Origin of the sequence: Algoriphagus iocasae (genome assembly GCF_014206875.1) — a bacterium.
In the GTDB taxonomy this organism is placed as follows: domain Bacteria; phylum Bacteroidota; class Bacteroidia; order Cytophagales; family Cyclobacteriaceae; genus Algoriphagus; species Algoriphagus iocasae.
In genome coordinates this window covers 1,435,365-1,493,035 of record NZ_JACIJO010000001.1, presented here as the reverse complement: position 1 = coordinate 1,493,035, position 57,671 = coordinate 1,435,365, and the positions used below count along the sequence as shown (strand labels likewise).

Sequence of the window (57,671 nt, the reverse complement as noted above, 5' to 3'; positions counted from 1 at the left end):
CCCGAAATTATCGGGGCTTTAGGTGATCGTGAACAACTTTTCACTAATTCCTTATTTCGATATTACCGCTTGAAACGGTACCTGACACGGTATAAGGAGAACCGTTATTTATTTTCAGGGCTCCATTGGAAGAACTATCTCCTACTCTCACTTTCCCACTTCCAGCATCCAAATCAAAATTGAAACCTGTCAGATCTGATTTGGTTTGGATCCTAATGTTACCGGATGAAGCTTTAAATCTTGAAAATTCACTTAAACCTGAATTACTAGCCTCAATGTTTCCTGAAGAAACTTCAAGCATTCCCAAAAACTCTACATCCCACATTTCTATATTTCCAGAATTCAATTTGGAGTTTACCAAACCTTGAATTCTGTTAAGATTAATCCTTCCAGATGATCCTTGTACTTCTAAATCTCCAAGGAGTTCAGTGATTTCCACATTTCCTGAACCAACTTCCACTTCTGTATATCCTTCCAGATTTAAGGCTTTGATTTTGCCGGATCCTGCATTTAAATCAATTTTTGTGGCAGTGACATTTTGGATATCCAACATACCAGAACCAACTGATGCATCAAATTCTTCCCCAACAACATTGGAAACCTGAACCCTACCAGATCCAGCGTCGACTTCAATTTCCTGTTCTATCGAACCATTGATATAAATCCTTCCTCTGTCACGTCCACCGCCAAACACATTTCTTTGATCTAATTCTATGATCAGCTTACCTGATTCTTCGCGAACATCAATTCTATATTTGCCGGATCTATTTGATTCCAGAACTGCATCCACTTGTACACTGTTAGCATTGGCATCTCCCAAATAAATTACATCGAGAAACCCTGACTCTATTTCAACTTGATTTATTCCTGTAAACTCTTCGTTTACTGTTTGAACCACTTCCAATTCCGGATCACAAGAGCTAAACAACAGTTGTGAAGATAAAATTGTTAACGATGAACAAATCGCAATTAAATTCCTTTTTGATTTCATTTTAGTGCTTATTTTAAAATAATATTCTGATTTCAATTTTTTAAAGCACTGCATGCATACAAATGTACGACAATCTTTCAGTGCTGGTTATCAATGATTTGTATTCTTTGACTTATGTCAAAGAAAATGGTAATTAACTAAGAATGTGAGAGTTGGTGGAGGCAGATCTCCATAGGAAAACCGCTTTGCATAAAAAGCGGAGATTTCTTTGATTAAAGTCATTTTGAACAGATTTTTGGTTTAGTTTCAATTCTTCTACCCTAAGACATTCAAAACTGACTTTACCCCTATTCAAATTTTCTAAAAATGATAGCAAACACTCCAACACCACCTTATTATGCAGTGATTTTCACAAGTTTGAGAACCGGGATTAATGAAGAGTATTTAGAAACTGCTTTAGAAATGGAGCGTTTAGCAGCCTTGCAACCAGGATATTTGGGGCATGAATCTGCAAGAGAAGGAACTGGAATTACCGTCAGCTATTGGAGAGATTTAGAATCCATAAAAAATTGGAAAAAAGTAGCTGAACATCAGACTGCACAAAAAAAAGGCAGAGAATTATGGTACTCTGCCTATAAAACGCGAATCTGCTTAGTAGAAAGAGATTATGGTTTTAACCTGTCAGAAATCTGACTTAAAAAGCGTATCCAAATCCAACTCCTGCATAAAGTGGCCAAAATCCATTGTTATTGAAAATCGGGTTTATATTGATTTTCCAGGTAAATCCCCCATCAATTGGCACCCTTCTATATCCAAAATTCATGGTTCCCATAATGCTCGGAGATCCATCTACATCTAGAATGAAATTATAATCATAGGTTTCATAAGAGGTACAAATGTATTCTCCTGTTTGGGAATCATAAGTTCCATTTACGCAATAGCGATTGCTATCCTCGGAAAAGGTAAAGAAGGTAGCACCAATTCCTACCTCAAAATAGTGAGGCCCTTTCCCCATCAGTCTATTAACCTGAACAGGAAGCGAAAAAAATGATTCTCCATTCATCGCGTAGCCACCAAATCCAAGTCTCATCCCCCAGGAGTCAACCCTAGTTTTATCAATTCTGAAATCATAATTGAAACTATAAGGAAGACCGGGTCCGCCTAATTCCACATAAATTGATTTTGTAGAAGGTAGTTCTTCGCTGTCTTGGGCAATAGTTGCGAAACCCAGAAAACAGAGAAGAAGGGTAAGAAGTGATGCTTTCATTCAAGGATATTTAAGATTTATTTGTAAAATTTTACGCTTCCTGTTTCGGTTTAGGATATAGTTTTGACTAAATTTTAATCAGAAATGGGCTATTTAAAACACTAGTTAATTTACTTTCCCGATAAAAAGAAATTCCCTGAATTAAACTTATTATGAATTTTTCAAAGAATCGAAAAATTTATTTAACCACCTGTTTATTTGGAACTTACATGTTCATGTTGGTTATGGTATCCTGCATTGACCAAGTAGATTCAGATCCTTTCGGCACTTGTCCACCTCCTAGGATTGCCAAAGCCAAAGATATGATGGTTTCATATAGTCCTTATAAAAATTCAAGGTTTTCCACGGAATCAGACACTGTCTCCTTTAAGGATTTTACTTTCAACATTGAAATAGTTCCGGAGGTCGAATCAGAATCCTGGCTAAACGGATTTCCTGGTCGCTCATACGCTCTTTCATGTGCTGCGAGTTATAACTTTAAAAACATCTCCAATATTGCCGTAACGCTTCTAGCCCCGTATCAGGACTTACCTATCGGAACTGATATTTCATATTTAATGAGGGTAAAAGAGGATTTGACATTAAATAAACTGAGAGATTTCGGCAGACTTTTGCCTAATATTGCCTTGGAAATCACAATGCCTCCAGCTAATTATGAACAATTGAAAACCAGGACATTCCTGTTCATGAAAGATGGAAGCAAAGTAATCGTTGATTCAAGCTCTCCTTACCTCATCGTAAACTAACCAACATGCTACGAAAAATATTTCTCTGGATCTTTGCGATCGCGATGGTTTTGGCCATTGTTTATATGTTTGGGCCAAAAGAAAAAACCCAAGAATTGGTAATAGAGTATCCTGAAGTTCCTACCAGAATGCAGGAAATCCAAGAATATGTTAGCAGCCGAGAAGACACAGTAATCGGGCTAAAAACTGGGAATGAAGCCTATATCGTTTGGGCTGATAGTTCAAACCGTCACAAAACTCCTTATTCAATTGTATATATCCATGGATTCGGAGCCAGTCCCATGGAAGGTGATCCAGTTCACAGATTTTTGGCAGCACATTTCGGAGCAAATCTTTTTGTAACCAGACTTCCTGAACATGGTATCAAGCGGGAAAATGGAATGGAATATATGACCGCTCAAAATTTGGCAAATGCCGCAGGAGAAGCCTATCAGATTGGGAAAAGTTTGGGTGATTCAGTAATCGTGGTTGGCACCTCAATGGGAGGCGCACTCACACTTTTATTAGCCAGCCAACAGCCAGAAATCAAATCTGTCGTAGTTTATTCTCCTGCAATCAGAGATAATGGAGAAACTCTCAATAACTTATTTGTGCCTTGGATGAAAAAAATCATGCAATGGACTTGGATGGAAAATAAGGTCAGACATCAACCTAGAGAAGGCGAAAAAGCAAAATATTGGTCAGAGGAATACCACTACAACGGATACAAAAGTCTAGGAGTATTGATGTATAGTATGATGAATGAAGAGACGTTTAAGAAAATAAAACAGCCTTTCTTTTTGGGATACTATTATAAAAATGAGGATGAGCAGGATTTTGTTGTATCAGTTCCAAAAATGTTGGAAATGTATGAGCAAATAGGGACACCGGAAAACTTGAAAAGAAAAGTTGCATTTCCAGAATCCGGAGACCATGTAATTGGAAGTTCTATCACCTCAGGCGATTGGGAAGGCGTATTATTTTCCACAATAGATTTTTTAGAAAATGTCGCAAACGTACCCTCTAAAGAAGAATACCAAAAAATGGTTCAGGAGTTAAATGAACTGGAAACTGAAATGGAATCAATGAAATGACAAAACGCTCCGAGATCAATTTCGGAGCGTTTTTGTTTTCCTTTTATTTTAAAACAGTAAATGAGGATTTCGATCTCATGTTTACATTTCCAATTCTATTTTTCTCCTAAATTTGATCTGAATGGAACTGCTGGTAGTCCCAAATTATTCACCAAATTAACTTCGGGATTATCTGCCCAGGCGTATCTAAGCTCAGAAATATTAGGATTATCTAAGTCAATCTTAATGATATTTTCATCAACGATTTTTGCAGAAACTTCTTTAAAATTACTTCCATTGCCAACAATAAATCCTTTTACTTCATCAGATCCATCTGAAGTCTTCAGCCCTTCTCCAGCTTCCGAGAAACTCAAAATCAAAGAATTCTCTTCCAAAACTGCTGATTCAAAAACTGGTCCCGAGGCCAAAATTTTCTCTCCAAAAGCTACTTTTCTAGCCTGAATCCAAAGACGCTCTCCTACATCCTTTTTGTTTTTCGGATGAATGTCATTCTCTTCACCAATATCAATAATTACTGCCATTCCCGTTTTTGGCAGAGCCAATGTCTCAGTTTGCGCTTCTCTTAAAAAGGCCCAATCACTATCCGGTTGAGGGGACTTTCTTTCCATGAAATTTGCTAATTGAACAAAAAGGAAAGGAAAGTCTCCGATATTCCAAACCCTCCTCCAGTTACTGATCATAGCAGAAAACAACTCATGATATTCGTCTGCCCTTCCAGCATTGCTTTCACCTTGGTACCAGATAGCTCCTTTTATAGCATATTTCGAGATTGGATAAATCATGGCATTATACATCATGCCCGGTTTCCAGTTAAGAAACTCCACTTTAGGCAGCATCGGCTCCACGATATCATTGGAATAACTCCAAACTCCTTCCAAAGAAATAGATTTACCTCCTTGGGTCAGATACATTTCACCGCTCTCTCCCACTCGAGGTTGATTGTTCCAGGTATTGATAGTGCGGATTGTTATCACATTATTTCCATCATTCATTGACTCTGCAGGAATTTCTATTTCTGGCATTGGTGCACCCCAATCTTTGTAATGTAGGAATTGACCATTCAAGTAGATAAATGCCATTTGGTCGATTGCTGGCAAATGCAAAGTGGCATTATCAGCCGAAGCTTTAAATACTTTTCTTATCCAGGCAATATGCTGCATCGGATTAGCCTTTGGCAAAACTATTTTTTTCCATTTGCTGTCATCGTAACTCAGACTTGCAACCTCTAATGCAGTTAATGAATCAGGCTTAGAAACCAGCAAATTCCTCATCTCGCGACGTTTTTCATTTGCTTCAACTTCTTCTTGCCACTTGGTAGGATTGTCCTGAATATCTTTTGCTTCCTCACTGTAAGAAGCATTCATACCAGATAAAACGGCTACGGAAGTCCATCCTTCTGCGGGGGTTCCTCCCCAGTTTGACTCAATGATTCCGACAGGAACTTCTTTTTCCAAATGATTTCTTTTGGAAAAAAACCAAGCAACTGCAGAAAAATCCAGCATGTTTTCAGGAGTAGCTACTTTCCACTCCCCACCTACAACATCATCCAATTCAATTGCACTATAAGACTGTGGAACCTTAAAAAACCTGATTTCAGGAAAGCCTCCCTCTTGAAACTCCTCTTCGGCTCCGATGACCGCAGACTTCAATGCCCATTCCATATTGGATTGGCCACCTGCTACCCAAACATCACCTATGTAAACATCTTTTATTTCTTGATTATTGACTTTCAACACATAGGGCCCACCAGCTTTTGTCTCAGGTAATTTGATCGACCAGGTACTATCTGGCAGTACTTCGGTGCTCCCCATCAAGCCGGCAACAGAAACCCTTACTTTTTTGGAGGGAATTCCCTTTCCCCAAACAGAAATTTTCTGATCCCGCTGGAGGACCATTCCTTCTTCAAAAATTTTTGGGAGATATACTTCAGATTCGAATTTGTCAAAGTCACAACTAAAATTCAAAAGAATCAAAAGCAGGACAAAGTACCGTTTCATAGCGCTTGGGTTTAGAATATTGGAAATTGATGAAAAAAATTTAAACCACATATTTCAATTCCCAATTTCTGAGGTTTTGAATGCTATTTAATTTGATTTTCAATAGCTTCAATCGAATTCACCAAATAGGCAAAAGGAGCATTCCAGTTGATTGAAAATTAATTTGAGGCTTATTTTCTTGAATTGAAAAAAAAAAAAAAAAAAAAAATGATCTGGAATATTAAATGGAAATCCGTTTGGATGTCGATTCCCAGTGTTTGGTTCGTCCAATTAGAAGCTTGGATTGGAATAATCAATGGTCAATCGAATTCAAGTCTATAATGAGGAAGATTCAGTCTTTTATGTCTTAAATAAGTTCCGAACGAATACAAACAAAAAAGCCCGTTGATAACTAAATCAACCGGGCTTTCCTGTTTTTTTTGATAAATGGTGGATTAAATAAATCGATTTAATAAATTTTCGAAATATTCCTGCTTGCCACTTGTCATTGCTGGCTCCCCTTTATCAGCTGCATAATTTCTAAGATCCTCAAGGGTCAAAGCACCATCTTCAAATGCTTTTCCTTTACCTGAATCATAGCTAGCATATCTATTTTTTCTTCTTTCCAGATAATCAGATTTCTCCAGAATATCATTTGCAATCAACATACCTCTTGCAAATGCATCCATACTTCCAATATGTGCCAAGAATAAATCATCTGCATCGGTAGAGTTTCTTCTGATTTTAGCATCGAAGTTTACACCTCCACCTTGAATACCATCTGAATTCAAGATCACCAACATTGCTTCAGTCATTTCCTGTAAGTTCATCGCAAACTGGTCAGTATCCCAACCATTTTGATAATCTCCTCTATTGGCATCAATGCTTCCTAGCATTCCGGCATCTGCACAAACTTGTAACTCGTGCTGGAATGTATGACCTGCTAAAGTAGCATGGTTAACTTCAATATTTAATTTAAAATCCTTATCCAATCCATGATGTCTCAAGAATCCAATTACCGTTGCGGCATCATAATCATATTGGTGTTTAGTAGGCTCCATTGGCTTAGGCTCGATGAAGAATGTACCTTTAAAACCATTCTTTCTAGCATAATCACGAGCCATTTTAAGGAATTGAGCTAAGTGATCAGTCTCACGCTTCATGTCTGTATTTAACAAGGACATATAACCTTCACGACCTCCCCAGAACACATAATTTTCGCCACCCAAAGCAATTGTTGCATCGATGGAGTTCTTTACTTGTGTAGCAGCATAAGCCAATACATCAAAATCAGGGTTGGTAGAAGCACCGTTCATATAACGTGGGTTACTGAACACGTTAGCAGTTCCCCAAAGCAATTTCACGCCAGTTTCAGCTTGTTTTTGCTTCGCATATTCAACAATGATCTTCATTCGCTCTTCATACTCAGCGATATCTTTTCCTTCGTCGATCAAATCCACATCGTGGAAGCAATAATAAGGAGCACCGATTTTTGTAATGAATTCAAATGCAGCATCCATTTTATCTTTTGCTCTCTGAACAGGATCCGGATCAGCATCCCAAGGATGTGTAATAGTACCCGGACCAAATGGGTCTCCACCAGTACCACAGAAGGAATGCCAGTATGCGATAGAAAATTTGAAGTGTTCCTTCATGGTTTTTCCAACAATGATTCTATTCTCATCATAGAATCTAAACGCCATTGGATTATCGCTATCCTTCCCTTCAAATGGGATCTTATCGATGTTTGGGAAATACAATTTTGACATGAGATTTAATAATTAGGTTTATTTAGATAGGTTTAATTCGTCAATTATAATTTTAAATTCTGGATCTTTTCCAATTGATTTTTCCAGTGGAGATAGACTTCTTCATATGGTTCGAAGAATTGCTCATTAGGCTCTATTGTCTCTAATAACTCCAATCCATCAAAGGCTTCTGATTCATTTGCAAATAGTCCAACACCGATTCCAGCACCTCTAGCAGCTCCTTGTGCACCATCTGTGTCATACAGTTCCAAAACAATCTTGTTCATATGAACAAAAGTTTTCCTAAAGATAGGACTTAAGAACATATTTGCTTTACCTGCTTTCACGGTTTTCAGATCCATCCCCATGTCTTGCATGATTCTAAATCCAAAAGTCAAAGCAGAAACGATTCCTTCTTGAGCTGCGCGAAGCATGTGTTTTTTATCATGTTTTAGAAGATCAAGACCCAGTAAATGAGCTCCTACCTGCTTATTTTGCATGATTCTCTCTGCACCATTTCCAAAAGGAATGAAAGTCAAACCACCTGAGCCAATCGGAGCTGAACTGGCTAATTGGTTCATTTCTTCATAGCCGATTTTGGCTGCACCCATCAATTTTTTGATCCAGCTATTCAGAATTCCTGTACCATTGATACAAAGTAACACGCCATAAGAAGGCTTCTCTTTAGAATGGTTGACATGGACAAAGGTATTAACTCTAGACTGAGGATCATACAGAGGAGAATCGCAAACTCCATAAACGGTCCCCGAAGTTCCTGCAGTAGTCGCTAATTCTCCCGGTTTTAAAACCTGAAGTGAAAATGCATTATTTGGCTGATCTCCAGCTCTATAAGATACAGACACTCCTGTTTCAATCCCAGTAAGTTTAGAAGCTTCTTCGGTAACTTTTCCCTGCAATGAATAGGATGGAACAACCGTTGGAATCCATTCTTTATTTATACCGTAATTATTTAGGACTTTTTCGCTGAGACCATTTGATTTAAAGTCCCAAAAAATCCCTTCCGATAATCCAGTTTCTGAAGTCAATATTTCACCAGTCAACTTCATGGCGATATAATCCCCAGGAAGCATGATTTTATGAATTCTTGCAGCTAACTCTGGCTCATTTTCAAGAACCCATCTTAGTTTTGATGCAGTAAAATTGCCTGGAGAATTCAATAAATGAGGTAAACAATACTCTTCCCCTAAATCCTGAAATGCTTTCTCTCCAATCTGAACTGCACGGCTATCACACCAAATAATAGAAGGACGAAGTACTTTTTGGTCTTTATCTACCATCACCAGACCATGCATTTGGTAGGCAATGCCAATCCCTTTCAACTCACCAGGTTTCACCCCGGCTTTCTCCAATACATATTTACTTGACTGCTGAATATATTTCCACCACATCTCAGGGTCTTGTTCTGCCCAGCCTTCATTTGGTGACTCTATAACCATCTCCTCTTCAGGAAATGCTTTTGCTACAATTGCTTTTCCAGTTTCGGCATTCAAAAGTGAGGCTTTGATAGACGAACTACCAATGTCTAAGCCTAATAATAACTGTCTCATTTTACTTAAATTTTACCAGAACACGATGTAAAGTGCTGCAGTGATTCCTGCGATCAAAATAGAACCAATCTTAAATGAAGTACTGGTTTTGAAGAATTCTTTATTGATCTCAATACTGTTTGGATGGTCTTTACCTTTACCTTCCACCAAACTTATAATAATCATCAGTGCTGCCAATATCAAAAATACCACTCCCATTCTATCAATGAATGGCAAGTTTGGCAAAGTGATTTTCAAAACTACTGATAAAGGAATACTCAAGGCTGCTCCGACCAATGCGGCATTGGAAGTAGTTTTCTTCCAGAATACTCCAAAGAAGAAAATAGCAAATACTCCTGGGCTGATAAAGCCTGTATATTCCTGTATAAACTGGAAAGCCTGATCCAACTGACCTAAGGCAGGAGCCACAATCGCTGCGATTAAAAAGGCAACAACTGCAGTGATTCTACCAACACGAACCTGTTTGGTCTCAGAAGCATTTTTGCTGAAATACTTCTGGTAAATATCCATCGTAAAGATGGTCGAAGTACTATTGGCCATAGAAGCCAAAGAAGATACAATAGCCGCGGTCAAAGCTGCAAAAGCAAGACCTTTTAGCCCTACTGGAAGCAATTGAAGTAAGGTAGGATAAGCCCTATCTGATTTAATAATTCCTGTTGCCGGATCATTCATAGACTCGATGAAACTCACATCAATTCCATTTTTTACAATTACCCACGCAGCAATCCCAGGGATAACTACGATTAGAGGCATTAATAATTTTAGGAAACCTGCGAAAATCATCCCTTTCTGGGCTTCATCCAAGTTTTTGGCTGCCAAGGCTCTTTGCGTAATATACTGGTTGAATCCCCAATAACTCAAGTTGGTAATCCACATACCACCTACTAAAACTGAGATTCCAGGTAAATCTAAATAAGCATCTCTAACCCCTCCAGCTCCATCAGGAATCAACATTTCACCTTTGGAAAATATCATGGAAAAATGACCAGGGACTTCTTTTCTCAATAAACTTAAACCATCCCAAGCATCTCCTGAACCTACCATCTGAAGTGCAATGTAGGTTGTAGCTAATCCTCCAGCTACCAAAAAGACTACCTGTACAACATCTGTCCACGCTACTGCTTTCAGTCCCCCATAAATGGAATAAATCATTGCAAAGGTTGCCAAACCCAAAATACCATAGAACATTGGTACATCCAGAATAGTATTTAAACTAAGTGCACCTAGGTATAATACAGAAGTAAGGTTTACGAAAACGTATAATAACAGCCAAAACACAGCCATGGTAGTCCTAACTCTGGTATCGTATCGATCCAGTAAGAATCCTGGCATGGTGTAAATTCCTTTTTTTATGTAAACTGGAAGAAAGAATATCGCCACAACTAGCAAAGTGGCTGCTGCCATCCATTCGTAAGTGGAAATTGCCAAACCCATGGCAAAACCAGAGCCTGACATTCCGATAAATTGCTCGGCAGATATGTTAGAGGCAATTAATGAGGCACCTACTGCCCACCAAGGAAGGGCTTTGGAAGCAAGAAAATAATCTGAAGAGTTTTTGACGTGTCCTTTCTTTTCCCTGGATACAAAAATACCCATCCCGACGATGAGCAAACAATATCCAACGAAAACTATCAGGTCTAAAGGTTCTAAGAGCATAATTTGATAGGTTGATGTTTGGGCTTAATTAAGTTTTGCCTTTTTAAAATTCAAGACAAGGCGTTAAATATAAGACTTTCATCTAAAGGGCAGAAAATAATTTTTTGAGATTGTTTTATCAATCAAATACCTTTTCTAGAAACGGCAGAGTTTCAGTGGAATACTCTTTCTGATTGACACTTCCTAAATAACTTATTCCCATAGCATTACTGACCCAAACAGCACTTGCTTTAAAAATATGTTCTGGAAGATATAGTCCTTGGTGAACTTCAACCCCTTTTTCTTTTAAATGATCTATTATCACAGCTCTTCCCACTCCTGCGATGCAAGAGCTAGACAAAGCAGGTGTAAAAACATCTTCACCTGTTTTCCAGAATATGTTTGATGAGCCTGCTTCTGAAATAAAACCTCGATGCTCCAATAAAATCACCTCATCCATCTCCAACTCCAATCGCTCTTTATTGGCAAGGACATAAGTAAGGGCATTCAGAGTCTTTGCATTGCTCCAGATGTTTGGGTAAACTTTTATAGTATTAGAAATGTAGGCTGTTTGCTTGATTACTGGCGAAGGACAGAATTCTTTAACATGGAGAGTCTGGCAGATGCCTGTGCTTCCCGGAGTATATACTCCAGATCCCTCTCGAAAAACATTCCATCTCACTCGAAATTTCCCAGTTGGAAGATCTCTTGTCAGAAGTCTTTCAATTTCTTCCATTGAAATCCCTTCCATTTTCAGACCCAAAATCCCCATCCCTTTAAGGAGTCTTTTCAGGTGCATTTCCGAAAATCTAATTTTCCCATTTTCAAAAACCATGGATTCGAACAGACCATCCCCAAAGTTCATGGCTCGGTTTGGGAAGCTTAAAGAATTAGATGGAATCCAAGAGTTGGAAGCATTTTCAAAAAGATAAACTGTTTCAATATCGATCATAACCTGTTCAAATTCGGTCAGTAGTTAAAAATGTCATCCAAAGAAGGTGTTAAAAGTAATAAAGAAAACAGCCCTTATGTGGAAAATTAAATGATAAATGACATTTTTGGTAGTCTTAACGAAAGACTAAAGACCTTAGCATTAATATTGGACAGAATTTTAGAGATGGCAAATAAAAGTAGTGTTTTTGATATGATCGGACCAGTGATGATTGGACCTTCTTCGTCGCATACTGCTGGAGTTGTCAGAATTGCAAGAGCGGCCATCCGAGTTTTAGGAGGTAAACCCGAAAAGGCATTAATCACCTTTTATAATTCTTTTGCAAGAACTTATGAGGGTCACGGAAGCGATCGAGCCATCATAGGAGGATTGATGGATTTCAAAACCGATGATGCCAGAATAAAAAACGCTCTTTCAATTGCCGAAGAAGTCGGATTTGAATACAAGTTTAAATCTATTGGCAATTCTTCGATTCACCACCCAAATACAATCAAGCTAAACTTAACTCTTGGAGATAGGAATGTAGAGGTTGTAGGAGAAAGCCTCGGTGGTGGAGTTATTAACATTTCAGAAGTAGACGGTTTTGTTGCGAATTTTTCTGCGAAAGATCATACTTTAATTATCAAGGCTGAGGATGTTTCAGGAGCGATTGCATTTATTTCCAGTGTTATTGCACAGGAAAAAACTAATATTGCAACCATGTCTGTTTCCAGAAAAGGAAAAAATGACCGGGCATGCCATGTTATAGAGATGGATTCTGGGATCAAATCAATTACTATTGAGTATTTGAAATCACTTCCTTGGATCAAAGAATTAATTTATATACCAGATATTGACCTTTAATTAAGTACAACCACATGAAAAAATGCTTTTTAAGCTTTGCCTTAATAGCCGGATTAGGGTTTTATTCCTTTGCACAGGAAACAGCAGTGCCCTCGGGTCCACTTGACTTAGAGACAGCAGTATCCATCGCTTTGGAAAATAACCTGACTCTGAAAAGAAGCGAACTCAACCAACAATCCAATGAGGCAACTTTGCTTCAAAATCAAGGACAAAGACTTCCAAACCTGAGTGCTGGCACAAGTTATGGTGTCCGATGGGGTAGATCTATTAACCCGGTAACCAACCTTTTCGAAACGGCAAGAATCGGGAACGTCAACGTCTCAGCCTCTTCCAATGCAACTATTTTTGCAGGTAATCAAATCAATAATTCCATCAAGCAATCGAAAGTAAATCTCGAAGCAGGAATGTATAATATTGAGGCGACAAAAAATGACATTACACTGAATATCATAAATTTGTTCATCAATGTTGTCTTTAACAGAGAGCAGGTAAATGTTGCAGAAAATCAATTGTCTACAACGAAAGATCAGTTGGCAAGAACCACAAAACTGGTAGAAGCAGGATCTCTTCCTCTTTCCGACCAGCTTGACGTTCAGGCACAAAATGCAACCAATGAGGTGAACTTGATCAATGCCCGAAACAATTACAACATCGCTAAGCTTAATTTAGCACAGGCATTGCAGATTCCTTACTCTCCAGAATTCTCTGTAGTGGAGCCAGAATTCGAAATCAACGAAACTTTGATGGCAACAGAAACTCCAAGAGACATCTATGAAGCTGCTTTGGAGACTATGCCCGAAATTAAAGCTGCACAGGCAAATATTGAAAGTGCTGAATTGGGAGTGAAACTCGCAAAAGCTGGCTACTATCCTACTTTAGGAGTTGGAGCAAATATTTTCTCAAACTACGTGGATCAGGCTTTTGGTACAGAAAGACCAACATTCGGTCAGCAAATTGAGAATAACCTTTCTGAGGCTGTCAATTTACAATTGAGTATTCCGATTTTCTCAAGATTGAGCAATAAAGCAAGTGTACAAAGAGCAAGAGTTCAAAAACAAATCTCTGAAGTTGCTGCTTTAGAAGCTGAAAATCAATTGAGAAACGATATCGAGTCAGCTTATAATAGTGCGCTTGCTGCCCAATTGACTTACGAGTCTTCATTGGTACAAGTAGAAAGTCTTCAGGAGACATTCAGAATCGCCCAGCAAAGATTTGACTTGGGAGCAATTAATTCGGTTGACTTTCAAGTAGCCCAAAACAATCTATTCAATGCGCAGGCAGATTTATTGAATGCGAAATACACCTATATTTTCAGAGTAAAAGTTCTCGATTTTTACCTGGGTAATCCAATTAACTTAAACTAAATCATGGCTAATAAGAAGTCGAACAAGCTTTTGTATTACCTACTCGGAGCGGTAGGATTAATTATTGTTTTTGCGATCATCGGCCGAGCTGCCGGATGGGTTGGAGGAGCAAAGGAAATAGGAGTTGAATTTGCGAAAGCAGAAAGAACCACGATCATCGAAAAAGTAAGTGCTTCTGGCGAAATTCAACCAGAGGTGGAAGTAAAACTTTCTCCTGACGTAGCTGGTGAGATCATAGAATTAAATGTCGTCGAAGGTGATTCAGTATCCGAAGGAAATCTTTTGGTTAAAATCCGTCCTGACAATTTTATATCTGCATTGGATCGATCTAAAGCTAATTTAAATCAGCAGATTGCTAACCTTTCTCAGGCTAAAGCCGCACTGCAGCGTTCTGAAGCCCAATTCACTCAAGCTGAATTGAATTATAACAGACAGAAAACATTGTATGAGCAGAAGGCTATTTCCGAAGCAGATTTCGAAACAGCACAAGCTAACTTTGTAACTGCTCAAAAAGATTTGGAAGCAGCCAAGCAAAGCGTAGTTGCATCAGAATTTGTGGTAAAAAGTTCTCAGGCAACCGTAAATGAAGCAGCTGAAAACCTAAGATTGACTAATGTTTATTCTCCGGTAAGTGGAATTGTTTCAAACCTACTGGTTGAGAAAGGTGAACGTGTGGTTGGAACTGCGCAGATGGCAGGTACAGAGATGCTGACTATCGCAGATCTATCTAAAATGGAAGTAAGAGTGGATGTGAATGAAAATGACATCATCCGATTGAGCATGGGTGACACTACCATCATCGATGTAGACTCCTACTCTTCTACTGGCAAGAAATTCAAAGGTATCGTAACCAGTATTGCTAATACAGCTAACACAAAAGCTTCTGCTGATGCAGTGACTGAATTCAAAGTGAAAATCAGAATTCTGAATAGTTCTTATGATGACTTGGTAGCTGAAGGCACTAAATACCCTTTCAGACCTGGCATGACGGCATCTGTAGAAATCATTACTACTTCCAAAGACAATGTACTTTCCGTTCCTTTATCAGCTGTAACTACCAGAGATAATAAATTAGATACTTTGGTTGGCGGTACTACGAAATCAAAAGAACTTGTTTTCGTCAGTGAAAATGGAGTAGCAAAATTGAAGGAAATTAAAACCGGAATTTCAGATTTCGAAAACATAGAAGTTTTAGAAGGAATTACTCAAGGTGAAGAAATCATCTCCGGTCCTTATTTTGTAGTCAGCAAGCAATTAAAAGAAGGAGACAATGTAGTGAAAATGGACGCTCCAAAACCAGGAGTTGTGGCAACAAGTAACTAATCCTTTTAAGCCTAATAAAAAAAAACTCCCGATCACTCGGGAGTTTTTTTATTGCCATTTTTTCAGCTGTTCGTAAATCAAATGGAGCGGAAAACCCATCACATTAAAATAAGACCCTTCCATTTTTGTAACTCCGACATATCCTATCCATTCTTGAATTCCATATGCTCCGGCTTTATCAAATGGTTGATACGTTTTGATATAGTGCCAAATTTCATCCTCCTCCAAAAACCGAAAAGTTACTTTGGTTTCATCTTCAACCGTCAGTTGACGCTTATAATCTTTAAATGTTACTGCCGTCATCACACTGTGGGTAGCACCAGAGAGACTCTTCAGCATATCAAATGCCTCATCTTCTGTTTTTGGCTTTCCCAAAACATGTCCATTTTCGATGACTACAGTATCTGAAGTAATCAAAATTTCATTTTCCTTAAGTTCATCAGCAAAAGAATCGGCTTTTAACTTGCTTAAATAGGCAGCAACAAACTCAGGTTTCATGTCATCCGGAACTCGCTCATCTACTGAGTTGGTACGAATTTCAAATTCTACTTCGAGGCCTTTCAATAATTCCTGTCTCCTTGGAGAATTGGAGGCGAGAATGATTTTTTTATCTTTTAATTTATTTAAAAAAGGCTCCATAATCGAATTCAAATTCTTCTTGTTTAATGCTTGCAAAGAGCAAACCTCCTAACGCTTTTGGGTAAAAATAGGTGGATTTCTGAGGCATTACATACCCTGATCTACATACTTCCAAAACTTGGGAAAGCTCCAGCTCACGAGTAATGATTGCAAAGCTAGCTTTTCCAGATTGTACTTCGTGAATACATCTGGAAAAATTTCTTTCGTAACTGATATTCTCAGAACTCCTTTGTTCTTCTAAAGGTATCCCTAAGATCTGATCAAAAACCAACGCGTGTAGGACTGCTAAATCAAGCTTTTTGATAATCTCAGGATAGTTTGAAGGAATCAAATCAAACTTCTCCGGTTTCAATTCCAGTAAATAACTCTCCTCCCCGATTAGCAATCCATAGGACCATGGCTTGTGAAAGGCATAAATCCCCAACTCCTCCTGATCATGAAACTTCTTGACTTCAAACCATTTTTTCAACTCACTTAAAAACTCCTGCTCTCCCATCGCCAGGTTTTTAAATATCCTGTGTGTAGGCAAAATCTTTAAATGATTGCCATTGGTATTGGTCAAATACATCAGGTGGTAGTCAAAACCTTTCCACTTTGCCTCTGGCAAAGCTCCATTCATTTCTTTTCTATACTGAATTGCTCCTTCGAGTCGATGATGTCCATCTGCCAAAATCACAGTTTTGTCCTTAAGCACTTCTAAAAACTCAGTAATAATCTCAGGATCCTGAATCAGTCCAAGCACCTCTTTGACTCCTTGGTAATCTTCCAATTCGTAAATAGGGTTCTGCATGGCCTCATCCATATACTTTTCCAGTCTGTTTTCAGGGTCTTCATAAAGTCCATGGGTAGGACTCGCCTGAATCTGGGTGGTTTTCAATAAATCAATCCGATCATTTACAGCATGCACGATTGTATTTTCATGTCTGAGAATTTTCTTCTCCGACCAATCATAGGCTTTAATCTGGGCAATGAACCCTTTTCTACACCTAAAATCATGTTCACCAGGCAATCTGAAAAATTGATAATAAACATAAATACCCGGCTTTTCATCCTGTAGGATCACCTGTTCACTTTTCCATTGTTCTAAGGTCTCTAAAGCTTTTTGGACAGGATTTGGACCACTCGGAACGGATAGATGAATGCTGTTTAACGGGTTCTGATAAAGAAGTTCTCTTTGGCGCGAAGAAACCACATCAAATAAAGGTGCTGTTAACTCCTCAATTTTACTTTTCAGGGTATCATTATAGAGCCATGCTTTAATAGGTAGAATTTCTGCCATTTTAATTCAACCTTTTCATCCAAGCCGAGGATTTACCTTCTGATTTTGATTCGGCTTTTTGAGATTTTTTCGAAGTCAATTTTTCAAAAAAGTTGACCGCCAATGCAGCTAAAACTTCTTTCTCCTCCTGATCAAAAACCGGATCAAGTACTTCAGGTTTAAAATATCTGTCTACAAATTTGGTATCGAAATTACCTGACACAAAAGCCTCATGCTGCAAAGCAAATTTACAGAAACCCAATGTTGTCTGAATTCCCGTAATCTGATAATCTTCGATTGCCCGAATCATTCGATAAATAGCGGCTTCTCGGGTTTCGGCATGAGAGACCAACTTGGCTATCATCGGATCATAATAAATCGGAATTTTCATTCCTTCTTCAAACCCATCATCAACCCGAATCCCTGGTCCCTGTGGTCTAATATAGGTTTCCAATGTACCTATGTCCGGCAAGAAATTATTTCTAGGATCTTCTGCGTAAACCCTTACTTCAATTGAGTGTCCATTGATGCTCAAATCATCTTGGGTAAAGGAAAGTGGATTTCCTTCCGCTATTAAAATTTGTTCTTTCACCAAGTCTTTTCCTGTAATCATTTCTGTCACAGGATGTTCCACTTGAAGTCTGGTATTCATCTCCAGAAAATAAAAATTCAAGCCTTCATCAACGATGAATTCCACCGTACCCGCACCATAATAATCACAAGCTTTCGCCACTCCTACGGCAGCTTCCCCCATGGCCTTTCTCATTTCAGGGCTAACTACAGAAGAAGGAGCTTCCTCAATCACTTTTTGGTGTCTTCTCTGAATCGAGCATTCCCTTTCGAATAAATAGACCACATTTCCTAGTTGGTCTCCTAAAACTTGAATTTCTATGTGTCTTGGAGAGGTAATGTATTTTTCAATGAAAACTGCTCCATCTCCAAAAGCGGAAACTGCTTCTGAAATCGCACGATTCATCTGCTCCTCAAATTCTGATTCATTTTCCACTATCCTCATTCCTTTTCCTCCCCCACCAGCACTGGCTTTGATTAAAATTGGATAGCCTATTTCCGAGGCTATTTTCTTTGCGGCTGGGATATCTGAAATCGCTTCTTCAGTTCCAGGTACCAATGGAATATTGTATTTTCCGACAGCTTGTTTTGCAGCCAGTTTACTTCCCATCACCTCAATGGATTCAGGAGATGGCCCGACAAAAATTAATCCTGCATCAGAGACTTTTTTGGCAAATGCTGCATTTTCTGACAAAAATCCATATCCAGGATGAATTGCATCAACATTTAATTTTTTACAGACTTCAATAATTTTTTCTCCTAAAAGATAAGACTCAGAGGAAGCCGGAGGACCTAAACAAACAGCTTCATCTGCAAATTTCACATGAGGCGAAAGTCTATCAGCTTCACTGAAAACCGCTACAGTCTTGATTCCCATCTCTTTGGCTGTTCGCATGATCCGCAAACTAATTTCTCCTCGGTTTGCAACTAAAAGTTTTTTGATTTTGGGCATGGTTCTAATGTTTACTAAAGTTCTATTTGGGCTAAAGACGAAATAAGGAAAATTATCTGAGTTATGTTAAGAAAGCGTGTAAACGAAAATCGTTTTTTGCTTAGACGGCATTAAAGTTTTATTTTTGACGGATTTTTGATGAAAAGATCATAATTTCTTAATTGTATAAGGACACACCTAAAATAAAAAATCACTTTGGATCTATTTGCTAAGTTAAAAACGAACATGGGCCCTTTGGGCAAACATTCTAAGTTTTCAGATGGGTATTTTATGTTCCCAAAATTGGAAGGGGAAATTGCTCCAAGAATGATGTTTCAGGGAAAAGAAGTTTTGACCTGGAGTTTAAATAACTATTTGGGACTTGCCAATCATCCCGAAGTTCGTAAGGCAGATGCCGAAGCAGCTGCAAAATGGGGAGCTGCCTATCCGATGGGCGCTAGAATGATGTCAGGTCAAACTAACCTTCATGAGAAACTTGAAGATGAACTAGCTGCTTTTGTTGGAAAAGAGAAAGCCTATTTACTAAACTACGGATATCAAGGCATCATGTCTGTGATTGATTCCTTATTGGATAGAAAAGACGTAGTGGTGTATGATTCAGAATGCCATGCGTGTATTATCGATGCACTGAGAATGCATATGGGTAAGAGATATGTTTTCCCACATAATGATATTGACAACTGTGAAAAGCAATTGGAAAGAGCAACCAAACTTGCTGCAGAAACCGGAGGCGGGATCTTATTGATTACAGAAGGTGTATTTGGAATGACCGGTGATCAGGGAAGACTAAAAGATATCTGTGAACTGAAGAAAAAGTTTGAATTCCGTCTTTTGGTGGATGATGCTCATGGTTTTGGTACTATGGGAAAGACCGGAGCTGGAACACATGAAGAGCAAGGAGTAATCGACGAAGTGGATTTGTACTTCTCCACTTTTGCAAAATCCATGGCTTCAATCGGAGCATTTATCGCTGGACAGGAAAAAGTAATTCATTACTTGAGATTTAATATGCGTTCTCAGATTTTCGCTAAATCTCTCCCAATGCTTTTAGTGGAAGGTGCTTTGAAAAGATTGGAATTGCTTAAAACACAGCCTGATCTAAAAGACAATTTGTGGAAAGTAGTGAATGCGTTGAGAGACGGTCTTCATAAAAATGGATTCAGCACTGGAAAAGCCAATTCACCTGTAACGCCTGTAGTTCTTAACGGAACAGTAGGCGAAGCTGCTGCATTGTCACATGACCTGAGAGAAAATTACGGAATCTTCTGTTCTGTAGTGATTTATCCTGTTGTACCTAAAGGAATGATTATCTTGAGATTGATTCCTACAGCAGTTCATTCTTTAGAGGATGTAAATGAGACATTGACTGCTTTTGCTGCGATCAAAGAAAAACTAACTTCTGGAATTTATAAAAACTCAGAGTTGGCAATTTCTTTTGGTGAATAAAAAAAAATTCAAAAAAAATGGCCTCCTGATTGATTTGGCAAGTATTTAGGCTATATTGAACACAATAAACTTATCATCAACCTAAACAATAATCACTTTTACTATGAGCAGATTTAGTGAAGTTAAAGATCTTGTAAGTGGCTTAGAAGCCGATTTTGAAAAATTCTACGAAAAAGGCAACCAAGCTGCCGGAACAAGAGTCAGAAAAGGTATGCAAGACCTTAAAAACATGGCACAGGATATCCGTAAGGAAGTTCAGGACATGAAAAACGCAGGTTAAGCAAAGAAATAAAAAAAGGTGATCAAATGATCACCTTTTTTATTGCTCAATTTTAAAAGTGGAGTATTAAAACTCCACCTTATTATTTTCCTGCTCTATGTCAGCCAATCTTTTGCTTGGATCGATTTCAATAGATTTAATTGAATCTTTCTTTTTATCAATTCTGATAGATTTCGTCAGATTAGTCCAAGGCCAGTCTTCACTGATTATTCTGGCTGGAGCACCTTTTTCAGGAGCTTTCTCACCTCTCATAATCGCAAGTGGCAAATACACCATCTCTTGTGACCCATCCTTATAAGTAATCACCAAATCAATAGGCATTGGCATCAAACCAATTCTTTCCAAGATAATTTCCGTCTGATCTCCCTGTGGATTTACAGCCTTAATTCCATAATCGATGGTTTTGGTAGTATACACAAAGTATTCCTTATACCAGTCTAATTCTAAACCACTTTCTTTTTCCATCACACGGATCACGTCATTGACATTTGGATGCTTGAATTTCCAAGTATCCCAATAACGATGAAGTCCTTGATCTCTGGCTTCTTCTCCTATGATATATCCCATCTGAGCCATGAAAACTGCTCCTTTGCTATAAGCTGCAGAACTATAAGCTGAATTAGTATGGTAATGATCAGAATGCGTGCTCATAGGCTCTTCCAATCCACTTTTCACCAATCTGTAATAACCCATGTAAGAATTTCTCAAGGGCGCATCAGAAGGCTGGTAAATAGCAGACATGGTTAAAGCAGAAGCATAAGAAGTAAAACCTTCATCCATCCATGGGTAAAGGGCCTCATTTGTTGCTAACACTCCCTGGTACCAACTATGTGCTAATTCATGTGCCATTACTCCTACCAGTCCTCTTAGATTTCGGCCACCTGTTACTAAAGTAGACATTGGATATTCCATTCCACCGTCTCCACCTTGGATCACAGAGAACTGCTTGTAAGGATATTGTCCAAAATGCTCAGACATAAACTCAATAGCTTTAGGAGTATATTCCTTAAGCTTTTCCCAGTTTTCAGTTGTCTCCGGATCTGGAATAAACAAATGGTGTACAGTGATACCATTTTCCATTTCTACTTTTTCATGACGGTATTTAGGATCCGCAGCCCACATGAAGTCATGAACCATTGGAGCCTTGAAATGCCAAGTCAGCGTATTTCCATCTACTTTTGGCACTTTTACACCTGCATCTTCGTACCCGTGACCGATTTCATTTGGGTTTTGAAGGTAACCAGTACCACCAATTGTGTAGGACTTATCGATAGTGATTTTCACATCAAAATCTCCCCAAATACCATAAAACTCACGACCTATGTAAGGATTGGAATGCCAACCTTGCTCGTCATATTCAGCCATTTTAGGATACCACTGAGACATGGAATATCGAACACCCTCACTGCTATCTCTTCCTGATCTTCTGATCTGAATCGGTACTTGTCCCATAAAAGACATGTTAAATTCAACTTCAGAATTTGGAAGAATTGGCTTAGGTAAAGTGACTTCTAGAATTGTTTCCACTTCTTCAAAATCTACCTTCATACCATCCATGGTCAACTCATTGACATGCAAATAGCCAACCTCATCAGGTTTCAATGCATTGATTCTATCTCCCACTCTTCTGTCAGGATCAGAAATAGATCGAGATCTTTCATCCATCATACTTCCAGGCTGGAAAGCATTGTAATAAAGATGATAGAAGACCTTGTAAAGGGTATCAGGTGAATTGTTTGTGTACTTTAATACTTGGGTTCCTGAATATTGATTAGAAGTGACATTCATTTCCACTTCCATTTTGTAATCTGCCGCTTGCTGAAATCTACCTGTTTGGGCATTTAGCGAAGCTCCGGTGATTACAAAAAGAAAAAGCCCTAACATAGGCTTATTCAAAATGTTATGCATAGGAATATTTTTTTTTCTGCAAAGAAAATCAAATTGCATGCCTACGGCAAACCACCTGTAAAAAATTAGTTACCCAATCTCCATCCACTCGCCTTACCAATCATCCAATTTTCCATTCAGAATATTCTTCTTTTTGCTTTATTGAATAAGATTATAAACCAAAAAAGCGAACATGAAAAAAATCTACATTCTGACTTTGGCAATTTTGCTGAGTTTCGGATCCAATGCACAACAGGTGGACATGGGTTTATTCAAACCAATGAAAGCTAGAAGTATTGGTCCTGCAGCAATGAGCGGAAGGATTACAGCCATCGATGCTGTGGATGATAATCCATCCATAATTTATGCGGGTTCTGCCTCAGGAGGACTTTGGAAATCAACTTCTGGAGGTATCAACTGGAAACCGATTTTTGACAATGAAAAAGTACATTCTATCGGTTCCATTTCCATTTATCAGAAAAACCCAAACATTATTTGGGTTGGAACTGGAGAAGGAAATCCTAGAAACTCATTGAATTTAGGCTATGGAGTTTACAGATCTATGGATGCTGGTGCTACATGGGAATTGATGGGTCTGGAAAAAACAAGAGCGATTCACAGAATCATCGTTCACCCGGATGACCCAAACACAGTATATGTCGGAGCAATTGGTTCTCCTTGGGGTGAGCAGGAAGAGCGTGGATTGTACAGAACTACAGATGGTGGAAAGACCTGGGACAAAATCTTATACATCGATGAGAAAACTGGGGTTGGAGAGATGATCATGGATCCAAATAACCCAAATAAGATTTTTGTCAATATGTGGCAACATCGCAGATATCCATACTTTTTCGAGTCAGGTGGACCTTCCTCTGGCCTTTATGTCACTCATGATGGCGGCGATAACTGGAAAAAACTTGATGAAACCAATGGTCTACCAAAAGGTGATTTAGGTAGAATGGGATTGGCAATTTCTGCTGCAAATAGCAGCAAAATCTACGCTTTGGTAGAATCCTCCAAAAATGCACTTTATGTTTCCGAAGATGGTGGACAGAACTTTAGCATGATTAATTCTGATGGCTCTATTGGTGATCGTCCATTCTATTATTTTGACATCCATGCGGATCCAAAAAATGAAAACAGACTTTACACCCTCTATTCAAGAGTTGGTATTACAGAAGATGGAGGGAAATCTTTCACACAATTACTTCAATATCAGGGAGTACACCCAGATCATCATGCTTGGTACATCAATCCAAATGATCCAAAATTGTTAATGGATGGAAATGATGGTGGTCTGAATATTTCAAGAGATGGAGGAAAAACATGGTTTTTCGCAGACAACTTACCTGTGGGTCAGTTCTATCATGTCAATGTAGACAATGAAATTCCATACAATATTTATGGTGGAATGCAGGACAACGGCTCCTGGACAGGACCAGCATATGTTTGGAGAAGAGATGGTATCAGAAATAGCTATTGGCAGGAAGTTTCCTTTGGAGATGGCTTTGACGTAGTTTCTCATCCAGCTGATTCTAGATTTGGATATACCATGTCCCAAGCTGGAAATGTTTCCAGATTTGATAAGAAAACTGGTCACAATAAAACGATCAGACCTACTCATCCAGATAAGGATGTCTTTTTGAGATTTAACTGGAATGCTGCCATCGCCCAAGATCCACATGATCCAAACACTGTTTACTACGGTTCCCAGTTTCTTCATAAATCGACTGATAGCGGTGACACTTGGGAAATCATCTCTCCTGACTTAACTACCAACGACTCTACCAAACAAAGACAGCAGCAAACAGGCGGTTTGACTTTTGACATCACGGGTGCAGAAAATCATACAACGATTATAGCTATCGCTCCTAGTCCAGTGGATCCAAATGTAATCTGGGTGGGAACAGATGATGGAAATGTCCAAGTTACTAAAGATGGCGGCGAGAGCTGGACAAATGTAGTTGGTAAGCTGACGGGCCTACCAAAAGCTTCTTGGATTGCTCAGATTCAGGCTTCCACTTACGATGCTAACGAGGCTTGGGTGATCGCAAACAATTACAGAAACAACGATTTCTCTGCTTATGCTTTTCACACTTCCAATGGTGGAGGAAGCTTTACTAGAATTGTTGATGATTCTAAAGTTTGGGGTTATACGCTTTCTATTAAGCAGGATCCTGTAGAACCAAACTTGGTTTTCCTAGGAACTGAATTTGGACTTTATGTAAGTTTTGACAAAGCAAAAACATGGAATAAGTGGGAACATGGCTATCCTAAAGCTGTATCTACTTACGATATGACTATTCAGGAAAGAGAAGCAGATTTGGTAATAGGAACCTTTGGCCGAGCATTCTATGTGCTAGATGATATCCGTCCTTTAAGGGTATTTGCTGCAAAGGGAGGAAAACAACCAGATGCTAAAATTACTGCAGTTCCTGCACCTGATGCTTATCAGGCCGAAATTCAACAGCCTGTTGGTGAAAGATTCCCTGCAGATGGGATTTTCGCAGGAGAAAATAGAGAAACAGGGGGCAGATTAAGCTTCATTTTGAATGATGACAAAGAGAAATTGGATACGGTTACCGTAAGCATTTTCAACCAACAGGGGGAGCAGATCAGAACTTTGAAAACTGTTCCTACCAAAGGGGTAAATAGAATCACTTGGAATCTTGACAGAAAGTCTTCTGTAGAAAATACCGGAGGTTTTAGAGGAAGAGGCGGAAATAGATCAGGATTCTTCGAACCTTCAGGCGGTGATGCATTGCCAGGAAAATACAAGGTGGTTTTTGCATATGGCGATGAAAAATCAGAAACCACAATCAATGTATTCTCCGATCCTAGAATTCAGGTAAATATGGCTGATTTGAAGGCGAAAGATGAATTCTTGAAGAAATTGGAAGCACTTTCCAAAGAAGTATCAGAATCCACCAAAAAACTGGATGAGGCTCAAAAAGTGATCGATAAAGTGATGACTTTGACTAAGGATGTGGATACTGAAGAAGCAAAAGAATTGGCTAAAGCAGCAAAAGACATCAAGAAAAAGCTTGACACAACCCGAGAAGCCTGGAATGGACCAACTCTAGAAGGTCAGGGAATTGTAAGAAACCTCTATCCTACTACCATGAATAAGGTTTTTGCTCCAAGAAGTTATGTAGGTTCATCTTATGCTGCTCCAGGAGCTACCGAAGAGCAACTATATGAGCAAGGTAAAGAAGCCGCAGAAGAAGCAATGGCAAAAGTTGATGCTTTCATGAATGGCGACTGGAAGGCTTTTGAAGAAAAAGTAAAAAGCACCAAGATTGATCTATTCGCTGAAATAGATAATTAAAATTCGATTTATTAAGAGACAAAAGCACCTGGAATCAATTTCAGGTGCTTTTTCTGTTTAATGTCGTTTTGAAAAGAAACTAAAATGGCTTGAGAAACTTCCCAAGCCATTCCGTTAATTATTTCAAGTCAAAACTATCGGTTTCCATACAAATCAGAATAGTAATCCTGATATGCTCCGGAAGTAACATGATCTAACCAATCTTGATTAGTCAGGTACCAGTCGATGGTAAGTTCAATTCCTTCTTCAAATTGAAGACTTGGCTCCCAGCCTAATTCATCTTTGATTTTGGTTGCGTCAATTGCATATCGCAAATCATGACCTGCTCTATCCTTCACAAAAGTGATGAGTTTTTCAGAAGTGCCTTTTTCACGACCCAATTTCTCATCCATCTTCTGACAAAGCAATCTCACGATATCAATATTTTTCCATTCATTGAAGCCACCGATATTATAGGTTTCTCCAGGTTTTCCGGAATGAAAGACCGTATCAATAGCCCGGGCATGATCCTTTACAAACAACCAATCTCTGACATTTTCTCCTTTTCCATAAACAGGCAAAGGCTTGTTGTTTTTAATATTGTGAATACAAAGAGGAATCAGCTTTTCAGGAAAATGATTCGGACCATAATTATTACTGCAATTAGAAACAACAGTCTTCATTCCATAAGTATTGGCGTAAGCCTTTACAAAATGATCAGATGAAGCCTTCGAAGCAGAATAAGGAGATTGCGGATCATATGGAGTAGTTTCCACGAAAAATCCTCCGTCATGAAGCGAACCATAAACTTCGTCAGTCGAAACGTGATAAAATAAATGATCAGTTAATTCATCACTCCAGGCTTTCTTTGCCGAATTCAGGAGATTTACGGTTCCAAAAACATTCGTTTTCACAAATGCCAAAGGGTCAGAAATGGATCGATCTACATGAGACTCTGCTGCCAAGTGGATTACATCTGTAATTTGATGCTTTTGGAAAATTTCGTCCAGCAAAGCTGCATCCTGAATATCTGCTTTCTCAAAATGATAATTCGCACCCCCTTCTATTTCTTTCAAATTCTCAAGATTCCCGGCATAAGTCAATGCATCCAAATTGACAATTTTATAGCTAGGGTACTTTTCTACAAAAAGTTTTACAACATGACTTCCAATAAAACCAGCTCCTCCGGTAATTAAAATTGATTTTTTCATAAATCTTTGACTTCTTATTTTTTATAATAATCCAGGTACCAATTTGTAAATGCGCTAACCCCATCTTGAATGCTGGTTTCTGGCTTGTATCCAGTATCTCTTACTAAATCCGTGACATCTGCATGAGAAGCAGGAACATCTCCCGGTTGCAAGGGCAATAAGTCCATTTTAGCTTCCTTGCCCAAACCTTTCTCAATGGCCTTTATGTAATCCATCAAAAGTACTGGAGAAGAATTACCAATGTTATAAACTTTAAATGGTGCTTTTCCACTTCCAGGATCTGGATTCTGAGGATCAAAATCTTTATTAGGTGTGGCAGGTCTATCCGCAACACGAATTACCCCTTCCACGATATCATCGATGTAAGTAAAATCACGTTTCATTTTACCATGATTAAAAACCTTAATCGTCTCTCCTTTGAGGATGGCTTCTGTAAATAAAAATAAAGCCATATCAGGCCTACCCCAAGGCCCATAGACAGTAAAGAATCGTAAACCTGTAGTAGGTATACCAAACAAATGACTGTAAGTGTGAGCCATCAATTCATTTGACTTCTTGGAGGCTGCATATAGACTGATTGGATGGTCAACAGAATCTGAAGTAGAAAACGGTAGTTTTTCATTAGCTCCATAAACAGAACTAGAGGACGCATAAACCAAATGCTTTACCGGATGGAAGCGGCATGCCTCCAAAATATTCAGAAATGAAATGATGTTACTTTGAATATACACCTCAGGGTGCGTCAATGAATACCTTACTCCAGCCTGCGCCGCAAGATTAATCACCACATCAAATTTTTCCTTTGCGAATAAGTCCATCAATGGTTCTTTTTCAGCTAAGTCTAATTTGATAAAACGATAGTTCTGAATGGCAGTGGACTGAACGAGATGATTGGTTTCTATTTCATCTTTTGCAATCCCCATAGAAGCCAATCTTGAATATTTGAGATTGATATCGTAATAATCATTGATTACATCCAAACCTATTACCTCTTCCCCTCTTTCCAACAATTTTTTGGCAACGTGATAACCTATAAATCCTGCTGTTCCGGTGACCAGGTATTTCATAAAAAGATTCTTATTTCGTGATGATGGCTTAAATATACGTCATTCTTATGGACTGACCGCTCCTAACAGTGCTTGGTATTTCTCAAAAATTTCCTGGTGGATTTTTGGCCTATTATAATTCATTACAACTTCTTCATACAGAGCCATTGCCATTTCGGCCATTTTATCACGTTTGACAAAAGCAAACTCCATTGCTTCTTTCAAAACTGCGGCATCTTTTACAGGAAAAATCAATCCTGTTTTTTGCTGAGTAATAATGTCTGTATTTCCAATTATTCCTGAACAAATGACCGGTAATTGCATCGCTCCTGCTTCTAATAGAACATTTGGAAATCCCTCTCTGTGAGAGGGATGAACCAATACATCCGCCAAAGCCATGTAATGTGCGACATGATCAGACCAGTCAATCTGAACAATTCTAGGATGATCTCGAATTATCTGGATTGTTTCTGGATCAAGAGGGTTTAGATCCTGTTCAAAGCTCCCCAAAAGAACCAACTTTGATTTACTTTCTATCTTGGAATTGATAAAGGCAGAAACCAATTCTTCAATTCCTTTATCTTTTACCAGCCTACCTACAGATAAAATGACAAAATCATTTTCTCCAGGCAAAATCCTCATCGTAGCGGCTACCAGATGATTTTCTTTTAGGGCATTTCTGTTAAATTTTTCCAGATCAACACCATTTGAAGATCCTTTACCAATGATTTGGAGCTTTTCTTCAGGAGCAAGATTTTCCTTTATAACAAACTTTTTAAGCCCTTGGGAATTAGGCCATACCTCCGTTGCATAGTGATAAGTATATCGCTCTACCTTTTCCAATAGCCCTTTCTTTCCCCCATCTGCGGACATATAGGGAATTCCAGCCAAGGTATGAATCCGAACTTTCACGCCTGCTAGTTTAGCTGCAAGCATTCCTAAAATCCCTGCTTTGGGTGTATGGGTATGAACAATATCCGGTTGTTCCTTCTTAAAAAGTTGATATAATTCCCAAAGGCATTTTAAATCCTGAATGGGAGTGATTTTTCTGGTAAAAGGAATAACCTCATGCCTTACCCCTTCATTTTTAAGCACTTGAGCAACCTCTCTTCCATCACTACTTACCATTAACACTTCCATCCCTTTCTCTTGCATAAACTTCATTTGCCCGGCAAGTAACAGTTTTAGGGAAATTGGTACAGTGGTAATTCGAATCAGCTTGGTCATGAAAAATAGTTGTAAAGGGGCAAAGGTAAGATTTTATAGTCTTTCGTGCCCTAAAAACTGCAAATGGTATTCCAAAGAAAGCTTAAAGAATTTCAATTGTGCGGATTTCGTAATTAACTAATCCATTTCCAGTCTTTCTGGTAGTTTCTTTAGAGTAAATTGGCCAGCCCCAACCATGCATAATAGTTACATCCTCCTTGGTATTTGTAATTTCTCCTGCCTGTTTCATTAATTCATCTATTTCATCTTCTGAGGCTGCAGGCAAGAATGTCTTAAGAATATCACGAGTTTGAGTAACTAATTGATCAGTGTTAAGTTCCACAAAAGATACAATTCTAAAATCATTGTCTTCTTCAAAAATTTCTTCTAATTCAACAAACATTTCCCCATCAATTAAAGCCTTACCATTAAGGCTTGGAAATTTTAATGTTCCTGTCAACTCTTCATTTAAACGATATCTTGCTCCGTGATAATTTAAAAACTGAATCACATCTTTTGTACTAGAACTTTGAACCTGGGCTTGAGATTCCATTCCGCCATACATCTGGCTAACTAGTTGATTTACGTTAGCTAGTGTATCAAAATCTACCAATAATTGAGCTTCAACATTCTTATAATAGTCCCGGATTTGCTCCCAGTTTACCAATTCTTTATATGCCCCATAGCTATTTGTTTTAAAAATTACTACATCTCCACCTTCAATATCTCTAGCTCTATTTGCTACCAGTTCGAGAGATTCATTCCCTTCTCCAAAAGAATTCTTTAAATCCCGATAAGTCCACTTAACAGTATATTCCAATTCAGTAGAATCCATGATTTCCATATCTACCAAATAGGAGGTTTTTCCGTAAAAGGTGGTGTCTTCACCTTTAATCGAAATATTTTCCAATAACATTGAATAAGTTCGGACCTCTCCTAAATCCCAATATCCAATAACTTGAACAGTAGAATCTTCCATATTAATCTGTGCAAAACTAAATTGACTTAACAGCAACAGGTTTACCATTATAAGTATTATTCTTTTCATAAAATTTCAAATAGCACGCATTAACGCTAATTCTAAAAACAAACTACACTTTATTTATTCAGAAATTAGTTAATCGTAGCTAATTAATTTTTCAAGAATTTACCCTCAAGAAATATCTATTTTTGAAGTTAAAGTCAGTCCCCTTCTTCCAACTCAAAAATTTCCTCCAGAGCCACTCCAAAGACTTTGGAGATCTTTAATGCCAATACTGTTGAGGGGACATATTTCCCCGCTTCGATACTATTAATGGTCTGGCGGGAAACCTGAACCTTTTCAGCCAAATCTTGCTGTGTCAGGTTATGTCTTGCTCGTTCTACTTTGATGGTATTTTTCATAAAACCAATCCCAAAGATTTTCGCTGCTGAAACATCATCCATCGATACCGGATAACAAACAGGATGGCTAAAGAAAACATTGTGAAAAACATAAATGACAAATAATCGGCCCTGAAGAAAAGATGATTTGGAAATAAAATTTTAGAGAGTGTCATGATTTCTTTCAGTCTTTAGTTGCCATATATTTCTGGTATTGAAATGCCGCATAAACGTAAGCATTCAATAAAAACAGCACGAGATAGGCTGAAAAAATTTCCGATGTAATTCTACCAAATCGGAGATAATTGATCAACATTAATGCTCCAAGCCCCCATATCAACCAATAAAATCCAGTTTGAAATGCCTGAAGTCGAAATGATTTAATCATCTCATCTTCTTCTTTTTCCCTTGACAAATTCAATAGTCCGAATCCAATGGCCCAAAACCCATAAATGATCTGAGCAGATTCTTCTGGACTAATGTTCATTTGTACCAATGCCATTCCGATTACCAAAACAACAGGTAAAGGAAAAAACAAAAATGCCACCTTCTTCCATGCTGGAGAAAGTAAAGGCACATGCAAAATTGATTTCTCTTTCATATGTCCTATATTTTTTACTAAATGTAAAACAAACTTTACTTAATGTCAAATTATTTTTGCAAATATTTTATGAAATCAATTTCGATTTGATTGATTTCATGAGATGAAAATTTCATTTTCCGTAGAAAAACAGCCCTTTTCTTTACCTTTAAGCATCCAAACTTCTTATTTATTTGATTTCTTATGATTTCGACTCAAAAAATTGCAATTATCGGTTGTGGCAACTTAGGTTCTTCTATCGCGAATGGACTGCTAGAAAAAGAAAGCTTTGACCCTAAAAACCTAACCCTGACCAAAAGAAATACGATCAGTTTATCTGGCTTTGAAGCAAGAGGTGCTCACGTCCATACTGACAATTTGATGGCAGCAAAATATGCTGACATCATCCTTCTGGGGGTAAAACCCTATAATGTCAATCCAATTTTAAAAGAAATCAAAGAAGTTCTCGATCCCAAAAAGCAAGTCATCATCTCCCTGGCCACGGGGATTACCTTGGATGAAATGTATAAAGTGATCGACAAGGATACTGTCGCTTTTAGAGCGATGCCAAATATCGCAGCTGATATTCAGGAGTCCATTACTTGTGTTTGTCAGAGAGGTGCAAATTTGGAGCAATTAGCCATTGTAAAAGAGCTGTTTGATTCGATTGGAATTACCATTGATATCGATGAGTCATTGATGGAGGCATCCACTGTTTTAGGAGCTTGCGGAATTGCCTATGTTCTGCGATTTATGAGAGCCATGATTCAAGGTGGAATACAAATTGGCTTTGACTCAAAAACTGCTAGCAGAATTGTCAACCAAACTGTAAAAGGCGCTGCAGAATTGATGATCCAACAAAATATTCACCCGGAAGAAGCAATTGATAAAGTGACCACACCAAAGGGTTGTACCATTGTTGGTTTAAACGAAATGGAGCATCAAGGATTTAGTTCTGCCATGGTAAGAGGAGTGATTGCGAGTTTTGAAAAAATTGAAAAAAAATGACAGAATTTTCCAAATGAATTAAAAATCAAGGAATAGTTAATTATAATCCCGATTTAATCACATTAGTTAAAAAAGTAATAATTTAATTTTTGTTTTTCTTTTAAATCTTTTTACTAGTTTTGTCTCGGGTGATAAACAACTTTTGCTATTCCTTTTTAACTGACGCGATTTTTCAAGGAAGGACTGTTTGGTAATTTTTTCCTCCTTCCTTTTGTTTTAAAACTTATGAGTAAAAAAAATGCCTTCCAAGAATCTCGGAAGGCATTTTTTTTTGAAGTGGGTTTACCCTATTCAAATATTTCTTTCAGTTTACTTTCAAGACTCGGACCTCTTAAATCCTTACCGATGATTTTACCATCCGGATCAATCAAATAAGTAGCAGGAATTGCATTGATATCATAAGTCACAGCAGCTTCAGAATTGAAATACTTCAGGTCAGAAACTTGAGTCCACACAAGCCCATCTTCAAAGATCGCATCCACCCAAGCTTCTCGTGTTCTATCTAAGGAAACTCCGAATACTTCAAAGCCCTGATCTTTATATTGATTGTATAATCTAACCACATTTGGATTTTCTTCACGACAAGGCTTACACCAAGCTGCCCAAAAATCGATCATCACATATTTCCCTCTGAAATCTGACAAGTTAACGGTTTGACCTTCTGGGTTTGGAAGTGAAATCTCTGGTGCAACCTGTCCCATAGAAAGCGCTCTCATTTCATCCAATTGCTGCTTAAGTTGGATGATCATTTTTGTTTCTGGATAGATTTGATCCAATTTACCCACCAAACTATCTAGAAACTGAAACTCATTTTTGGAATTCAACAATCCGATCGCAGCCAGTGAAGCAAAACTATCGCCCATGCTATTGATCGCATCTTTCACTTTCTTAGCCTGATCATCTTCAAGAGTCAATGCATTTACCTGAATTTTCTTGATAGTCTCAGAGTCATTGTTGCTCATAGCTTCATAATAAGCCTCATTCAACTCATTGACTTTATTCTGATAATCAGTGATCAACATGTCAATTTTCTGCATTTCTTGACTGTCTTTTGAGCCAGTGATTTTCAGGCTTTCAGGATCAGAAAAATCATAATTAACCTGTACATCTTCTTTAAGCAAAGCCAATCTGATTGATCTTTGATCGAATAAATTGAACTCATAAAATGTAGGTGTGCTGACCTCCACGTTATAGTCGAAAGATCCATCTGAGTTCAACTGGATAGTATCAACTACCACAGGTCTGCTTTCTGTAAACTTAGAAAGTACGACTAGACCTTCAGGAGCATTTTCAATTTTGCCTGAAAGCTTTACTTCTCCATCATTTTCAGCTTCATTGCTTCCGCAGGAAAATAATGCCACACTCAAAATAAGCGCAACAAACATCTGGTTTATTTTCATTGGTTTAATTTTGTAATAATTCAGTTAATAGCTTTGTCGCCACTTTTGGATCTGCTTTTCCCTGGGATTTTTGCATCACCTGCCCCATAAACATCCCCATCAAGCCTTTTTTCCCAGATTTATACTCTGCAACCTTTGCAGCATTTGCTGCCAAAACAGCCTCTACAATCGGTCTCAAAGAGCCTTCATCACTCTCCTGGATCAAATTCAATCTTTGTGCGATTTCTAACGCAGTTTCATTGGAAACTTGAAGCAACTCAGGATAGATTTTCTGAGAAGCTACGGTAAAGCTGACTTTTCCTTCATCTATTAGGGCGATTAAATCGGCTAGGGAATCAGCATTGATTGGGAAGTTCTCAATTTGATATTCGGAATCATTCAGGGATGACTTAATAGGTCCCATCATCCAGTTAGACGCAGCTTTGTAATTTTTTGTTTTAGAACATAGTGAATCAAACCAAATTGCCATTTCTTTTGATTCTGTCAAAAAGCCAGCGTCGTAATCCGGTAAGCCATAAGCTTCCACAAATTTTCTGTGATAATCTCTCGGCAAAGTCGGCATGGATTCTTTGATAGAATTTAACCACTCTTCAGAAACAACTACTGGACTTAAATCCGGTTCAGGGAAATAACGATAATCATTTAAATCTTCCTTGGTTCGCATACTGGCGGTCGTGCCGGTATTTGCATCAAAAGTTCTGGTTTCGGAAACAACTTCCTCGCCAGCTTCCAAAATACCGATGATCCTTTCATGCTCATGCTCTATGGCTCGGAAGACATTTCGGAAGGAGTTCATGTTCTTGACCTCCACTTTTTTCCCGTATTCTTTGGCTCCTTTTAGCATCACAGAGATATTTGCATCACATCTCAGCGATCCTTCTTCCATATTTCCATCGCAGATATCCAGATACTTTACCAGTTTTTTAATTTCTGCCAAGAAAGCATAAGCTTCTTCTGGGCTTCTTAAATCTGGTTCTGTTACGATTTCTATCAATGCGGTTCCAGCTCGATTATAATCCACAAAGGTGTCCGATTCTCCTGCCAGATGGATGGATTTTCCTGCATCCTCTTCCATATGAACTCGGTTCAACAAAACCTCCTTGGTGGTACCATCTTCCAATTTAATAGGAACAGTCCCTCCTACGCATATCGGACCTTTATCTTGGGTTATCTGATATCCTTTTGGAAGATCCGGATAGAAATAATTTTTTCTGGCAAAAATATTATGTCTTGTAATTTCACTGTTACAAGCCAAACCCATTTTAATAGCAAACTCAATCGCTTTTTTATTCACCTTAGGTAAAGTACCAGGATGTCCTAGCGTAATGACCGAAATCTGGGTATTAGGAGCTTTTCCGTACTCAGCACCGTCAGCAGCAAACATCTTACTATTGGTGAGTAGCTGGGAATGAACTTCCAAGCCAATCACCAATTGATACTTATTTTTTATGTCTTCGCTAATCATTCAAGCGTTTTTTCGATTTTCTTAAAGGTACAATTCTTTGGCTTTGGCAACCACATTTTCTAAACCAGATAGGTCTTTTCCGCCAGCAGTGGCAAAAAACGGCTGACCGCCTCCTCCACCTTTAATTTCCTTTGCCAATTCCCTTACGATTTGACCTGCATTTAATCCTTTCTCCTGAACTAAAGAATCCTCGATAATTACAGCGATTTGAGGCTTGTCATCTACCTTGGCAGCCAAAATCACAAACGCATTACTCACTTCATTTTTCAGTTCATAAGCCAGTTTTTTCAATGAATCTGCATTTGGCAAATCTACCTTCGCTATCAAAGTATTGACTCCATTGTTCTCAACAAATTGCTTCAGCAATTCCCCCTTTACAGCGCCGGCTTTCTCTTGATGAAGGCTCTCTACTTCTTTTTTCAGGTCATTTCTTTCCTGAATCAAAGCTTCCAATGCTTTCTTAAGATCCTTCGGATTCTTCAGTAATTCCTGAAGTTCTTTTACCAGATTTTCCTGCTCTCGCAAATACGTTTCTGCAGCCTTTGCAGTAATCGCCTCAATTCTTCTTACTCCCGAAGCACTTGATCCTTCAGAAACAATCTTAAATAGGCCAATTTGGCTTGTATAAGGAACATGCGTACCACCGCAAAGTTCTACAGAGTAATTCGGATCAAAAGTGATCACTCTCACAAAGTCTCCATATTTTTCACCAAAAAGAGCTGTTGCTCCCATTTTCTTGGCTTCCTCGATCGGCACATTTCGCTGCTCTCCCAAAGGAATATTTTCCCGGATTTTGGAATTGACGATATCTTCTATTTGAGCGATTTCTTCTTCAGTAACTTTTCCAAAGTGCGAAAAATCAAAACGAAGCAGCTGGTCATTTACCAAAGATCCTCGCTGTTGAATGTGATCACCAAGAACTTGTTTTAAAGCCGACTGAAGCAAATGGGTTGCTGTATGATTGTTCATACTGAGCTTTCTCTTTTCCCTATCCACTTCAGCAGAAAATCTCAATTCAGGCTTCGATGGAAGTTTTTCTACAAAGTGAACGATCAAATCATTCTCTTTCTTTGTGTCGATCACTCGGATTTTATCCGCATCAGAAATCAACCATCCGGTATCTCCTACCTGACCACCACTCTCTGCATAGAAAGGAGTTTTGTCCAAGACAATCTGGTACTTATCTCCTTTTTTATCTGTAATAACACGGTACTTAATGATATTGGAATAGGACTCTAGAAAATCATAACCAATAAACTCGACTCCTGAATCTTCATGAACCAAAACCCAATCACCGGTTTCAGATTCTGAAGCAGCTCTTGATCTGGTCTTTTGCTTTTCCATTTCTTCAGCAAAGCCTTTTTCATCCAGAGAAAGCCCATTTTCACGAGCGATCAAAGAAGTCAAATCCAAAGGAAAACCGAAGGTATCATATAATTCAAATGCTGTCTTTCCAGGGATAACCGTTTCATTTTTTCCTTTCAATTCAGTTTTGATCTGGTCAAGGATTTTGAGGCCATTATCCAATGTGCGTAAGAAAGAAGCTTCTTCCTCATAAATCACTTTGGAAATAAACTCTTGCTGCTGTCTTACTTCTGGGAAAATGTCTCCAAAGCTTTCAGCGATCAATCCCGTCAACTCATATAAAAATGGCTCATGGAAATCTAAAAAGGTATATCCATACCTAACCGCTCTTCTCAAAATTCTGCGGATTACATAACCCGCTTTATTATTGGATGGCAACTGGCCATCAGCAATCGTAAAAGAAATTGCTCTGATATGATCTACAATAACCCGGAAAGCGATATCTGTTTGCTCATCTTTCCCATAGGTTTTACCTGATTTCTTTTCCAATGCTGCCAAGAATGGCGCAAACAAATCAGTATCATAGTTAGACGATTTCTTTTGAATAGCTCTCACTAATCTTTCAAAACCCATCCCAGTATCTACGTGCTTTGCTGGAAGTTCTTTCAAACTGCCATCAGCCAATCTATTAAACTGCATAAAAACCAGATTCCAGATTTCAATCACCTGCTCATGGTCATTATTTACCAAGTCTCTTCCTGCAACAGCTTCTCTTTCAGAATCGGGTCTCAAATCAATATGAATTTCTGAGCAAGGGCCACAAGGACCTGTATCACCCATTTCCCAGAAATTATCCTTTTTGGACCCCATGATGATTCTATCTTCTGGGACAATGGCTTTCCAGTAATCATAAGCTTCAGAATCCATGGCAAGGTTATCACCTTGATCTCCTTCAAAAACAGAAACGTACAATCTGTCTTTTGGCAATTTATACACCTCAGTCAATAGCTCCCAAGCCCAGGCAATTGCATCTTCTTTGAAATAATCTCCAAAAGACCAGTTGCCAAGCATCTCAAACATGGTGTGGTGGTAAGTATCCACTCCCACTTCTTCCAAATCATTGTGCTTTCCGCTTACACGAAGGCATTTCTGAGAGTTAGCAACTCTGGAATATTTGGCTATTTCATTGCCTAAAAATGCGTCTTTGAACTGGTTCATTCCCGCATTGGTAAACATCAAAGTAGGGTCATTTTTAACCACTATCGGTGATGAAGGAACGTAATGATGCTGCTTGGATTGGAAAAACTCAATGAAGGTACTCCGTATTTTCTTTGCTTCCATGAAAGGTTTTGGGGCAATTATGATCTCATTTTAGCTGAACTCCAGCCATTTTATTGGGTGACAAAATTAATAGAATTGATGGTGTTACTTGCATTGATTGAAGAATTTATGTCAGTGTTTAACTCACGTATAGGTCCAAAAGCAAAATTTCTATTTTTTTGAAGCCAGAAGGCTTTGACTTTAAAAATCAGTTCAACTTCACCCGGATTCTCGTAAATCGTATTTCTCACCTCATAAATCTTTACTACTTTCAATAAAATTTTTAAAAACTCAATTTTAACCAATGAGCTACCTAGATCAAATAACCTCTCCCACTTTATTATTAGACGAGAACATTTGCCGCGCAAACATCAAACGTATGGCCGAAAAGGCAGCGAGGCATGAAATGAAATTAGTCCCTCATTTTAAAACTGCTCAATCTCATGAGATCGGAGACTGGGCTAAAGAATATGGAATCACCGAAGTAACGGCCTCTTCTATAAAAATGGCTGAATACCTCAGCGGTGAAGGTTGGGTCAATATCCATATTGCTTTTCCATTTAACCCTTTGGAAATCCCCAAACTCAACAAAATCGCTGAAAAACAATCCATTTCTGTCCAATTGATAAATACATCTACCACTCAGATGTTAGTGGATCAATTGGAAAACCCTGTAGGCTTTTTTATCGAAATTGATGCAGGATATGGGAGAACGGGAGTTGAAGTAACAGATTTTGGTCTGATTGAAGAAATTCTTCTTTTGGCTAAAAAATCTGACAAACTACATTTCAAAGGCTTTTACCTTCACCCAGGACATACTTATTATATGTCTGATATTCCGGCTATTTATGAGCAATCCAGAAATGCTCTGAGTATGCTGAAAAATAAATACAGCACAGAATACCCAAAACTAGTCACCCGAATTGGTGATACTCCTGGATGTGCTGTAATGGAAGAATTTGGCGATATCGATGAAATGGGACCCGGTAATTTTGTTTTCTTTGACTTAATGCAGGCTGAACTTGGAGGTTGTTACAAATCAGATATTGCTGTTTGTCTAGCGGTGCCGGTAGTGGATATCAAAAAAGAAAGAAATGAAATTTTAGTACATGGAGGTGGTGTTCATCTTGCCAAGGACGTTTTATTGGATGAGGATGGAAATAAGAATTTTGGAGAAGTTGTCTACTTAAATGAAAGCGGATGGGAAATACCAGATAACCGTTCCCATCTAAAAAGTATCTCACAGGAACACGGTATCATTAAGGCTTCAGACGAATTAATGGCAAAGGTAAAAGTTGGGGATTTGTTAGGAATCCTGCCGGTGCATTCCTGCATGACAGCTGATGCAATGGGATCTTATTTGACCATTGATGGCAAAGTTGTGGACCATGCCGAAGGAGTTTCCCAATCATAATCAACCAAAATTTCAATTCATTACCATGTATAAACAACTTCAGATCACGCGTTATTTCCCTCAATCCATTGACACTGTTTTTGAAGCATTTTCTTCTGCTGAAAGCCTTCAAAAATGGTGGGGGCCAGCAGGTTTTGAAATGGAAACCAAAAAATTTGAATTTCATCCGGAAGGAATCTTTCATTTTGTTTTAAGAAGTGACGCTTTTGATATGTGGGCAAAATGGGTATTCCAAAATATCCGCGGACCTCATAAACTAAGCATGATCAATTGTTTTTCTAATGAATCCGGAGAAACTGTTAAAGCTCCTGAAATCCCTTTTGGCTCGGACTGGCCATTGGAAATGATTTTGGATTTGGAGTTTTTTGAGGAAGAAGGCAAAACTAGAATCGACTTGGTGTCCTTTCCACATAATGCTTCTGATGCTTCAAAGGCGGTATTTTCGGAAAGCATCTCTCAGATGGAGGAAGGTTTCAAAGGAACTTTTGACCAATTGGAAGTGTACTTAAGTAAGTAATCACTTAACTAAGTACTGATATGGTAGAGCAACTGAAAACTTATAAAAATGGAATTCTGGCAGTAGAACTTATCGAAGGATTTACTGAAACAGATGAGCAATTATTGCAAAAGCTTTTTGAGGATAAAAAAGAAAAGGGATTTGATTCCATCAACGTCCTGATAAAACTTGATGAGGCAAAAATTTCAAAATCCTCAATCAAGGTGTTTTTTGAAGATATCATCTACACGCTGCGAAATTATAAGACTATGGGACATATCGCCATTGTAGCACATTCCAATATTCTCAAAGCTTTGGTACCTATCGATAATCTATTCTTTGAAAGGTCTTCAAAAGGAAGGGAGGAAAGATATTTTGATGTTTCTCAATTGGATCAGGCATTTAAATTCGTTGAAAAGCTTTCTTAAAAGCTCCTCTTTAATCCAAGTATTCAAAATCCGATAAAGCTAAAAAATAATTATGCCCTCACGCTAGAAATAGTGAGGGCATTTTCCTTTTACGATATAACTGTTTTCAGATAATTTTTTAAATGAACCAATTCAATAACTTTATATTTAAACAGAATTGCCAGGTAATTAATGAAAGCACTTTACCCAAAAATCTCTTGGTTTCTCTTCGGCTTTTTTAGCATTGCTATTGGACTCTATCCCATTCTGTATTTTGTATTTGGTCGACAGTTTGGAGTCTTGAACGCTCATGATGCGGAACAATTATCCAATCTCCTTTGGAATACTGCTTTTTACACACACATCACCTTGGGAGGGCTTGCATTAGCTGTGGGTTGGATCCAATTCAATCAAAAATTAAGGGATAGAAATAGAAAGCTACATAAACGTATTGGGATGATTTATGTCACCGCAGTATTTTTTTCTGGGCTGGCTGGAGTCTATGTCGCGATTTATACGTTGGGAGGAATGGTTGCAAGCCTAGGATTTGTGTGTTTAGGAATTACTTGGTTAACTACTACCTTAATGGGATGGAAAACTGCCAAATCAAAGGATTTTGATTCCCATGAAAACTGGATGATTTTCAGTTATGCGGCCTGTTTTGCTGCAGTTACCTTAAGAATTTATTTACCCATCTTAGAAAATCTTTTGGGAGGATTTATTCCAGCTTACCGGGTGGTGGCTTGGCTTTGTTGGGTACCAAATATGGTCGTTGCTTACTGGTTAGTGATCAGAAATAATAAAGCGAAAAGGTTTATTAAAACATAAATTTTTAATTATTTCCCAAATTGAGTTGATATAATCCTGTCAATTTTTGATTGACATTTTTCAGATTTCAACTTCCTGAAAAATCATTTATCTAAAAACTTTGCTACTTCCCTTTATCCGGTAGGCATTTCCACTTTAACTGAGATACCAAGATTTTATCTTCACATATTTCTTATAAACATTCCTCTATGTTCATAAGAAGAATTTCTTTTCATTTTTTAGTATTTGTCATTATGAAACAATAGATTTAGATTGTTAAACTAACAGTTTCAAACCCAGGATATATTTAAATTCAACAATTAACATGAAAAGACATTTCCTCTGGACATTCTTATCTATTTTCTTGATCGGAATTCAGGCCAATGCCCAAGAATCTTTATTTGGTGCACAACAAATTACTTCTCCGGAAATTCATGACAATAGTACTGTAACCTTCCGTTTTGCAGCTCCAAATGCAAAATCAGTCCAAATAACCGGTGATTTTCTTCCTGCAGAAAAAATGGATACGCCAATGGGTCAAATGGACGGTCCAGGAAAAGCGGATTTAGTCAAGGATGATAAAGGCATTTGGTCATTTACTTCAACTCCCCTCTCTCCTGAGTTGTATAGTTATTCTTTTATCGTAGATGGGCTAAAAGTCACCGATCCAAATAATCCATTTCTTATCCGGGATGTGGCATCAGTAACCAACGTTTTTTTGGTTGGTGAGGGTCAGGCCGCATTATATCGAGTAAAAGACGTGCCTCATGGTACCGTTGCAAGAAGATGGTATGATTCGCCAGGCTTAGGCATGGATCGAAGATTAACGATCTACACGCCACCGGGATACGAAAAATCCAATGAGCAATTTCCGGTTCTTTATTTATTACATGGTGCTGGAGGTGACGAGGAAGCTTGGATTGCTCTAGGAAGAACCGCTCAAATCATGGATAATTTAATTGCTCAGGGCAAAGCAAAGCCGATGATTGTGGTGATGCCAAACGGAAATGTAATCCAAGACGCTGCTCCTGGAGAAGGAAATGAAGGGATGTACAAACCACAGTTTATGGTTCCTAAGACAATGGATGGCACTTACGAAGCCAATTTTATGGATATCGTAAAATTTGTGGAAAGCAATTATCAGGTGAAAGCTGATAAAGCTCATCGAGCGATTGCAGGATTATCGATGGGTGGCTATCACACCATGCATATTTCAAGATACTATCCAAATATGTTTGATTATATCGGCCTATTCTCAGCAGCAATTATGCCTAGAGAAGATGCTACTGGCAAAGTGTATAACGACATCGACGGAACACTTAAAACCCAAATGGACAATGGCTACAAATTGTATTGGATAGGAATTGGAAAAACTGATTTCTTATACGATGCCAACAAAGAATATAGAGCCAAGCTCGATTCAATGGGAATGCCTTATAAATATGTAGAATCTGAAGGCGGACATATTTGGAGAAATTGGAGAGTTTATTTAACTCAATTTGTACCTCAATTATTCAATTAATCAAACACCAAAATGAACCTAAAAAAACTATATCATTTGATCTTTGCAACAGCATTGATCACTTTAGGAAATGAGGTAGCGGCCCAGGAAATCTCTGCCATGCAAGCACCTCAGGTTGTCTCTCCGGAAGTTGGAGAAGACAAATCCGTTACATTCCGCGTCTTTTCTCCCGATGCCAACAAAGTAGAAGTCAATGGCAGCTGGATGGGATTTCGGGACAAATTGCCTCTAGTCAAAGGAGAAAACGGAGTTTGGTCAGTTAGTATTGACCCACTAGAATCTTCCATGTATCACTATAATTTCTTCATTGATGGAGTTTCTGCAATCGATCCTACTAATCCTGAAGCATTGAGAGACGGAACGCGATATGCAAGTTTGCTGATCGTACCTGGTGAAGGTGCAGAGGTTTTTCAACTCAATGAAACGCCACACGGCAATGTTTCTAAGGTTTGGTACCAATCCCCTTCTTTGGATAGCTACAGAAGAATGTATGTGTATACCCCTCCGGGGTATGAATCCAGCTCAAAAGAATATCCTGTTTTATATCTTTTGCATGGAGCTGGAGGGGATGAAGATGCTTGGACTGCCTTAGGTCGTGCGAATAACATTTTGGATAATTTGATAGCTGAGGGCAAGGCTACTCCTATGCTTATTGTGATGACGAATGGAAATGCATGGCAAACCAGCACCTTGAGAAATAAGCCAGGAATAGGACCGATTACTCGTGAAACCTATGGTCAATTTCAAGGTAAATTTGAAAAAAGCCTCGTGGAAGATGTTGTTCCTTACATTGAGAAAAATTATCGAGTAATAAAAAACAAAGACGGCCGTGCTCTTGCCGGGTTATCAATGGGTGGTGCTCATACGATCACAGCTAGCATTGAGTATCCAGGAACTTTTGGATATATCGGTGTATTCAGCAGCGGCATATTTGATGCAAATGCTGATATGAATGAATTGGAAATGAAATTTGCTGCTTTGAAATCCAGTAATGTCAAAAAGTATTGGGTTGGCTGTGGAGTGGATGATTTTGTAATGGAATCCAACAAACGCCTACTTTCTGTTTTAGACAAAATTGATTTGGAGCATGAATACTATGAAAGTGCAGGTGGACATACCTGGGCAAACTGGAGAGATTATTTAAGCATCTTTGCTCCTATGCTTTTCAAATAAACAGTTTGTATAAAGTCATTATCTAGACTGTATTTGACAATCATTACGAAGTCGAAATCCTTAGTTTAATCTCTTGGGATCTCGACTTCTTTTTTTGCTTAAAAGAAACCGGGCACTTAGTTGAATTTGACAAAACTGAATTAATAAAGTCTTTATTTCTTATAAATTAAGGACCGATTGTAAACATTAAAAAGATATTTTCAGAAATGATTTCTGGAGAAATAACAAGATTGATTTGATTGTGTTGTCATTAAAATGAATGCCTTGAGGCGTAATTGATTACATTTTGTATTTTAATAAAACAATGCTGTTTAATTCATTAACCCTTAAGGTTTAAAGCATTTTCAAAATTCTAAAAAGAACCCCAATTCCTATGAAAAAATTAACCTTCCTTACTTTGGCTTATCTCCTGTGCCATCAGCTATCTTTTGGCCAATCAGGAATGGATAATGTCACCATTACTTCCGAGCAATTAGCCCCTAACATTTATGTGCTTTTTGGTTCAGGGGGAAATATAGGTTTGGCTGTCGGTGAAGAATATGCCTATATGATTGATGATCAATTCGGACAACTTTCAGAAAAAATATTGACAGCAGTAAGAGCAATTACTGATAAACCACTCAAATATGTAGTCAATACTCATTGGCATGGAGATCATGTCGGAGGCAATGAAAACATGGCAAACGCAGGAGCTACCATCGTGGCAAATGATGCCGTAAGAAGAAGAATGAGCCAACCTAGATCTGGTGAAACAACATCTACTACTGCTTACAAAGCTTTGCCTGAAATCACCTTTTCGGATGAAATGACTATCCATTTAGATCCTGATAACACCATGATGATCTTCCACATGGAAAATGCACATACAGATGGAGATTCATTTATTTATTTCCCTGAAAGCAATGTGATTCATCTTGCAGATAACTTCCCGAACGGTGGATATCCATTTATTGACATCAATTCAAATGGAGACATAGAAGGATTGATCACCAACCTAAACAGAGCGCTATTTTTGGTCAATGACCAAACTAAAATTATCCCAGGCCATGGAAAAGTTGCGGACAGAGCCACTCTCAAATCCTATCGAGATATGATTGATACAGTAAGAGAGCGTGTAAAAACTGCCAAATCCCAAGGAAAAAGCCTGGAAGAAATTCAGAAAATGAGTTTGTCAAAGGAATGGGATGAGGAATTCGGTAAAGGGTTTATAAATCCCGATAGGTTTATCGAATCTGTATTTAAGACAGTGGATTAAATCATTTTAGATTTAAAAAAAGCGAAGTTTAATACTTCGCTTTTTTATTACAATAGCTATCCTAAATGGGAATGAAAGGCAATTTCTCAGGTCATTGACCACCTGAATGTTTTGGTTAATAAGCCTTTACAAAAGTTTGATTAATGATATTTTAGTTTTTTTAACCTTGAGAAACCAATAACTAAGGTTAACTTATATCGTATAAAAAGTGAAACTCTTTAAAATACTACTATGAAACTATTTTATATCACTGGTGTTATTTTTACTCTTCCTATTTTCAATTGCTTTTCCCAGGAAAACGATAAAAAACTTGTTTTTGGCAAACCACTCTATGATTATAATGTTAAGAGTATCAACCCTTTTCAGGACCAAAGTCCTTACTCACAATTAAAGTCATTACAGGAAGAAAATGGAAGATTTATTCCTTTGAATCGGGAAATTGAATTTTATAAAGCTCCTATTTTAGAACCAAGAGAAATGCCCATGGCAAGACTCGAATCAGATGATCGAATGCCAATGAAACATTTCGATTCTGAATTGAATTACACCATTCTGACAAAACCTCTGAAATAAGGATCATAGCCAATTTTGCGTTAAGGGTAGAGGAAATTTTATCTCCCCTCTACTTTAATAATTCTGGTTCCTATAAATGTTATAAAACCATTTTTTGAATTCTTGGTTATTTCCCTGATGAATCCCACGCAAATTCATCTTGATTTTGTATTTTAATGTCAAACCAGAAATAACCTATGGAAGAAACCAGCCGGATTAAAAGCCTCTTTGCCAAACAATTCGATGGTAATCCTTGGTTAGGGGTCAATTTCACCCAGAAGCTGCAGCATGTGACCCCAGAAATGGCTGCTTATAAAATCAATCCAGATACAAATTCCATTTGGGAAATCCTCAACCACATTATCGGCTGGAGGGAAGTGGTTCTTCAAGGAATTCCTCAAAATGGATACATCAGTCCAAACCATAATTACCTGCAACCCATAGAAAACCCAAGTGAGTTAGAATGGGAACATACCCTTGTCAGATTGAAAGATTCGCAGCAAGATTGGACGGAATTTTTTGAAACATTGGATGAGTCCATTTTTGATGAACCATTTGGGGATAAACCTTATTCTTATTACGAATTGATCTTGGGGATTCTTCACCATGACATCTATCATCTAGGCCAGATATCTTTATTAATCAGAATATTACCTCAGAAAATATAACGTAATATTTCGATTGATTTTGAAATAACAGAATTCGGAAAACTCCATTTATTTTAAGATGAAAACATAAAAAAACACCTGCGGAAATGTCCACAGGTGTTTTCTATTTACTATTTCAAATACTTATCTAACTGTTGCTTTGTAATTTGTCACCAAATGCTCAATGAAAAACTCCATCATTCGATCACGATTCAAAGCTGTATGTCCTCCATCAGGAGCGATTTGAACTTCAATACTTTTACCAGCATTTTGGAAAGCTTTGATCAATTGCAATGTATTGGATGGGTGTACATTGTTATCTGCAGTTCCGTAGAAAAGCAACAATTCACCTTGTAATTGATCTGCCATTTCCATCAAACTGAAGCGGTTATATCCTTTCAAATTGGTTTCTAATGTACCCATGAATCGCTCTGTGTAGATATTGTCATAATTTCTCCAATCCGTAACAGAGGAATTAGCCACAGCGGCATGAATCAATTCAGGGAATCTCAAAAGCATGGTTGCCGATGTAGTTCCACCATAAGAAGTACCGTAAACCCCTACTCTATTTTTGTCGAAATATGGACGGTCGTGCAGAGCTTTGATGCCTTCAGCAAAGTCATCCATTTCCACCAATCCTAAGTTTCCATACAATTGATCCAATAATTTCTTTCCTCTTCCTCTTACGTTTCTTCCATCGATATTCAACACCAAAAATCCGTATTCTGTCAATGGATCAGGATTCACAAATGTCTCTCTGAATGCGTTTGTAGCTGGACCACCGTAATTGCTAAGGATAACTGGATATTTCTTAGATGGGTCAAAATTTGAAGGAAAATGAATCATCCCATGAAGTTCAGTCACTCCGTCTGCAGAAGTAAAAGTATACACTTCCACTTTCTTCAATCCCAGTTCTTCAAACTTGCTCATATCGCTTTTCGCAAGTTCAGCCACTACTTTTCCTTTGGCGTCCATCAGGTTTGTAAATGGCGCTACGTCATGAGCTTGTGCTACATCTACAAAATATTTGCCTCCAGGAGCAATAGAAACGCTATGGTTTAAAGTCGGATCTGTCAATCGAACATCTTTCGTTCCATCCAAATTCACTTTGTGCAATTGCATCAACATGTGATTGTCGCCAGATCTAGCCATGTAATACAACTGCTTTTTATCCTCGTCAACCTCCACAATATTGGAAACCTCAAATGGATGAGAAGTAATCGCATTGACCAAAGAGCCGTCAAAATTATACAGGTAATAGTTTTTGAAACCTGATCTTTCTGAAGCCCAGATAAAATGCTTTCCATCTTCTAAAACTTCCATTTCTGGGGTGTTTACCACAAAACTTGGAAGCCATTCTTCGCGAACAACCGTTCTGCTTTTTCCAGTTTCAGGATTTGCTGCACGCAATTCCATGATATTTTGAAGTCTGTTAGTGCTATGATAAAGAAGTTCTTTGCCATCTGGAGTCCAAGACATACCATAGATATATGTTCCCAATTCACCATCATTGAAAGGCTTTCCATCACGGATATCCAATTCAGTGACCTTTTTGGTTTCTAGATCATAAACCATCAAATCAACAGGTAGATTAGGTTCTCCTACTTTAGGATATGCCTCGATTTCCAATGAATCATATAGACTCAACTGGTCCAAAAGCACATAGTATTTTTTCACATCCTTCTCCACAAATCTGTAGAAAGCGATCTTTTTGCTATCTGGAGACCACCACATCGCTGTGTTTTGTCCCAATTCTTCTCCATAAACCCAAGTAGCAATCCCGTATTTTACTTGATTTTCTTCGTTGCCATCAGTAGTAATCGCTACAACACCAGATCCATCCGGATTGCTGATATACATGTTTCGATCCTTGGTAAATGCCTTTAGCTTTCCGTCAGGAGATTCCGCTGAATCAAATTGCCTACCTCTTGCCGGACCATTGTAACGTCTTCTCTCTGGAGCTTTAGCATCTCCTAATTCAGTAACAGACTTACCTTTGATTGAATAAGAATATCGTTTGCCATCACGAGAATATTCAAAGGCAGTTCCTTCGTCATTCCAGTCTGCATTCAATGCACCTGATTTAACAGCACCATATATTTGTGGAGCAACTTTTTGATATTGTTCGTAGCCAGGCATGCTTTTTAATTTGTCCTGGGCTTGTGAAATCGAAATGGTAGAGGCTAGGGCTAAAGCCATTCCGAGGAAGAACTTGTTCTTCATATTATAATTTGGGTTAAATAATTTCTAGTCGCGATGATACTATTTTTTGGTCTAAAAACCCTTCCAAAAATGACCAGTGGAATAACTCAAGCTTTAAATTCACGTAATTTAAGGTAGTCTATCCCATATTTTATTTAAACCCAATTGACTATGAACCTTATTTCGATTTCAGGAAACGGCAGTTTTAAGTTGGTGGATGAACATAAAGAAGTGGTGAAACTGAAGTATACCAATTGGTTTCTAGGCAAGGCCGAAACTTATCTCGATCACCAAAAAATTGAAATTAAACCTAAGGGTTTATTTAATTCCAGTGCCGATATCAAGAGACATGGAAGGAAGATAGGAGATATTTCCATGTCTTGGAAAGGCAAAATGAAAATCCAGTTTGAGAACCAGGAAGGAGTGAAATTCATCTTCAGTCTAAACAGAACTGGAGTCTGGAAATCCGATTTCACAGTAAAAGATGATAAAGGAAATCCTGTTTTAAATTTCATAGCAAATAGAAATTGGCGAAAGATAAAAACAGATTATCAAATAGATATCTTACAATCTTTGGAGTCAGTCGATATCCATGAACTTTTACTTTACTGTGGCTATGCGATCAATTTGCATATAGCATTGTCTAGCGCTGCATAGTAGTATTCTCTGATTTTTTGCCAAAGTTTTACTTTTCAATATTCGCTCAACAATAATTATTTACCCATTTTAGCTTTTCTAATTATACGAATGGATGAGCCAACCCATATCACAAAGTGATAGAATCGAAGTATTAGATATATTCAGAGGATTTGCAGTTTTCGGGATTTTCGTAGTCAACATAGAGATCATGAACTGTGCATTTCCAAACCAAGAAAGTTTTGGATCTCAATGGAATCGCGACATAGATCTCTTAATTTTTAGGGTCCAACAACTTTTTTTCTACAGTAAATTCTTTCCGATTTTCTCCTTTTTATTCGGTTTAGGCATATCCATGCAAGCATTGAAAATTGGCCAGAAAAACTCTCAAGGGATTCATTTTTTCTTAAGGAGAATGTGCTTCCTTTTTATGGTAGGCTTATTTCATATCCTATTTCTATGGAATGGGGATGTAATTCATCTCTATGCAATTCTAGGATTGCTGATTTTAATTATTCTTCCCTTGCCAAATAAATGGATACTCATCTTGTCTGTAGCGACGCTTCTATTTCCTTTTTATGAGCCTATTGCATTTTGGTTTTTCAATATTCTTAATTTCTCACCTGAAACCTTTCTGGAATCTTACCCATCCGAAAAGATTACCCAAATCTTGCGAAATGGTCCTTATATCGATTCCATCAAATTCAGAGTAAATGAATACCTGGCAAACATTCCCTTGTTATTCACCTATCTGGCTCCTTTGGCATTCGGTATGTTTTTACTAGGAGTTTATTTCGGTAAAAATCAAATTCAAAAAGACCTGAAAAATTTCATTTCCACTACAAAAACAGCAATAATCATTCTTATGATTATCAGTAATTTATATCGGGTGTTCTTTATTTTTTTCTTACCAAATACATCTATTTATAGAGATGAAGTACTAAGACCTATCTTATTCAAAATCATGTACTTATCTGATTTGTATTTTGGATTATTTTATCTTTGGCTTTTGGCTTACTTATGGTATTTCACCTCTATGAAAAAATGGCTTTCCCCCTTACAATTTCCCGGGCGGATGGCATTGACCAACTACCTGATGCAAAGTGTTTTTGGGCTAATTATTTTTTCCTCATTAGGCTTTCAACTTTATGAAAAACTAAGCCCACCCCAGACATTTTTACTAGCAATTATCATCTTTATTATCCAACTAATCTACAGCAAAGCTTGGCTTAACTATTTCCAATTTGGCCCTATTGAATGGTTATGGAGGTGTTTTTCTTACAAAAAGCTAATTCCCAATAGAAAATCTGCGGCAAGGGTTTGACCATCTAATCGTAAAGTAAAAACTGTAAAACATCCCTCTTACTTCAGGGTATTCACTCAAATTCTATTTTTAAGAAATCGATTCCGTGAATTATCATTTCCAGCCAAAGATTCACAGACTGTTCAGGCTAGCTATTAAAACTATAATTGCTATTTTAAGCCGTTCTTGATCTAAACGTCTGATCAAACGTCTTCTTACCAAATTACATTAAACCCCAAACCATGAAATCCAAATCCTGGAACCTTCTGGTCTTGCTTGTTATCATTCTTACAGCAGGATCTTTTTTATTCATATTTAAGGAAAATCAAGCCGAACCTAGCCTAGGTTCAGTTCCCTATATATTCTGGACCGGCTTGTTAATTACCATTTTGCTGGTATTTGCTACTTTTATGGGCTCCAAATTATTTCCATTCGAAGATCCAAAGAAGCCATGATCGGTTGGTTGTTGTTTTTCTTTGGCATTTTCCTGGCCATGCTAGGATATGCGTCCTATCGCTCTTACCGCAAAGACAGGACTTCGGATGATTTTATTTTCGCAGGATCCAACATTGGAACCATCTTAGGTTTTCTGACTTTCTCTGCTGCACTTTTTAGTGCTTTTACATTTATGGGAATGCCGGATTTCTTCCGCTCCCACGGTGTGGGCGCTTGGATATTCCTAGCACTTTCAGATGCACTGATGGTCTTTTTCCTCATCTGGTTTGGATATGCATTAAGAAAGCGAGCTACCCTCAGAGGTTATAAAGGCATCGCTGGATTGGTAAAAACTTGTTATGAAAACTCCTTCGCTGGCTATCTGGTATTTGCCAGTGCTTTCTTATTTCTGATTCCTTATGTAGCGATTCAAATTCGGGGAATCTCTATTTTTCTCGATGCAGCATTTCCAGGAATGCTCCCCTACTGGTCCTGGTCGGCTTTATTGGTTTTCATCATGCTGATCTATTCTGAAATTGGTGGATTGAAAGCCATTGTGTACAGTGATGCAATTCAAGGAGTAATCATGCTTGCTGTTATTTGGATTATTGGTTTAACCTGCCTGAAAATGGCGGGCGGTTTGGAAGATGGCATTGCCCAAGTAGCTGCATCCAACAAAGAATTACTTTCTCTTCCCGGGCCAAATGGATTGTTTTCAAGTCCATTTCTGATTGCTTCAGCCATAGCAATTGTACTGATTCCTGTTTCTCAACCTCAATTCACAACGCGTCTGGTGGTGATGAAAAGCTTGAAATCTGTCCATCGAATGGCATACGCAGTTGGGATTTTCGCGATTTTGGTGATTCTCCCAACGGCATTTATCGGACTCTATGGAGCCATCAAATATCCAGATGCCAGTACCGCTGATTTCCTTAGTCAGGCTTTGTTATTTGATCAGGCCGTACCCGTAGCAGCTTTGGCAGTAGTCGGACTATTTGCGGCCTGTCTTTCTACCACCAATGCGCAGATTTTTGCCTTGGGAACCGAACTGAGAAGTTTATTAGGAGGAACAGACAAATCCAATATGACTGTGACCAAGATTTCAATTCTGGTATTTTCAATGATCGTATTGGTATTTTCTACTTACATGAGCGATGAATTGGTATTGCTGGCAAGGGTAAGTTTTGCCGGGACATCCATGATTGCTCCAGTAGTTTTAGGCGCGGTTATTTTCAATAAACCTCCAAAAGCATTGATCGGACTTTCAGCTTTCGCATTGACTTTTTTTATATTATCGATCGTGGGAATAGTACCAGATAAGTACTTTGAATTACCTCTGGACTTTCTGATGTATATTCTCCTATTTGTATTCACTTCGATCATTATGATCGCACATTCAAGAACCCAAAAGCAAGAAAATGAAGCTTGATTCTACTATTTCAATAAATGATTTAAAAGCTCCATTGGAGCAATTTTGGAAGCTTTCTGGAGAAAAAATTGAGTTGATCGAAGAGTCTTTCGACCCAACAAAAGGAGCTCCTGTTTTTACAGAAAAAGGAAAGTACGTAACTCGTGGTTGGACGGAATGGACACAAGGCTTCCAATATGGATCTGCCCTTTTGCAATTTGATGCCACAGGAGATGAGAAATTCCTTCAGATAGGCCGAGAAAATACCCTTCATAAAATGGCTCCTCACCTAACCCACACAGGTGTTCATGATCATGGGTTCAACAATGTAAGTACTTATGGCAATTTGTTGCGCTTGATGAAAGAAGGAAAAATTGAAAATAACAACTGGGAAAAAAATTTCTACGAGCTAGCCCTAAAAGCCAGTGGAGCAGTTCAGGCGATGCGTTGGACAAATATCCAAGGAGGTGGGTTTATTTATTCCTTTAACGGCCCACATTCTTTATTTGTAGATACCATTCGTTCCTGTCGTGCCTTGGTGGTTTCCCATGCATTGGGACATGTACTTCAAGGAGAAAATGACAAAAGGATTTCTCTTATTCAGCGTGCTATACAGCATATTCTCAGCACAATAAAATACTCCATCTATTATGGTAATGGTCGGGATTCCTATGATATTGAAGGGAGAACTGCCCATGAAATCATATTCAATACGAATGACGGGAATTACCGCTGTCCAAATTCACAGCAAGGATATACTGGATTCAGCACCTGGACCAGAGGATTGGCTTGGGCAATCTGCGGCTTGGGAGAAACTTTGGAGATATTGGATCAAATCGATGAAGGAGACTATGCAATCCTGATTTCCAAAAAAGCTTTGGTGGAAGAATTGGTAAATGCTGCCAAGGCAACTTCAGAATTTTACCTCCAAAATACCCCAACAGATGGAATCCCCTATTGGGATACCGGAGCTCCGGGCCTTTCGAAGATGGGAAATTACCTAAACCGTGTTTCAGATCCCTACAATGCCTTCGAACCTGTAGATAGTTCAGCGGCTTGCATTGCAGCTCAGGGCTTGATCCGGATCGGTAATTTTCTGAAAGATTCAGAGGCTGAAACATCAAAAAGGTACATTCAAGCAGGTATACAGGTTGCACAATCGCTTTTTTCGGAACCTTACCTTTCTACCGAAAAATCCCATCAGGGGTTGATTTTGCATAGCATTTATCATCAGCCAAACGGCTGGGATTACCGACCAGAAGCAGACAAAGCTCCATATGGCGAGTCCTGTATGTGGGGCGATTATCATGCCCGTGAAATGGCATTATTGCTACAAAGGACTTTAAAAAATGAAACCTATTATAGTTTTTTCAACTGTATCAATATCCTATGAATGGTGGAAAATACAAACCGGTATATCCTCGTGTCGCGCAGCTGAAAACTGCTAAGATTTTCAGGGAGCATTTAGCGAAAGAAAATATTCAACTAGGCTTCGATGAGGAAGTTGTTTCAGGACCAGATTCTCCTTTTGCAAAAGCATATACTACTAAATCGGGAAATCAAATCGGAAACTCCTTTTGCATCCTACCAATGGAAGGTTGGGATGGAACAGAAGATGGAAAGCCTTCAGATCTGACAAAAAGAAGATGGAAAAACTTTGCGATCAGCGGAGCAAAATTGCTCTGGGGATGCGAAGCAGTGGCTGTCAGACATGAAGGAAGAGCAAATCCGAATCAATTAGTGATGAATGAGGCAAACCTTTCAGAATTTGAAGGGCTTTACCAGATGGTTGAAAAGGAACATCAAGAAGCTTTTGGAAACACCGGTGATTTGCTAACTGGACTTCAACTGACACATTCCGGTAGGTTTTGCAAGCCAAACAGCAAAACTAAAATGGAACCAAAGATCCTTTATTCTCACCCAGTTTTGAACAAGAAATTTGGATTGGCAGAGGATTATCCGATCATGACAAATCCGGAAATTTCAGAATTGATCGATGATTATGTGATCGCTTCGGTGAGAGCACAAAAAGCCGGATTTAAATTTGTTGATATTAAACATTGCCATGGGTATTTGGGACATGAGTTCTTAAGTGCCTATGATCGGGAAGGAAAGTACGGTAAATCAATTGAGAACCGGACGAGATTCCTTCGTGAAATTGTGGCAGGAATTCGAGCTGAAGCACCGGGATTGGAAATAGGTGTCAGAATGAGCATTTTTGATTGGGTTCCATTTCAAGAGGGACCAGATGGAAAAGGAATTCCTTCTATGAATGGCGGATACAAATATGCATTTGGAGGAGATGAATCCGGAACAAAGGAAAATCTTTCTGAATCTTTTGAGTTTTTAAACGAGCTTAAAAACCTGGATATAGAACTTCTTTGTACCACAGCGGGAAGTCCTTATTACAATCCCCATATTCAAAGACCGGCACTCTTCCCTCCTTCTGATGGGTATAATCCACCAGAGGATCCCCTTCATGGTGTAGCTAGGCAAATCCAAGCTTGTGCAGAAGTTAAAAAGGCTTTTCCTCAATTTTATGTGGTGGGTTCAGCTTATTCATACCTGCAAGAATGGTTACCGAATGTGGGTCAGCATATCCTTCAAAAAGGAATGGCAGATTCAATTGGTTTGGGAAGAATGGTATTGAGTTATCCGGATTTACCGGCGGATGTATTGGCCGGAAATGATATGAAAAGACCTAAAATCTGTAGGACTTTTTCGGACTGTACAACAGCTCCAAGAAACGGAATCATCTCAGGATGCTATCCATTGGATCCTTTTTACAAAAAGATGGAAGAACACGATCAACTTAAAGCAGCAAAAAATAAATGAAACCAGTCGCATTAGTAACGGGAGGATCTAGAGGAATAGGATTTGGAATAGCAAAAAAACTGGCTGAGGCAGGCTATGACTTAGGAATCAATGGAATCAGACCTGAAAGTGATGCCCAGGCAAATCTAGAGGAATTGAAATCCTTAGGTTCAAAAGTGGTCTATCTCCAGGGAAACATTGCAGAGAAAACTGATCGTAAATCCATCATTGAAGGCTTGAAAGCTCATTTTGGTAAAATTGATGTGTTGGTAAACAATGCAGGAGTAGCTCCAAGGGTGAGATGCGATGTTTTGGAGGTAACTGAAGAGGATTACGATCACTTGATGAATATCAATGAAAAGGGCACTTTCTTCTTGACTCAGGAAATCGCAAAATGGATGTTGGACCTAAAGGCAACGAATCCCGCGGCTCAGATTTCCATCATCAATATTACCTCAGTTTCAGCAGAATTGGCTTCTCCGAAAAGAGCAGCTTATTGCATGTCAAAAGCGAGCTTATCGATGCTTTCAAAAACAATGGCCGTAAGAATGGCTCCACATGGAATTGCAGTATATGAAATCCGTCCGGGTTTTGTCGATACAGATATGATTGAAAAGGTTCGTGAAACCTATTTGACCTTAGTTCAAGAAGGAGCTACTTTGGAACCGAGAATCGGAAAACCTGAGGATATTGGACAAGTAGTTGCAACTTTAGTCAAAGGAGACTTACCCTATGCTTCAGGGCAAATCATCAATGTTGACGGAGGCTTGACTATTGCAAGAATGTAAAAGGGATTTAGTCCCTTTTTTCATTTAAATCAATCCGGAAAAGCTTGGTAAACGGATATCCTTGATCTGTCATTCCTTCTATCAGCAAATCGTACTCCCTTACTCCTTCGGCTGGCAAAAATCTGAAAGTAAACTCACCTTTGTCTGTTTTTGCATCCGAATTCCAATAAACTGTAGGTCTTTTTTGATTTCCTGAAGCTTGATTTACCAGTTGGTTAAAATCCAGATTATTGGAAAATCCTTTCACTCTAAACTGCTGGAAACCAGTTGAATCAAACTGATTTTCTGATTGGTTATCAAATCGACTTCCTTTCTTAGTATTAAACATGATCACACCAGCAAATCCTGCCAACCCAAAAACATGCGTATTAGTTGTATAAACTGAAATTGATTCCACTTCGCTGGTCAAATATCTATTTACAACTAGCTCAGCATTTTCATCAGGCAAATAGAAATATCGTTGTCCATCGATGATCAACAATGGTTCCCCAACATTTAATCCATAATTACTATTACCTAGCTTTCCATTCCCGAATTTCATACCTATCACTGTCCATAGAGGCTGACCGGACCAGTTTTCCAAATCTTCAGGAGTGACTTTTCTATCTGGCTCACCATAGCCGTAATTTAAGTCCTCCAATCTCTGAAATTTATCATCCTCTTTCACAAATTCTTCTAATTCTATATAGGTACCACTTTGATCAAATCGGATCGTTTGGGCTGGAAACTTTACTTTTTCATATTGGTATTTAGGCGAGGATCCTTTGAAAGGTGGAATAGTATTTTCAATCAATTCGATGGCTCCATAAGGTCTGTTTTTCTCATCCATTGCCGCAAGTGAAATCGTGGTTGAGTCGGTGAAATTTAACCCTGTGGCTCTGAAATAACCTGTAGAATCAGTCTTTACGATCCCATAATCCTCTAAATCACCTTGCACTATTGTAATTGGATTGATATATGGAAAGCGTTTTTTGGTTCGTTCAAACCTTCCCTGAATCGTAATACCAAATTCAATCGGGTACTGCTCAAGCTGGACAAAATCTGATTTAGTACGATCATCCAGCCATTCCAGCCCCTGTTCCAAAGTTTTCCTTTCCTTAAGCATAGCGACCAAAGAAGGATCTGTCACAGAAATCGACAAGTTTGCTTCGGCAAACTCGTCAGTTTGGTCCAGAAAATTGAGTTTAATTTCCACAAATTGTTTTCCTGAATCCTGTTGGATGCTCTGCTCTTTTAAAATCGAAAGGTCATCAAAAAACTCTTGTTCAACGAGACCTTGATAAACTGGCATTTGATCCTTTTCTAAAATCGGCAAAGGAAGCATAGTCATGTCCCGATCAGGAAAATTCCGCATCCAATTCGTGTAGGAGCGGATAAAGTAATCATCTGGCTTCAGTGTATCCGACAGGACAAAGCCACCTGAAACAGCTCCTTCATTAATGTAATAGGTTTCTCTTTGAACAATTTCATAAGAAGGATTTAAAACCTCCATGTACAAAACTCTACTCAAGGAATCCTGCATCAAGGTATTGTGATAAAGCATTTTAGCATGAAACCAAACAGGCTCACCGGGATAATAATAGCTTTTATTTGTAGTGATCCAAGGCTTCTCCCGGAGGTTATTAAACCTAGCCAATTCAGATTCCACACTATCCACTTCGGCTAAGTTGGACTCGAAATTCTCAGCAGGCTTAAAGTCATATGGTAAAAACCTACCAAGCCTCTGCCTTCCCATATAACCAGAAAGTTCTACCTCAGTCGGATCAATCACAATCCCGTTTCGATCTACATCAAAATAGCCCTTTGGTGCGGTAATCCAACTGACAGGATGGTAATAATCCGAGTAATATTCATTTCTCCAGGATTTCTTTTGATAATGAATCTCGAAATCGCCTGGTAAAATCACTCTGATGGTTCCGTTTCGGAGAGGAATCCTCCGAATGGAATCTTGGGAGACAAAATCTACAGACTTCCCAAGTTCCTCTTGCAAAACATTTGTCCTCAGTTCATTAAAAAAATGAGGGTTTTTCTTATAAATAATAAATCCTTCGTCCTCCACCTTTCTTACCAAAAGGGATCTAAAAAAGTGCCTCGAAGACCCCAAATAAGAACTTTCCTTAAGATCATCCTTTGACTTTTGAATC

General features: G+C 38.4%; 48 protein-coding genes (1 of these 48 only partly in view). 26 read left to right on the top strand and 22 right to left on the bottom strand.

Annotated elements, in window-relative coordinates; all coding sequences use genetic code 11:
• Positions 1 to 43: 43 nt before the first annotated feature.
• Positions 44 to 928, bottom strand: coding sequence for a DUF4097 family beta strand repeat-containing protein (locus FHS59_RS06550; protein WP_184494145.1), 885 nt, complete (start codon positions 926 to 928; stop codon positions 44 to 46).
• A 369-nt stretch (positions 929 to 1,297) separates the two neighbouring features.
• On the opposite strand from FHS59_RS06550, the gene FHS59_RS06545 reads away from it, so the two are divergent.
• A complete protein-coding gene (locus FHS59_RS06545) occupies positions 1,298 to 1,624 on the top strand; it encodes an antibiotic biosynthesis monooxygenase family protein (RefSeq protein WP_184494143.1) in 327 nt (108 codons plus the stop codon).
• 1 nt (position 1,625) lies between these two features.
• Here the strand turns inward: FHS59_RS06545 and FHS59_RS06540 are convergent, their stop codons facing one another.
• A complete protein-coding gene (locus tag FHS59_RS06540; protein ID WP_184494141.1) occupies positions 1,626 to 2,198 on the bottom strand; it encodes a hypothetical protein in 573 nt (190 codons plus the stop codon).
• 215 nt (positions 2,199 to 2,413) lie between these two features.
• Between FHS59_RS06540 and FHS59_RS06535 the strand changes: the two genes are divergently transcribed.
• Both FHS59_RS06535 and FHS59_RS06530 read left to right on the top strand, forming a co-directional pair.
• On the top strand, positions 2,414 to 2,944 hold the full coding sequence (locus FHS59_RS06535; RefSeq protein WP_184494139.1) for a hypothetical protein: 531 nt from the start codon (positions 2,414 to 2,416) through the stop codon (positions 2,942 to 2,944).
• 5 nt (positions 2,945 to 2,949) lie between these two features.
• Positions 2,950 to 4,017 carry an alpha/beta hydrolase gene (locus FHS59_RS06530; protein WP_184494137.1) on the top strand — a complete coding sequence of 356 codons (1,068 nt, stop codon included), beginning with the start codon at positions 2,950 to 2,952 and terminating at the stop codon, positions 4,015 to 4,017.
• Positions 4,018 to 4,112: 95 nt separating this feature from the next.
• Here the strand turns inward: FHS59_RS06530 and FHS59_RS06525 are convergent, their stop codons facing one another.
• The 5 genes from FHS59_RS06525 to FHS59_RS06505 form a co-directional block, all read right to left on the bottom strand.
• A complete protein-coding gene (locus FHS59_RS06525; protein ID WP_184494135.1) occupies positions 4,113 to 6,014 on the bottom strand; it encodes a sialate O-acetylesterase in 1,902 nt (633 codons plus the stop codon).
• Positions 6,015 to 6,448: 434 nt separating this feature from the next.
• Complete coding sequence (xylA, locus tag FHS59_RS06520) at positions 6,449 to 7,762, bottom strand: xylose isomerase (protein WP_184494133.1); 1,314 nt, start codon at positions 7,760 to 7,762, stop codon at positions 6,449 to 6,451.
• A 44-nt stretch (positions 7,763 to 7,806) separates the two neighbouring features.
• Positions 7,807 to 9,309, bottom strand: a complete 1,503-nt coding sequence (locus FHS59_RS06515) for a xylulokinase (protein WP_184494131.1) — start codon at positions 9,307 to 9,309, stop codon at positions 7,807 to 7,809.
• 12 nt (positions 9,310 to 9,321) lie between these two features.
• A complete protein-coding gene (locus FHS59_RS06510) occupies positions 9,322 to 10,965 on the bottom strand; it encodes a sodium/sugar symporter (RefSeq protein WP_184494129.1) in 1,644 nt (547 codons plus the stop codon).
• 118 nt (positions 10,966 to 11,083) lie between these two features.
• On the bottom strand, positions 11,084 to 11,896 hold the full coding sequence (locus FHS59_RS06505; RefSeq protein WP_184494127.1) for an aminotransferase class IV: 813 nt from the start codon (positions 11,894 to 11,896) through the stop codon (positions 11,084 to 11,086).
• Positions 11,897 to 12,061: 165 nt separating this feature from the next.
• Here FHS59_RS06505 and sdaAB point away from each other — a divergent pair, with 165 nt between their 5' ends.
• The 3 genes from sdaAB to FHS59_RS06490 are packed head-to-tail and all read left to right on the top strand — an operon-like array spanning position 12,062 to position 15,426.
• Positions 12,062 to 12,739: an L-serine ammonia-lyase, iron-sulfur-dependent subunit beta gene (gene sdaAB, locus FHS59_RS06500; protein WP_184494125.1), complete on the top strand. Its 678-nt coding sequence runs from the start codon at positions 12,062 to 12,064 to the stop codon at positions 12,737 to 12,739.
• A gap of 14 nt (positions 12,740 to 12,753) precedes the next feature.
• Positions 12,754 to 14,103, top strand: a complete 1,350-nt coding sequence (locus FHS59_RS06495) for a TolC family protein (protein ID WP_184494123.1) — start codon at positions 12,754 to 12,756, stop codon at positions 14,101 to 14,103.
• A 3-nt stretch (positions 14,104 to 14,106) separates the two neighbouring features.
• The gene (locus FHS59_RS06490; RefSeq protein WP_184494121.1) at positions 14,107 to 15,426 is read left to right on the top strand and encodes an efflux RND transporter periplasmic adaptor subunit; all 1,320 of its coding nucleotides are present in this window, start codon (positions 14,107 to 14,109) and stop codon (positions 15,424 to 15,426) included.
• A gap of 48 nt (positions 15,427 to 15,474) precedes the next feature.
• Here the strand turns inward: FHS59_RS06490 and FHS59_RS06485 are convergent, their stop codons facing one another.
• From FHS59_RS06485 to FHS59_RS06475, 3 genes are read right to left on the bottom strand one after another with little or no spacing between them, the layout of a single operon-like run.
• Positions 15,475 to 16,065, bottom strand: coding sequence for a Maf family nucleotide pyrophosphatase (locus FHS59_RS06485; protein ID WP_184494119.1), 591 nt, complete (start codon positions 16,063 to 16,065; stop codon positions 15,475 to 15,477).
• Positions 16,046 to 17,344 carry a DUF1015 domain-containing protein gene (locus FHS59_RS06480; RefSeq protein ID WP_184494117.1) on the bottom strand — a complete coding sequence of 433 codons (1,299 nt, stop codon included), beginning with the start codon at positions 17,342 to 17,344 and terminating at the stop codon, positions 16,046 to 16,048. Before FHS59_RS06480 ends, FHS59_RS06485 begins: the two co-directional genes overlap by 20 nt.
• Before the next feature lies 1 nt (position 17,345).
• Positions 17,346 to 18,845: an acetyl-CoA carboxylase biotin carboxylase subunit gene (locus FHS59_RS06475; protein WP_184494115.1), complete on the bottom strand. Its 1,500-nt coding sequence runs from the start codon at positions 18,843 to 18,845 to the stop codon at positions 17,346 to 17,348.
• A gap of 195 nt (positions 18,846 to 19,040) precedes the next feature.
• Between FHS59_RS06475 and FHS59_RS06470 the strand changes: the two genes are divergently transcribed.
• Positions 19,041 to 20,291 (top strand): aminotransferase class I/II-fold pyridoxal phosphate-dependent enzyme, encoded by a 1,251-nt coding sequence (locus FHS59_RS06470; protein WP_184494113.1) that lies wholly within the window; start codon positions 19,041 to 19,043, stop codon positions 20,289 to 20,291.
• Between the two features lie 103 nt (positions 20,292 to 20,394).
• Entirely contained in the window at positions 20,395 to 20,571 is a 177-nt protein-coding gene (locus FHS59_RS06465) for a histone H1 (RefSeq protein ID WP_184494111.1), read from the top strand.
• 66 nt (positions 20,572 to 20,637) lie between these two features.
• Here FHS59_RS06465 and FHS59_RS06460 read toward each other — a convergent pair whose 3' ends face one another.
• Positions 20,638 to 22,479, bottom strand: a complete 1,842-nt coding sequence (locus FHS59_RS06460; protein ID WP_184494109.1) for a M1 family metallopeptidase — start codon at positions 22,477 to 22,479, stop codon at positions 20,638 to 20,640.
• 172 nt (positions 22,480 to 22,651) lie between these two features.
• On the opposite strand from FHS59_RS06460, the gene FHS59_RS06455 reads away from it, so the two are divergent.
• Positions 22,652 to 25,786, top strand: coding sequence for a sialidase family protein (locus FHS59_RS06455; RefSeq protein ID WP_184494107.1), 3,135 nt, complete (start codon positions 22,652 to 22,654; stop codon positions 25,784 to 25,786).
• Positions 25,787 to 25,920: 134 nt separating this feature from the next.
• Here FHS59_RS06455 and rfbB read toward each other — a convergent pair whose 3' ends face one another.
• The 6 genes from rfbB to FHS59_RS06425 form a co-directional block, all read right to left on the bottom strand.
• On the bottom strand, positions 25,921 to 26,976 hold the full coding sequence (gene rfbB, locus FHS59_RS06450; RefSeq protein WP_184494105.1) for a dTDP-glucose 4,6-dehydratase: 1,056 nt from the start codon (positions 26,974 to 26,976) through the stop codon (positions 25,921 to 25,923).
• Positions 26,977 to 26,990: 14 nt separating this feature from the next.
• On the bottom strand, positions 26,991 to 28,043 hold the full coding sequence (locus FHS59_RS06445; RefSeq protein ID WP_184494103.1) for an NAD-dependent epimerase: 1,053 nt from the start codon (positions 28,041 to 28,043) through the stop codon (positions 26,991 to 26,993).
• 45 nt (positions 28,044 to 28,088) lie between these two features.
• Positions 28,089 to 29,249, bottom strand: a complete 1,161-nt coding sequence (locus FHS59_RS06440) for a glycosyltransferase family 4 protein (RefSeq protein ID WP_184494100.1) — start codon at positions 29,247 to 29,249, stop codon at positions 28,089 to 28,091.
• 82 nt (positions 29,250 to 29,331) lie between these two features.
• Complete coding sequence (locus tag FHS59_RS06435; protein WP_184494098.1) at positions 29,332 to 30,276, bottom strand: hypothetical protein; 945 nt, start codon at positions 30,274 to 30,276, stop codon at positions 29,332 to 29,334.
• Positions 30,277 to 30,410: 134 nt separating this feature from the next.
• A complete protein-coding gene (locus FHS59_RS06430) occupies positions 30,411 to 30,653 on the bottom strand; it encodes a helix-turn-helix transcriptional regulator (RefSeq protein WP_262890854.1) in 243 nt (80 codons plus the stop codon).
• Positions 30,654 to 30,774: 121 nt separating this feature from the next.
• A complete protein-coding gene (locus tag FHS59_RS06425; RefSeq protein WP_184494096.1) occupies positions 30,775 to 31,191 on the bottom strand; it encodes a hypothetical protein in 417 nt (138 codons plus the stop codon).
• Between the two features lie 183 nt (positions 31,192 to 31,374).
• Here FHS59_RS06425 and proC point away from each other — a divergent pair, with 183 nt between their 5' ends.
• Positions 31,375 to 32,178, top strand: coding sequence for a pyrroline-5-carboxylate reductase (gene proC, locus FHS59_RS06420; protein ID WP_184494094.1), 804 nt, complete (start codon positions 31,375 to 31,377; stop codon positions 32,176 to 32,178).
• A 287-nt stretch (positions 32,179 to 32,465) separates the two neighbouring features.
• Here proC and FHS59_RS06415 read toward each other — a convergent pair whose 3' ends face one another.
• From FHS59_RS06415 to alaS, 3 genes are read right to left on the bottom strand one after another with little or no spacing between them, the layout of a single operon-like run.
• Entirely contained in the window at positions 32,466 to 33,578 is a 1,113-nt protein-coding gene (locus tag FHS59_RS06415) for a TlpA disulfide reductase family protein (protein ID WP_246388319.1), read from the bottom strand.
• Between the two features lie 4 nt (positions 33,579 to 33,582).
• Complete coding sequence (gene gatB / locus FHS59_RS06410) at positions 33,583 to 35,043, bottom strand: Asp-tRNA(Asn)/Glu-tRNA(Gln) amidotransferase subunit GatB (RefSeq protein WP_184494092.1); 1,461 nt, start codon at positions 35,041 to 35,043, stop codon at positions 33,583 to 33,585.
• Between the two features lie 21 nt (positions 35,044 to 35,064).
• On the bottom strand, positions 35,065 to 37,689 hold the full coding sequence (gene alaS / locus FHS59_RS06405) for an alanine--tRNA ligase (protein ID WP_184494090.1): 2,625 nt from the start codon (positions 37,687 to 37,689) through the stop codon (positions 35,065 to 35,067).
• Between the two features lie 283 nt (positions 37,690 to 37,972).
• Between alaS and FHS59_RS06400 the strand changes: the two genes are divergently transcribed.
• The 9 genes from FHS59_RS06400 (at position 37,973) to FHS59_RS06360 (ending at position 45,962) form a co-directional block, all read left to right on the top strand.
• Positions 37,973 to 39,082 carry an alanine racemase gene (locus FHS59_RS06400; protein WP_184494088.1) on the top strand — a complete coding sequence of 370 codons (1,110 nt, stop codon included), beginning with the start codon at positions 37,973 to 37,975 and terminating at the stop codon, positions 39,080 to 39,082.
• Positions 39,083 to 39,107: 25 nt separating this feature from the next.
• Entirely contained in the window at positions 39,108 to 39,599 is a 492-nt protein-coding gene (locus tag FHS59_RS06395) for an SRPBCC family protein (protein ID WP_184494086.1), read from the top strand.
• A gap of 20 nt (positions 39,600 to 39,619) precedes the next feature.
• Positions 39,620 to 40,006 (top strand): SpoIIAA family protein, encoded by a 387-nt coding sequence (locus FHS59_RS06390; RefSeq protein WP_184494084.1) that lies wholly within the window; start codon positions 39,620 to 39,622, stop codon positions 40,004 to 40,006.
• A gap of 171 nt (positions 40,007 to 40,177) precedes the next feature.
• Positions 40,178 to 40,813 carry a DUF2306 domain-containing protein gene (locus FHS59_RS06385; RefSeq protein WP_184494082.1) on the top strand — a complete coding sequence of 212 codons (636 nt, stop codon included), beginning with the start codon at positions 40,178 to 40,180 and terminating at the stop codon, positions 40,811 to 40,813.
• Positions 40,814 to 41,117: 304 nt separating this feature from the next.
• Complete coding sequence (locus FHS59_RS06380; RefSeq protein WP_184494080.1) at positions 41,118 to 42,314, top strand: esterase; 1,197 nt, start codon at positions 41,118 to 41,120, stop codon at positions 42,312 to 42,314.
• A gap of 12 nt (positions 42,315 to 42,326) precedes the next feature.
• The gene (locus FHS59_RS06375) at positions 42,327 to 43,487 is read left to right on the top strand and encodes an esterase (protein WP_184494078.1); all 1,161 of its coding nucleotides are present in this window, start codon (positions 42,327 to 42,329) and stop codon (positions 43,485 to 43,487) included.
• A gap of 373 nt (positions 43,488 to 43,860) precedes the next feature.
• Positions 43,861 to 44,742: an MBL fold metallo-hydrolase gene (locus tag FHS59_RS06370; RefSeq protein WP_184494076.1), complete on the top strand. Its 882-nt coding sequence runs from the start codon at positions 43,861 to 43,863 to the stop codon at positions 44,740 to 44,742.
• A gap of 231 nt (positions 44,743 to 44,973) precedes the next feature.
• A complete protein-coding gene (locus FHS59_RS06365; protein ID WP_184494074.1) occupies positions 44,974 to 45,315 on the top strand; it encodes a hypothetical protein in 342 nt (113 codons plus the stop codon).
• 176 nt (positions 45,316 to 45,491) lie between these two features.
• Complete coding sequence (locus tag FHS59_RS06360) at positions 45,492 to 45,962, top strand: DinB family protein (RefSeq protein WP_184494072.1); 471 nt, start codon at positions 45,492 to 45,494, stop codon at positions 45,960 to 45,962.
• A gap of 123 nt (positions 45,963 to 46,085) precedes the next feature.
• Here FHS59_RS06360 and FHS59_RS06355 read toward each other — a convergent pair whose 3' ends face one another.
• Positions 46,086 to 48,164, bottom strand: a complete 2,079-nt coding sequence (locus FHS59_RS06355) for a S9 family peptidase (RefSeq protein ID WP_184494070.1) — start codon at positions 48,162 to 48,164, stop codon at positions 46,086 to 46,088.
• A 150-nt stretch (positions 48,165 to 48,314) separates the two neighbouring features.
• Here FHS59_RS06355 and FHS59_RS06350 point away from each other — a divergent pair, with 150 nt between their 5' ends.
• From FHS59_RS06350 to FHS59_RS06325, 7 genes are all read left to right on the top strand, one after another.
• Complete coding sequence (locus FHS59_RS06350) at positions 48,315 to 48,800, top strand: aminotransferase (protein ID WP_184494069.1); 486 nt, start codon at positions 48,315 to 48,317, stop codon at positions 48,798 to 48,800.
• Between the two features lie 94 nt (positions 48,801 to 48,894).
• Positions 48,895 to 50,103 carry a DUF418 domain-containing protein gene (locus FHS59_RS06345; RefSeq protein WP_184494068.1) on the top strand — a complete coding sequence of 403 codons (1,209 nt, stop codon included), beginning with the start codon at positions 48,895 to 48,897 and terminating at the stop codon, positions 50,101 to 50,103.
• A gap of 221 nt (positions 50,104 to 50,324) precedes the next feature.
• Positions 50,325 to 50,537, top strand: a complete 213-nt coding sequence (locus tag FHS59_RS23135) for a hypothetical protein (protein WP_221444445.1) — start codon at positions 50,325 to 50,327, stop codon at positions 50,535 to 50,537.
• Complete coding sequence (locus FHS59_RS06340) at positions 50,534 to 51,946, top strand: sodium:solute symporter family protein (RefSeq protein WP_184494067.1); 1,413 nt, start codon at positions 50,534 to 50,536, stop codon at positions 51,944 to 51,946. The genes FHS59_RS23135 and FHS59_RS06340 overlap by 4 nt, the downstream gene beginning before the upstream one ends.
• Positions 51,936 to 53,318: a glycoside hydrolase family 88 protein gene (locus tag FHS59_RS06335; RefSeq protein ID WP_184494066.1), complete on the top strand. Its 1,383-nt coding sequence runs from the start codon at positions 51,936 to 51,938 to the stop codon at positions 53,316 to 53,318. The genes FHS59_RS06340 and FHS59_RS06335 overlap by 11 nt, the downstream gene beginning before the upstream one ends.
• Complete coding sequence (locus FHS59_RS06330; RefSeq protein WP_184494065.1) at positions 53,315 to 54,760, top strand: oxidoreductase; 1,446 nt, start codon at positions 53,315 to 53,317, stop codon at positions 54,758 to 54,760. The genes FHS59_RS06335 and FHS59_RS06330 overlap by 4 nt, the downstream gene beginning before the upstream one ends.
• Positions 54,757 to 55,527 (top strand): 3-ketoacyl-ACP reductase, encoded by a 771-nt coding sequence (locus FHS59_RS06325; RefSeq protein WP_184494064.1) that lies wholly within the window; start codon positions 54,757 to 54,759, stop codon positions 55,525 to 55,527. Before FHS59_RS06330 ends, FHS59_RS06325 begins: the two co-directional genes overlap by 4 nt.
• A gap of 7 nt (positions 55,528 to 55,534) precedes the next feature.
• Here FHS59_RS06325 and FHS59_RS06320 read toward each other — a convergent pair whose 3' ends face one another.
• Positions 55,535 to 57,671 carry the 3' portion of a carboxypeptidase-like regulatory domain-containing protein gene (locus FHS59_RS06320; protein ID WP_184494063.1) on the bottom strand. 647 nt of this gene lie beyond the right edge of the window, so 2,137 of the gene's 2,784 nt are visible here — the last part of the coding sequence; its start codon lies beyond the right edge, outside the window — the gene reads right to left on this strand; its stop codon occupies positions 55,535 to 55,537.

Coding starts and splice junctions, on each gene's coding strand:
- FHS59_RS06545 (WP_184494143.1), top strand. CDS start 1,298: ATGATAGCAAACACTCCAACACCACCTTATTATGCAGTGATTTTCACA.
- FHS59_RS06540 (WP_184494141.1), bottom strand. CDS start 2,198: ATGAAAGCATCACTTCTTACCCTTCTTCTCTGTTTTCTGGGTTTCGCA.
- FHS59_RS06535 (WP_184494139.1), top strand. CDS start 2,414: ATGTTGGTTATGGTATCCTGCATTGACCAAGTAGATTCAGATCCTTTC.
- FHS59_RS06530 (WP_184494137.1), top strand. CDS start 2,950: ATGCTACGAAAAATATTTCTCTGGATCTTTGCGATCGCGATGGTTTTG.
- FHS59_RS06525 (WP_184494135.1), bottom strand. CDS start 6,014: ATGAAACGGTACTTTGTCCTGCTTTTGATTCTTTTGAATTTTAGTTGT.
- xylA (WP_184494133.1), bottom strand. CDS start 7,762: ATGTCAAAATTGTATTTCCCAAACATCGATAAGATCCCATTTGAAGGG.
- FHS59_RS06515 (WP_184494131.1), bottom strand. CDS start 9,309: ATGAGACAGTTATTATTAGGCTTAGACATTGGTAGTTCGTCTATCAAA.
- FHS59_RS06510 (WP_184494129.1), bottom strand. CDS start 10,965: ATGCTCTTAGAACCTTTAGACCTGATAGTTTTCGTTGGATATTGTTTG.
- FHS59_RS06505 (WP_184494127.1), bottom strand. CDS start 11,896: ATGATCGATATTGAAACAGTTTATCTTTTTGAAAATGCTTCCAACTCT.
- sdaAB (WP_184494125.1), top strand. CDS start 12,062: ATGGCAAATAAAAGTAGTGTTTTTGATATGATCGGACCAGTGATGATT.
- FHS59_RS06495 (WP_184494123.1), top strand. CDS start 12,754: ATGAAAAAATGCTTTTTAAGCTTTGCCTTAATAGCCGGATTAGGGTTT.
- FHS59_RS06490 (WP_184494121.1), top strand. CDS start 14,107: ATGGCTAATAAGAAGTCGAACAAGCTTTTGTATTACCTACTCGGAGCG.
- FHS59_RS06485 (WP_184494119.1), bottom strand. CDS start 16,065: ATGGAGCCTTTTTTAAATAAATTAAAAGATAAAAAAATCATTCTCGCC.
- FHS59_RS06480 (WP_184494117.1), bottom strand. CDS start 17,344: ATGGCAGAAATTCTACCTATTAAAGCATGGCTCTATAATGATACCCTG.
- FHS59_RS06475 (WP_184494115.1), bottom strand. CDS start 18,845: ATGCCCAAAATCAAAAAACTTTTAGTTGCAAACCGAGGAGAAATTAGT.
- FHS59_RS06465 (WP_184494111.1), top strand. CDS start 20,395: ATGAGCAGATTTAGTGAAGTTAAAGATCTTGTAAGTGGCTTAGAAGCC.
- FHS59_RS06460 (WP_184494109.1), bottom strand. CDS start 22,479: ATGCATAACATTTTGAATAAGCCTATGTTAGGGCTTTTTCTTTTTGTA.
- FHS59_RS06455 (WP_184494107.1), top strand. CDS start 22,652: ATGAAAAAAATCTACATTCTGACTTTGGCAATTTTGCTGAGTTTCGGA.
- rfbB (WP_184494105.1), bottom strand. CDS start 26,976: ATGAAAAAATCAATTTTAATTACCGGAGGAGCTGGTTTTATTGGAAGT.
- FHS59_RS06445 (WP_184494103.1), bottom strand. CDS start 28,043: ATGAAATACCTGGTCACCGGAACAGCAGGATTTATAGGTTATCACGTT.
- FHS59_RS06440 (WP_184494100.1), bottom strand. CDS start 29,249: ATGACCAAGCTGATTCGAATTACCACTGTACCAATTTCCCTAAAACTG.
- FHS59_RS06435 (WP_184494098.1), bottom strand. CDS start 30,276: ATGAAAAGAATAATACTTATAATGGTAAACCTGTTGCTGTTAAGTCAA.
- FHS59_RS06430 (WP_262890854.1), bottom strand. CDS start 30,653: ATGGATGATGTTTCAGCAGCGAAAATCTTTGGGATTGGTTTTATGAAA.
- FHS59_RS06425 (WP_184494096.1), bottom strand. CDS start 31,191: ATGAAAGAGAAATCAATTTTGCATGTGCCTTTACTTTCTCCAGCATGG.
- proC (WP_184494094.1), top strand. CDS start 31,375: ATGATTTCGACTCAAAAAATTGCAATTATCGGTTGTGGCAACTTAGGT.
- FHS59_RS06415 (WP_246388319.1), bottom strand. CDS start 33,578: ATGAAAATAAACCAGATGTTTGTTGCGCTTATTTTGAGTGTGGCATTA.
- gatB (WP_184494092.1), bottom strand. CDS start 35,043: ATGATTAGCGAAGACATAAAAAATAAGTATCAATTGGTGATTGGCTTG.
- alaS (WP_184494090.1), bottom strand. CDS start 37,689: ATGGAAGCAAAGAAAATACGGAGTACCTTCATTGAGTTTTTCCAATCC.
- FHS59_RS06400 (WP_184494088.1), top strand. CDS start 37,973: ATGAGCTACCTAGATCAAATAACCTCTCCCACTTTATTATTAGACGAG.
- FHS59_RS06395 (WP_184494086.1), top strand. CDS start 39,108: ATGTATAAACAACTTCAGATCACGCGTTATTTCCCTCAATCCATTGAC.
- FHS59_RS06390 (WP_184494084.1), top strand. CDS start 39,620: ATGGTAGAGCAACTGAAAACTTATAAAAATGGAATTCTGGCAGTAGAA.
- FHS59_RS06385 (WP_184494082.1), top strand. CDS start 40,178: ATGAAAGCACTTTACCCAAAAATCTCTTGGTTTCTCTTCGGCTTTTTT.
- FHS59_RS06380 (WP_184494080.1), top strand. CDS start 41,118: ATGAAAAGACATTTCCTCTGGACATTCTTATCTATTTTCTTGATCGGA.
- FHS59_RS06375 (WP_184494078.1), top strand. CDS start 42,327: ATGAACCTAAAAAAACTATATCATTTGATCTTTGCAACAGCATTGATC.
- FHS59_RS06370 (WP_184494076.1), top strand. CDS start 43,861: ATGAAAAAATTAACCTTCCTTACTTTGGCTTATCTCCTGTGCCATCAG.
- FHS59_RS06365 (WP_184494074.1), top strand. CDS start 44,974: ATGAAACTATTTTATATCACTGGTGTTATTTTTACTCTTCCTATTTTC.
- FHS59_RS06360 (WP_184494072.1), top strand. CDS start 45,492: ATGGAAGAAACCAGCCGGATTAAAAGCCTCTTTGCCAAACAATTCGAT.
- FHS59_RS06355 (WP_184494070.1), bottom strand. CDS start 48,164: ATGAAGAACAAGTTCTTCCTCGGAATGGCTTTAGCCCTAGCCTCTACC.
- FHS59_RS06350 (WP_184494069.1), top strand. CDS start 48,315: ATGAACCTTATTTCGATTTCAGGAAACGGCAGTTTTAAGTTGGTGGAT.
- FHS59_RS06345 (WP_184494068.1), top strand. CDS start 48,895: ATGAGCCAACCCATATCACAAAGTGATAGAATCGAAGTATTAGATATA.
- FHS59_RS23135 (WP_221444445.1), top strand. CDS start 50,325: ATGAAATCCAAATCCTGGAACCTTCTGGTCTTGCTTGTTATCATTCTT.
- FHS59_RS06340 (WP_184494067.1), top strand. CDS start 50,534: ATGATCGGTTGGTTGTTGTTTTTCTTTGGCATTTTCCTGGCCATGCTA.
- FHS59_RS06335 (WP_184494066.1), top strand. CDS start 51,936: ATGAAGCTTGATTCTACTATTTCAATAAATGATTTAAAAGCTCCATTG.
- FHS59_RS06330 (WP_184494065.1), top strand. CDS start 53,315: ATGAATGGTGGAAAATACAAACCGGTATATCCTCGTGTCGCGCAGCTG.
- FHS59_RS06325 (WP_184494064.1), top strand. CDS start 54,757: ATGAAACCAGTCGCATTAGTAACGGGAGGATCTAGAGGAATAGGATTT.